The sequence below is a fragment of the Nocardiopsis sp. MT53 genome, assembly GCF_019598965.1.
Taxonomy (GTDB): domain Bacteria; phylum Actinomycetota; class Actinomycetes; order Streptosporangiales; family Streptosporangiaceae; genus Nocardiopsis; species Nocardiopsis changdeensis.
On record NZ_CP080599.1, the window covers coordinates 2959059 to 3016729 of the forward strand.

General features: G+C 72.5%; 47 protein-coding genes (1 of these 47 only partly in view). 24 read left to right on the forward strand and 23 right to left on the reverse strand.

Going from position 1 to position 57671, the window contains the following annotated elements; genetic code table 11:
* The 7 genes in view from K1J57_RS13215 to K1J57_RS34150 are tightly spaced (at most 40 nt apart) and all read right to left on the reverse strand, a layout consistent with a single transcriptional unit that may run on beyond the window.
* Positions 1-307, reverse strand: the start of a protein-coding gene (locus K1J57_RS13215) for a type IV secretory system conjugative DNA transfer family protein (RefSeq protein ID WP_255647026.1). Its footprint begins 1376 nt before the window's first position; only the first 307 of its 1683 coding nucleotides appear in the window; it begins with the start codon at positions 305-307; its stop codon lies off the left edge, out of view.
* Positions 304-1893, reverse strand: a complete 1590-nt coding sequence (locus K1J57_RS13220) for an ATP/GTP-binding protein (RefSeq protein ID WP_255647027.1) — start codon at positions 1891-1893, stop codon at positions 304-306. The genes K1J57_RS13215 and K1J57_RS13220 overlap by 4 nt, the downstream gene beginning before the upstream one ends.
* Positions 1890-3377: an SCO6880 family protein gene (locus tag K1J57_RS13225; RefSeq protein WP_220564728.1), complete on the reverse strand. Its 1488-nt coding sequence runs from the start codon at positions 3375-3377 to the stop codon at positions 1890-1892. Before K1J57_RS13225 ends, K1J57_RS13220 begins: the two co-directional genes overlap by 4 nt.
* Before the next feature lie 4 nt (positions 3378-3381).
* Positions 3382-4812, reverse strand: coding sequence for a hypothetical protein (locus K1J57_RS13230; RefSeq protein ID WP_255647028.1), 1431 nt, complete (start codon positions 4810-4812; stop codon positions 3382-3384).
* A 40-nt stretch (positions 4813-4852) separates the two neighbouring features.
* Positions 4853-5602, reverse strand: coding sequence for a hypothetical protein (locus K1J57_RS13235; protein WP_220564729.1), 750 nt, complete (start codon positions 5600-5602; stop codon positions 4853-4855).
* Between the two features lie 19 nt (positions 5603-5621).
* Entirely contained in the window at positions 5622-5927 is a 306-nt protein-coding gene (locus K1J57_RS13240; RefSeq protein ID WP_220564730.1) for a hypothetical protein, read from the reverse strand.
* Between the two features lie 19 nt (positions 5928-5946).
* Positions 5947-6420, reverse strand: coding sequence for a DUF6668 family protein (locus tag K1J57_RS34150; RefSeq protein WP_370634679.1), 474 nt, complete (start codon positions 6418-6420; stop codon positions 5947-5949).
* Between the two features lie 312 nt (positions 6421-6732).
* On the opposite strand from K1J57_RS34150, the gene K1J57_RS13245 reads away from it, so the two are divergent.
* Complete coding sequence (locus K1J57_RS13245) at positions 6733-7821, forward strand: lytic transglycosylase domain-containing protein (RefSeq protein WP_220564731.1); 1089 nt, start codon at positions 6733-6735, stop codon at positions 7819-7821.
* Positions 7822-8168: 347 nt separating this feature from the next.
* Here K1J57_RS13245 and K1J57_RS13250 read toward each other — a convergent pair whose 3' ends face one another.
* Together K1J57_RS13250 and serC are read right to left on the reverse strand one after the other, a co-directional pair.
* Positions 8169-9206 carry a glycerophosphodiester phosphodiesterase family protein gene (locus K1J57_RS13250; protein WP_220564732.1) on the reverse strand — a complete coding sequence of 346 codons (1038 nt, stop codon included), beginning with the start codon at positions 9204-9206 and terminating at the stop codon, positions 8169-8171.
* A 129-nt stretch (positions 9207-9335) separates the two neighbouring features.
* Positions 9336-10457 (reverse strand): phosphoserine transaminase, encoded by a 1122-nt coding sequence (gene serC, locus K1J57_RS13255; RefSeq protein WP_220564733.1) that lies wholly within the window; start codon positions 10455-10457, stop codon positions 9336-9338.
* 241 nt (positions 10458-10698) lie between these two features.
* On the opposite strand from serC, the gene K1J57_RS13260 reads away from it, so the two are divergent.
* The 10 genes from K1J57_RS13260 (at position 10699) to K1J57_RS13305 (ending at position 24052) form a co-directional block, all read left to right on the forward strand.
* Positions 10699-14157: a hypothetical protein gene (locus K1J57_RS13260; RefSeq protein ID WP_220564734.1), complete on the forward strand. Its 3459-nt coding sequence runs from the start codon at positions 10699-10701 to the stop codon at positions 14155-14157.
* A 59-nt stretch (positions 14158-14216) separates the two neighbouring features.
* On the forward strand, positions 14217-14870 hold the full coding sequence (gene pdxH, locus K1J57_RS13265) for a pyridoxamine 5'-phosphate oxidase (RefSeq protein WP_220564735.1): 654 nt from the start codon (positions 14217-14219) through the stop codon (positions 14868-14870).
* An 83-nt stretch (positions 14871-14953) separates the two neighbouring features.
* A complete protein-coding gene (locus K1J57_RS13270) occupies positions 14954-15772 on the forward strand; it encodes an arylamine N-acetyltransferase (protein ID WP_220564736.1) in 819 nt (272 codons plus the stop codon).
* Between the two features lie 213 nt (positions 15773-15985).
* A complete protein-coding gene (locus tag K1J57_RS13275) occupies positions 15986-16687 on the forward strand; it encodes a metal-dependent transcriptional regulator (protein WP_220564737.1) in 702 nt (233 codons plus the stop codon).
* 143 nt (positions 16688-16830) lie between these two features.
* Positions 16831-19107, forward strand: coding sequence for a SpoIIE family protein phosphatase (locus K1J57_RS13280; RefSeq protein ID WP_220564738.1), 2277 nt, complete (start codon positions 16831-16833; stop codon positions 19105-19107).
* Between the two features lie 121 nt (positions 19108-19228).
* A complete protein-coding gene (locus tag K1J57_RS13285) occupies positions 19229-20098 on the forward strand; it encodes an ABC transporter substrate-binding protein (protein ID WP_220564739.1) in 870 nt (289 codons plus the stop codon).
* A 1-nt stretch (position 20099) separates the two neighbouring features.
* The gene (locus tag K1J57_RS13290) at positions 20100-20960 is read left to right on the forward strand and encodes an amino acid ABC transporter permease (protein ID WP_220564740.1); all 861 of its coding nucleotides are present in this window, start codon (positions 20100-20102) and stop codon (positions 20958-20960) included.
* Complete coding sequence (locus K1J57_RS13295) at positions 20957-21739, forward strand: amino acid ABC transporter ATP-binding protein (protein ID WP_277615501.1); 783 nt, start codon at positions 20957-20959, stop codon at positions 21737-21739. The genes K1J57_RS13290 and K1J57_RS13295 overlap by 4 nt, the downstream gene beginning before the upstream one ends.
* Positions 21740-21963: 224 nt before the next feature.
* The gene (locus K1J57_RS13300; protein ID WP_255647029.1) at positions 21964-22728 is read left to right on the forward strand and encodes an NPP1 family protein; all 765 of its coding nucleotides are present in this window, start codon (positions 21964-21966) and stop codon (positions 22726-22728) included.
* Positions 22729-22810: 82 nt separating this feature from the next.
* Positions 22811-24052 (forward strand): cation:proton antiporter, encoded by a 1242-nt coding sequence (locus K1J57_RS13305; protein WP_220564741.1) that lies wholly within the window; start codon positions 22811-22813, stop codon positions 24050-24052.
* Positions 24053-24104: 52 nt separating this feature from the next.
* Here K1J57_RS13305 and K1J57_RS13310 read toward each other — a convergent pair whose 3' ends face one another.
* On the reverse strand, positions 24105-24272 hold the full coding sequence (locus K1J57_RS13310) for a hypothetical protein (protein ID WP_220564742.1): 168 nt from the start codon (positions 24270-24272) through the stop codon (positions 24105-24107).
* Between the two features lie 35 nt (positions 24273-24307).
* A complete protein-coding gene (locus tag K1J57_RS13315; protein ID WP_220564743.1) occupies positions 24308-25450 on the reverse strand; it encodes an acyl-CoA dehydrogenase family protein in 1143 nt (380 codons plus the stop codon).
* Positions 25451-25628: 178 nt separating this feature from the next.
* Here K1J57_RS13315 and K1J57_RS13320 point away from each other — a divergent pair, with 178 nt between their 5' ends.
* Entirely contained in the window at positions 25629-27656 is a 2028-nt protein-coding gene (locus K1J57_RS13320; protein WP_220564744.1) for an MDR family MFS transporter, read from the forward strand.
* 181 nt (positions 27657-27837) lie between these two features.
* Here K1J57_RS13320 and K1J57_RS13325 read toward each other — a convergent pair whose 3' ends face one another.
* The gene (locus K1J57_RS13325) at positions 27838-28131 is read right to left on the reverse strand and encodes a hypothetical protein (RefSeq protein WP_220564745.1); all 294 of its coding nucleotides are present in this window, start codon (positions 28129-28131) and stop codon (positions 27838-27840) included.
* Positions 28132-28280: 149 nt separating this feature from the next.
* Between K1J57_RS13325 and K1J57_RS13330 the strand changes: the two genes are divergently transcribed.
* Positions 28281-29423, forward strand: a complete 1143-nt coding sequence (locus K1J57_RS13330; RefSeq protein ID WP_220564746.1) for an acetyl-CoA C-acetyltransferase — start codon at positions 28281-28283, stop codon at positions 29421-29423.
* Between the two features lie 51 nt (positions 29424-29474).
* Here the strand turns inward: K1J57_RS13330 and K1J57_RS13335 are convergent, their stop codons facing one another.
* Together K1J57_RS13335 and K1J57_RS13340 are read right to left on the reverse strand one after the other, a co-directional pair.
* Positions 29475-30701 (reverse strand): winged helix-turn-helix domain-containing protein, encoded by a 1227-nt coding sequence (locus K1J57_RS13335; protein ID WP_220564747.1) that lies wholly within the window; start codon positions 30699-30701, stop codon positions 29475-29477.
* Between the two features lie 38 nt (positions 30702-30739).
* Positions 30740-32698, reverse strand: a complete 1959-nt coding sequence (locus tag K1J57_RS13340; protein WP_220564748.1) for an acyl-CoA dehydrogenase family protein — start codon at positions 32696-32698, stop codon at positions 30740-30742.
* Positions 32699-33234: 536 nt separating this feature from the next.
* Here K1J57_RS13340 and K1J57_RS13345 point away from each other — a divergent pair.
* The gene (locus K1J57_RS13345; RefSeq protein WP_220564749.1) at positions 33235-34068 is read left to right on the forward strand and encodes an exodeoxyribonuclease III; all 834 of its coding nucleotides are present in this window, start codon (positions 33235-33237) and stop codon (positions 34066-34068) included.
* 35 nt (positions 34069-34103) lie between these two features.
* On the forward strand, positions 34104-34964 hold the full coding sequence (locus tag K1J57_RS13350; protein WP_255647168.1) for a ribokinase: 861 nt from the start codon (positions 34104-34106) through the stop codon (positions 34962-34964).
* 52 nt (positions 34965-35016) lie between these two features.
* On the opposite strand, the gene K1J57_RS13355 is transcribed toward K1J57_RS13350, so the two are convergent.
* The 4 genes from K1J57_RS13355 to plsX form a co-directional block, all read right to left on the reverse strand.
* Positions 35017-36054, reverse strand: coding sequence for a hypothetical protein (locus K1J57_RS13355; RefSeq protein ID WP_220564751.1), 1038 nt, complete (start codon positions 36052-36054; stop codon positions 35017-35019).
* An 83-nt stretch (positions 36055-36137) separates the two neighbouring features.
* Positions 36138-36740 (reverse strand): YceI family protein, encoded by a 603-nt coding sequence (locus tag K1J57_RS13360; protein ID WP_220564752.1) that lies wholly within the window; start codon positions 36738-36740, stop codon positions 36138-36140.
* A gap of 298 nt (positions 36741-37038) precedes the next feature.
* Positions 37039-38784, reverse strand: coding sequence for an arginine--tRNA ligase (argS, locus tag K1J57_RS13365; RefSeq protein WP_220564753.1), 1746 nt, complete (start codon positions 38782-38784; stop codon positions 37039-37041).
* A 62-nt stretch (positions 38785-38846) separates the two neighbouring features.
* The gene (plsX, locus tag K1J57_RS13370) at positions 38847-39953 is read right to left on the reverse strand and encodes a phosphate acyltransferase PlsX (RefSeq protein WP_220564754.1); all 1107 of its coding nucleotides are present in this window, start codon (positions 39951-39953) and stop codon (positions 38847-38849) included.
* 525 nt (positions 39954-40478) lie between these two features.
* Here plsX and K1J57_RS13375 point away from each other — a divergent pair.
* A complete protein-coding gene (locus K1J57_RS13375) occupies positions 40479-41717 on the forward strand; it encodes a KamA family radical SAM protein (protein ID WP_220565509.1) in 1239 nt (412 codons plus the stop codon).
* Positions 41718-42000: 283 nt separating this feature from the next.
* Here K1J57_RS13375 and K1J57_RS13380 read toward each other — a convergent pair whose 3' ends face one another.
* Both K1J57_RS13380 and K1J57_RS13385 read right to left on the reverse strand, forming a co-directional pair.
* Positions 42001-42255 (reverse strand): DUF397 domain-containing protein, encoded by a 255-nt coding sequence (locus K1J57_RS13380; protein ID WP_220564755.1) that lies wholly within the window; start codon positions 42253-42255, stop codon positions 42001-42003.
* Between the two features lie 486 nt (positions 42256-42741).
* Positions 42742-43653, reverse strand: a complete 912-nt coding sequence (locus K1J57_RS13385; RefSeq protein WP_220564756.1) for a helix-turn-helix transcriptional regulator — start codon at positions 43651-43653, stop codon at positions 42742-42744.
* Positions 43654-43938: 285 nt separating this feature from the next.
* On the opposite strand from K1J57_RS13385, the gene K1J57_RS13390 reads away from it, so the two are divergent.
* Both K1J57_RS13390 and K1J57_RS13395 read left to right on the forward strand, forming a co-directional pair.
* Positions 43939-44484: an ATP-binding protein gene (locus K1J57_RS13390; protein ID WP_220564757.1), complete on the forward strand. Its 546-nt coding sequence runs from the start codon at positions 43939-43941 to the stop codon at positions 44482-44484.
* 157 nt (positions 44485-44641) lie between these two features.
* Positions 44642-45007 carry an STAS domain-containing protein gene (locus K1J57_RS13395; protein ID WP_220564758.1) on the forward strand — a complete coding sequence of 122 codons (366 nt, stop codon included), beginning with the start codon at positions 44642-44644 and terminating at the stop codon, positions 45005-45007.
* Positions 45008-45104: 97 nt separating this feature from the next.
* On the opposite strand, the gene glmS is transcribed toward K1J57_RS13395, so the two are convergent.
* Complete coding sequence (gene glmS / locus K1J57_RS13400) at positions 45105-46958, reverse strand: glutamine--fructose-6-phosphate transaminase (isomerizing) (protein ID WP_220564759.1); 1854 nt, start codon at positions 46956-46958, stop codon at positions 45105-45107.
* 333 nt (positions 46959-47291) lie between these two features.
* On the opposite strand from glmS, the gene coaA reads away from it, so the two are divergent.
* Both coaA and K1J57_RS13410 read left to right on the forward strand, forming a co-directional pair.
* Positions 47292-48197 carry a type I pantothenate kinase gene (gene coaA, locus K1J57_RS13405; RefSeq protein ID WP_220565510.1) on the forward strand — a complete coding sequence of 302 codons (906 nt, stop codon included), beginning with the start codon at positions 47292-47294 and terminating at the stop codon, positions 48195-48197.
* Positions 48198-48380: 183 nt separating this feature from the next.
* Complete coding sequence (locus tag K1J57_RS13410) at positions 48381-50528, forward strand: ATP-binding domain-containing protein (RefSeq protein ID WP_220564760.1); 2148 nt, start codon at positions 48381-48383, stop codon at positions 50526-50528.
* Here K1J57_RS13410 and K1J57_RS13415 read toward each other — a convergent pair.
* A complete protein-coding gene (locus tag K1J57_RS13415) occupies positions 50518-51228 on the reverse strand; it encodes a DUF998 domain-containing protein (RefSeq protein WP_220564761.1) in 711 nt (236 codons plus the stop codon). The two genes, K1J57_RS13410 and K1J57_RS13415, sit on opposite strands and share 11 nt — an antisense overlap.
* Positions 51229-51483: 255 nt before the next feature.
* Between K1J57_RS13415 and K1J57_RS13420 the strand changes: the two genes are divergently transcribed.
* Both K1J57_RS13420 and K1J57_RS13425 read left to right on the forward strand, forming a co-directional pair.
* A complete protein-coding gene (locus K1J57_RS13420; RefSeq protein WP_220564762.1) occupies positions 51484-52389 on the forward strand; it encodes a universal stress protein in 906 nt (301 codons plus the stop codon).
* A gap of 707 nt (positions 52390-53096) precedes the next feature.
* Positions 53097-54893 carry a phosphoenolpyruvate carboxykinase (GTP) gene (locus K1J57_RS13425; RefSeq protein ID WP_255647169.1) on the forward strand — a complete coding sequence of 599 codons (1797 nt, stop codon included), beginning with the start codon at positions 53097-53099 and terminating at the stop codon, positions 54891-54893.
* 102 nt (positions 54894-54995) lie between these two features.
* Here the strand turns inward: K1J57_RS13425 and K1J57_RS34155 are convergent, their stop codons facing one another.
* On the reverse strand, positions 54996-55898 hold the full coding sequence (locus K1J57_RS34155; protein WP_220564763.1) for a MarR family transcriptional regulator: 903 nt from the start codon (positions 55896-55898) through the stop codon (positions 54996-54998).
* 250 nt (positions 55899-56148) lie between these two features.
* Between K1J57_RS34155 and K1J57_RS13435 the strand changes: the two genes are divergently transcribed.
* Both K1J57_RS13435 and K1J57_RS13440 read left to right on the forward strand, forming a co-directional pair.
* On the forward strand, positions 56149-57342 hold the full coding sequence (locus K1J57_RS13435) for a cytochrome P450 (protein WP_220564764.1): 1194 nt from the start codon (positions 56149-56151) through the stop codon (positions 57340-57342).
* A gap of 4 nt (positions 57343-57346) precedes the next feature.
* Positions 57347-57541 (forward strand): ferredoxin, encoded by a 195-nt coding sequence (locus K1J57_RS13440; RefSeq protein WP_220564765.1) that lies wholly within the window; start codon positions 57347-57349, stop codon positions 57539-57541.
* The last annotated feature ends 130 nt before the right edge of the window (positions 57542-57671 follow it).

Consider the following 57671-nt stretch of genomic DNA (forward strand, 5'->3'; position numbering starts at 1 on the left):
GGCCCATGTGGGCGGCGGAGGAGTCCACCCGCGCACGCGAGCCGCGGCGCATGAGCAGGGCGAGGGTGAAGACCAGGACGATCAGGATCCACTGCCCGCCCAGGACCACCGTCTGGGGCATCCCCCAGGCGATCCTGCCGCCCAGTACGCCGAACAGGACGTCGAACGGATTGGCGGGGGCCTCGCCTCCGCCGACGCGCACCGCCACCCACACGGTGCCCAGCACCAGCACCACGGTGGCGATGAGGACCCAGATGAGCACCGCTTCGGTGTTCATCCCGGTCGGGGTCTTACGGGCTCTGCTCATCCTGTGCTCTCCTCGACCGGGTCCTCGGCCCCGGAGCGCTCACCGGCCTCCCCGTCCTCCGTGACCGCGCCGGTCCGGGAGACGGTGTGCCAGAGCTTGTTGGTGTCGTTGATGGACTTCTCCGCCTCGGTCAGCTGCACCTGCACGGGGATACCGGGACGGCCGCCGACCTTGACGAGGAACTTGCCGCGCCCGGGGGGCGCGCTCTCGGCTCCCGCGTGGGAGTCCCAGGCCGGGGGGTCCTGCCAGGAGCCGAGCATCTCCTGCTCCGCCAGGGAGAAGGGGATGACGGAGGACAGCATCGGCATCTCGGCGCGGGGCAGACCGCCGCACACCACCATGCCCGAGCGCTCCACGAACCCCTTGGCCTTGTTACGGTCCTCCTCGCTCGGCAGTGACATGAGGTCGCTCATGGTGTGCGAGATCATCGCCATGCCCACACCCCGCTGGCGGTTGAGGCGGGTCAGGGCGTCGACCCGGTCGACCATCCCGTGGCCGGCGCGCAGGGCCCGCCAGAGCTCGTCCAGGATGACGAAGTAGTGCCGCCGCGGTTCCAGGCCCGCGTCCGCCAGGGCGTGGGAGAGGTTGATGGTCGCGAACCCGGTGGACCAGCAGGCCAGTAGCACGGCCGCCTGCAGGTCCATCTCGGTGTCGTCGATGCCGGACACGTCGAAGACGACGGGCCGGTCGCGCTTCATCGGAGTGGTGGTCGGCCGGGAGAAGGTCTCTCCCAGCCGCCCGCCGCCCACCAGCCCGATCAGCGACGCCTCCAGGTGGTCGGTGACCTCCTGGTAACGGGTCAGGCTCCCGCGGTCCAGGGCGACCTGTCGGACGGCGTCGGGCGCGTCCTGGATGCATTTGAGGAGGTCGTTCAGCACCGGGGTGCCCTGGTGGCGCTCGTCCAGCACCTTCAGCGCGCGGTCGAGGATCGTCTCCTCGCGGTCGCTCACGGGGGCCGACCGCATGATGGTGAGCAGGGCGGTGACCATCGTCAGCCGACGGCCGTGCACGTCCGCCATGAGCTTGGTCCGGGCATCGGCGGGCAGCCGGTGGAGCTCCTCGCTCGCCTGGCCCGGGTCGAGCACGTTGAGGTGGCCCTGTCCGCGGCCCAGGCTGATGACCTGGCCCCCCAGGGCCTCCACCAGATCGACGTAGTCGGGCTTGAGGTCGCCCAGGATGAACGGCTGTACGCCGTAGCCGGACAGGCCGGTCGCCATGCGCCGGGTGATGGTCGACTTGCCCAGACCGGGCTTGCCCAGCACGAACATCGACGGGTTCGAGATCAGGTTGGCCCGCTGGAACCACGAGATGGGGTCGCAGCACAGCGTCGCCCCCGTCATGATGTTGCGCCCGATCGGCACACCGACCATCGGTGTGCCGCTGCCGACCGCGAACGGCCACAGCCCGCACACCTGCACGGTCGTCCCGCGCCACTCCGGGGCCATCTCCACGATGGTGGACTCGCCCGCGCCGTAGGAGGTCCAGCCGCGCGGTCCGGGTCGCTTGGGCTGTACCTTGGGCGCCTCGACGGCCTCAGGGCGGCTGCGGAAGCGGTCCGTGCCCCCCTTGCGTCGTTTCCGGCTCACATCTGCTCCCTGATCTCCACGGGAATCCTCAGGTGCATGGGCAGGACGATGCCCAGGGGAAGGCCTGCCGCGAAGGTGGAGTCCTGCGCTCCGTAGGCGGGACGCAGCCGCAGCCGCGACGCCGCCGACAGGTTGGCGATCGCGGCCCGGGCGTCCGCCTCCTTGTCCAGGTCCTCGACGGTGGCGGTGACGACCATCCCGAAGTTCACCAGGCCCGCCCCCGCGGCCTCCTCCGCTGCCGTCGCCCGGGCCGAGCGGGTCGCGAGCATGTCGCGCGCCGTCGGCTTGGCACTCGATGTGGCCCGGAACTCGGCGGCCCGCAGGTCCGCCTCCACCACACCTGCCGCCTTCGCCGGGTCCAGCGGCCGGTACAGCAGGGTGACGCGCTTGCGCGCGATGTCGGGGTGGGGGGCGAGCAGCCGGGTCAGGATGCTCGACTGCACGTTGCCTCGCGGTGCGGCGGTCATGGTCCACGAGATGGACAGCGCGCTGTCGTGCCTGATCTTGTCCCAGCCGGCCTGGTGGGCGGTGGGACCCACGTCCGTCCACTCGATCTCGGGCACCTCGCCCGCCGAGTGCGCCTCGTCGATGAGGACGGCGGCGGCCGGGTCGTAGGCGACGCGGATCACCTCGCACAGCTCCTGTGCGGGCAGCGGCCGGGCGGCGCCGGCCCCCGTCGAGGTCAGGGCCTGGGTGAGGCCGGGGAGCCGGGCGGCGAGGTCCCGGCCCATCTCCTCGGGGGTGATCTTCTTGTCGCGTCCGGGTGAGAAGGTCAGTGCCACGTACGCCCGGACCAGGGAGGAGCCGTGCGGGTAGGCGCCCACGGTCTCCAGGAGGACCTGCCGGGCGAACAGGGGGGACTGCTCGTCGATCTGCCCGACGACCTCGCGGTGCAGCCGGGTCCCGGTGTCCGGGGAGGTCTCGACGGTCACCGAGGCGGCTACCAGGTCCGGCTCGTCCCCCAGGTTGGCAAGCCAGTGGCCCCACTCCGCCACCCAGGAGTCGACCTGCTCGACGTCCACCAGGGCGGCGCCGTCCGGCTCGGTCGCGACGACGACGGAGAAGTGGTTGCCGTTGGAGGGCAGGTGCAGCAGGGCGAACGGGCGGCCGTAGGAGTCCTGGTACTCGCTCAGCCGCAGCGGGGCGGCGATTCCCGGAAGCTGGTAGCGGCCCCAGGGCACACGGCCCAGCGGACCGGAACGGTAGAGGTGGGCGCCAAGGGAGCGCGCCTTCCACCAGAGCATCCGTACTCCCATCTTCGACATGGTGCTTTTGCCGTGCTTGTCCTTGGTGAGCACGGCGAGGAGGACGATGCCCAGGACCGCGCCGGCGATGGCGCCCCGGAGGAGCCCGGCGACCATCACCACGAAGACGATGATCACCAGGCTCCCGAGGAGGAAGACCGTGCCGAGCGTTCCCAGCCCCATGAGGCCCGCCGACGCGGGGACCCGCCAGTTCCCGTACGTGCGCACGGTACGGGTCATGTCGTCATTTACGGCTGCCACTGGGCCCATCGCCTCCGGAAGCGGTTTCGTCGACCGCCTTCTTGCTGGCCTCGCCGACGGCCTTGACGGCCTTGGCGGCCGCGTAGATGGCGGCGGTCTTGGGGTTGCTCTTCATCGCGGCGGCGCCCGCGCCGCCTCCGCCTCCACCCGTGGTCGGGCCGCCTCCGCCTCCGCCGGTGATACCTCCGGGCTTGGCGCCGCTGGTGTTGGAGGCGCCCGTCGCGCCTCCGCCGGACCTGCCGCCGGAAGGGCCTCCGCCTCCTCCGCCGCCGGATCCGCCCCCGCCGCCTCCGCCGCTCGCGGAGCCGGTGGGGAGCGCCGAGGTCGCGGCGTCGGCTGCCCCGCCGCCGCTGCCCGCGGTCGCGCCGACCATGGGGGTCACGAACTTCATCAGGGCGGGAAGGGCGAACAGGGCCAGGGCGAGCATCGTGACGCCCAGCATCAGGTCCTCCAGGCCCGCCTCTCCCTCGGGCTCCTGTAGCAGGACGAAGGCGAGGGCGTAGATGATCGCCGCCACGGGCTTGTAGAGCAGGAAGGCGACGAGCCAGGAGATGGCCTTCTGGAACCAGGACCGGCCCATCTCCGTGTTGGTGAACGCCGCGGTGAGGGGGAGCACGCCGGTGAGCAGGATGAGCATGCCGTCGCGGATCATCATCAGCACCATCTGGATCAGGCCGATGACGATGATGACCAGGCCGAGGACGAGGACCATGATGAGTCCGCCGCCGCCGAAGTAGGAGTTGACGCCCATGATGACGAGGAACTCCGTGGCGAGTCCGCCGAGGTCGGACTGGCCGTAGCCCTCCTTCAGGATCCACGTCGAGAACTCGTCCCCGAGGCCGATGAGGATGTTGACGAAGGTCACGCAGGTCGCCGAGACCACGACCAGGGTCAGCAGGGACCTGAGCAGTTCCTTGCCGGGCTGGGCGCGCTGCTCCCAGGCCATCTTCACGCCGCCCACGATCACCGAGAGGATCGCCGCGACCCCGACGTAGAACATCAGGCGGCTCTGGAGGAATCCGGCGGCGCCGCCGGCCGAGGTGCCGCCCATGGCCCCGATCAGCGCCGAGACGGCCGAGGACGCACCGCCGATGAGGGCGACGGCCCCGATGACCAGGGTCATCTTGTTGAGGTACTGGCCGCCTTCGCCCCTCGACCTGGCCAGGGCCAGTGTCGCCCCGAGGATGATGAGGGACAGGACGGCGACGCCCAACCCGATCCAGGTGACGTAGCCGAGGATGTCGCTCACCTGCCCCGGGGTTCCGCTGGGGGAGGTGATCCCGCCGGCGGCGGAGCCGTCACCGGCGTCCAGTTCCCTGGTCGGACTGTCGATCCAGAAGGTCAGCATCGTCTCGACGACGCTTCCGACCTCGTCCGCGAACTGCTGCTTGATCTCGTCCATGATGCTGGTCACTGCCCTGTCGAAGTGACACCCGATATCGATTCCGCACACGTCAGATCGCCGCCCAGGGTGTGTAACCGCTCAGATCCTCGAGGACGGTGAAGAGGGGATCGCTCTCCCCGCTCTCATCGACCACGATCTTCCAGTCCCCCTCCACCCACATGAGGTCGAAGGTCATGCTCGCGTACACGGCGTCGGGAGCCATCAGGGCGAGGCTGATACGGGCCTCGTCCTCGGTGTAGGAGACGACCTTGGCGGCGACGATCTGACCGCCGACGCCTCCCTCCGGCGCCTGCGACGACTCCATCTCCGCGATGAACACCTGCCGTCCCGGCCCCGGCGCCACGATCCGCTCCCACTGGGAGTCCATCCGGTCGCCCCCGGCGTTGGCCAGGGCGAGGAAGTTCCCGGTGGCGAGCACCGCCCCCTCCGGTGTGCGGGCGTAGCAGTAGCGGGCCCCGCCGTCCTCGACGACCCCCGGGCCGTGCTCGGCCGTCTGCGGGGCACGCATGCCGCCGATCGAGGTCCAGGTGGTGTCGAGGAGGGGGAGGAGCATGTCGAACTCGACCGTGTGCGCCTCCAGCCCGCACACGCTGTCCTGCCCGTCCGGGGTGGCCGGAGCCTCCTCCGGGGAGGGGGTCTCCCCGGGGCCGGCGGGGGCGGACGCGGTTCCCGGGTCCGCCCCCGCCTCGTCCTCGTCGTCGGGCCACACGGCGACCAGGGCACCGGACACCACGAGGGCGGCGAGAAAACCTGCTGAGAAGATGAAGGAGGGGCGGCTGAAGGGGTTCTCGTCGCTCATCGTCGGTTTTTCTCCGTGATCAGCTCACCAGGAACGAGACGAGGCTCGTCGCGCCCGAGATGACGATGACACCGGCGAGGACCATGCCGATCTTGCTCATGTGTTCGCCGCCCTCGCCCCGGCGGGACTGGATGGCCATGACGGCGCCGGCGACGATGAGGCCGAGGACGCAGACCGCCAGGGCGACCCACTTGGCCCATCCCAGGATGGTGAGGAAGCCGCCGTCCAGGCCGGGAGGGGCCTGGCTGGTGACCTCATCGATGCCGAGCGCGAGGGGGTGGAGAAGGGACGTTGCGTCAGCTGCGAGGACAACTGCTTCGTTCATCGGGTCTCGGATCTTTTCTCTAGCTTTTCTGGATCAGGACTTGCACGCTTTTTATGAGTTTTCGCAGCTCAGCGGGCATGCCGCGTGGATCCGGGGCGGTGGGCGGATCGGTCCGCCATTGTTCCATCCAGGGGACGCGCCAGACTCGGGGAGCTCCCCCTCCTACTAGATGCGCGAAGTCCTTCAGGGGTTTCGGAAGCTTACCGGGCGCGTCGGACACCAGGGCAAGGCCCAGCAGCTGGATTCCGGGAACGGTGCCGGAGGCCCATTGTGTAAGGGCGTTCCGGGCGGACTCCAAACCTGAGAGGCCGGTTCTGGCCATTAACACCACCGGAATTCCACCGGGGAGGGGTGTGGCCGATTGTGGCCATGTGTGGTGGCTCTCGACCGACCCCGGGAGAAGTTTGGCGAAGGTGCTCTCGCCCGCCCCTCCATGTGCTCCCACCCACCACACGCTGGCGCTTTGCGGAAAAACGCGGAGTGGGAGGCCCACTCCTTCCGGGGCGTGGACGCCGGGGTGGGGGAAAGATGGTCCGGTGGTCGTGGTATGAGTATCATCCGCCTGTTCGGATTCGTGGGCAGCGGCTTTCCGTGCTGCTTCCGTATCGTCCTGAGCAGGCGTTGTCCAGGGGTTATAGGGTTCGGACAAGGCGGGACCGCTTTCCTCGACGGGCGTGATCCTGGGTTACGGCGCCTACAGATACTACATTCAGGGCTCCTCTGCAATCACGAAAGGGTCGCCCGTGCGCCGTGAAGAGAAACACGGAAAGTCGGTTACGAGCGATCTCGTGGAGGGTCCGCCCAGGTGAAGCAGCTTCTCTATCTCCCCCTGGCGTTGATCGCCTTCATCATGGTCTTCGTTCTGCTTTTGGTCGGCGTGATCGCAGAAGAGGCCGATGGTTCATTCCAGGAGTTCCCGGATTCCGTGCCGGGCATCCCGGACGTCGTCCTGTTCGCCTACGTCGCGGCTGCTTCCGGTGTCGACGAGTACGCTCCGGGGTGCGAGGGGATGAGCTGGTCCCTGGTCGCGGGTATCGGTTATGAGGAAAGCAAGCACGGAACGCACGACGGGTCCGAAGCCGACGAAGAAGGGAATGTCCGACCCCCGATCATAGGCATCCCGCTCGACGGCACCAACGATACGGCCCGAATCGAGGACACGGACGACGGGGAGATGGACGGGGACGAGGAATTCGATCGAGCCGTCGGTCCCATGCAGTTCATTCCCGGCTCGTGGAATATATACGGGCAGGACGGGGACGGCAACGGCGAGAAGGACCCGAACAATATCTTCGATGCCGCTGCGGCGACCGTGGCTCACCTGTGCAGGAGTGGTGGGAACGACCTCACGACCGACGAGAAGATGCGCCAGGCGATTCGGGGGTACAACAATTCCGGCGAATACGTGAACGACGTCATGGAACGCAAGGCGCACTACGACTCCCTGCACGTCAGGCCGGACGGCGGCCAGGTCGGCGGAGGCGAGATGGTCTCCTGTGCCAACCTCGGTCAACTGCACCCGACCATGTGCTCGGTCCACGAACACCTGAACGAGAAGTTCGGCGCCTTCTACCTCTCCGCCGGCGGGTACCGGAATGAGAGCACCAGCGACCATGGTTACGGGATGGCCATCGACTACATGATGGGACCGTACGGCGGTATCCCCTCGATGGAGAACCACGCCATGGCCATCCAGGTGATCAACTATGTCATCAAGAACCATGAAATTCTCGGGGTCAAGGGTTTGATCTATGACCGGCACATCTGGAACGCGCAGAGGGACAGCGTGGGGGACTGGAACGCTGTCCGGCGTTTCCATCAGAACACCGGGGATCTCACCCAGGACCATGTCGACCACATCCACCTCGCGGCCGGCCCCGGCCGTATGAGGTGAGTCGGAGGAAATCGAAAAAGGCATCGGGATCTTGTCGGGTATTCCACTCCCGTTCCCCCGGTGATACGGCACGGTGGGCGCGAGGAGGTCCGTGGTCGGTCGATGACTCCACGGGATCGGTCGGCCCTGTCGCGGCCCGCCCGGCCGGGGCGTCGGTGCCGGCGCCGCCGCGGGCCCGGCGTGCCCGCACTCCCCGGTGGTGGCGGTGGGTGTGGTGGCGCCGCGGAGAACGGGAGCCACCCGGGGGCCGCGAAAGGGTGGGACCGCAGGCCGGATGTCGCCGGGGAACGCCGCGAGGGGCCCGGACGGTTTCCCGTCCGGGCCCCTCGGTGCGGTGCCCCGGCGGGTCAGCCACCCTTCTTCTGGCCGCCCTGGCCGTTCTGGGCGGCCTGCCCGGCCTCCAGGAAGTGCTCGCGCACCAGGAACGCGTGCCGGGAGAAGTCGGTGAACACCCCGTCCACGCCCAGCTCGAAGAACAGCTCGTACTCCGCGGCGAACGAGCCGTAGTCGCCCGCGTCGCCGTCCGAGCGCAGCGCCGGCGGCAGGAAGTGGTTCTCGCTGCGGAACGTGTACGGGTGCACCAGCAGCCCCGCCTCGTGCGCGTCGTCCACCAGCGAGGTCGGCTCGGTGAAGTCCCCGTTCTCGCCGACCGGCGCGATCAGCGCCTTGGCCGGCCCGATCGCGTGCGCGAACGCCGCCACCTCGGCCAGCCCGTCCGGAGTGGTGTAGTGCCGCCAGTGCTCCTCGGTGCCCATCAGGAACACCAGCGGCAGCTCCGTCTCGGCGAGCTTGCGCAGGCTCTCGGCCTCGAACGACTGGAGGAACACCGGCACCCGCGGCTCCGGCCCGGTCAGCCCGGCCTCCTTGAGCGCCGCGATCAGCGGCGGCTCCAGGTCCAGGCCCTGGGACACGTGGTAGGAGGGGTGCTTGGTCTCGGGGTAGATCCCGATCGGCCGCTTCAGCTCCGCGGTGAGGGAGAGGGCCAGGTCGATGACCTCCTCCAGGGTCGGGATCTCGTAGGTCCCGTCCATCAGCGCGTTCATGGTGCGCACGTCCTGGAGGCGCTCCCTGGCGCGCAGCGTCTTGATCTCCTCCAGGGTGAAGTCCTGGGCGAAGAACCCGGTGACCTCCCGGCCGTCGATGGTCCGGGTGGTGCGCCGGTCGGCGAACTCCGGGCGGTCGGCGACGTCGGTGGTCTCGCCGATCTCGGCCTCGTGCCGGCAGATCAGCCGGCCGTCCCGGGTCGCGACCAGGTCCATCTCGATGAAGTCGCCACCGTGCCGGGCGCCCAGCTCGTAGGAGGCCAGCGTGTGCTCGGGCCGGTGCCCCGACGCACCCCGGTGGGAGATGATCTTGATGGGGGAATCCAACTTGTTCCTGCGCACAGTCGACCCGTCCTGGAAGTCCGGAAAAGGAGAAAAAGAGGAGGTCGGCCCGCGGGAAACGGGCCGACCTCCATTCTGCCCCGTCGTACGACCGGGGTGCGGCCGGGCGCGGGACGGTGCCCGGGGGCCTCAGGAGAGCCGCGTGAGCACGTGGTCGATGCACTCGGTCAGGGCCTGCACGTCGGCGGGCTCGACCGCGGGGAACGTCGCGACGCGCAGCTGGTTGCGGCCCAGCTTGCGGTACGGCTCGGTGTCCACGACGCCGTTGGCGCGCAGCACCTTGGCGACGGCGGCGGCGTCCACGTCGTCGCTGAAGTCGATCGTCGCCACGACCTGGGAGCGCTTGGCCGGGTCGGTGACGAACGGCGTCGCGACCGCGGACTTCTCGGCCCAGGTGTACAGGATCGAGGAGGACTCGGCGGTGCGCGCCACCGACCAGTCCAGGCCGCCCTGCCCGTTGATCCACTCCAGCTGCTCGGCCAGGAGCAGCAGGGTGGCCACGGCCGGGGTGTTGTAGGTCTGGTCCTTGCGGGAGTTGTCGACGGCGGTGGTGAGCGAGAAGAACTCGGGGATGTACCGGCCGCTCGCAGCGATCTCCTCGACCCGGGCCAGCGCCCTGGGCGACATGACGGCCAGCCACAGGCCGCCGTCGGCCGCGAAGCTCTTCTGCGGGGCGAAGTAGTAGACGTCGGTCTGGGCGATGTCGACCGGCAGGCCGCCGGCGCCGCTGGTGGCGTCGACCAGCACCAGGGCGTCCTCGTCGGCCCCGGCCACCCTCGCGATGGGCGCGGCCACACCGGTGGAGGTCTCGTTGTGGGTGAGGGCGTAGACGTCCACCCCGGCCTCGGCGACGGCCTCGCCGTGGGTCCCGGGGTCGGTGGCGACCACGGTCGGCTCGGCCAGCCACGGGGCGCCCTTGGCGACCTTCGCGAACTTGCTCGAGAACTCGCCGAACGACAGGTGCTGGGACTTCTCGCGCAGCAGGCCGTGGGCGGCGATGTCCCAGAAGGCGGTGGTGCCGCCGTTGCCGAGGACGACCTCGTACCCCTCGGGCAGGGAGAACAGGTCGGAGATCCCGGCGCGCACCCGAGAGACCAGGGACTTCACGGGCTTCTGCCGGTGCGAGGTCCCCAGGTAGCGGGAGCCGGAGGAGGCCAGCGCCTCCAGCTGGGCCGGGCGGACTTTGGAGGGGCCGCTGCCGAATCGGCCGTCGGAGGGCAGGAGGTTCGCGGGAATCTGAATCTCGGTCACGGTCCCCAGAGTAGTGGCGGGGGAGGCGACGCGGCCGGTCAGGGGTGTTATTCGCGCACGTGAAAATACGTGAGAAGGGATCGGCGCGTCACAATCCCTGGCGGTTCCCGTCGGCGCGGCCGGTATGGGCCACTGACAATCGGGTCTGAAAGCGTGGAATACGGGCACCCTTTGTTGTCTAATGAGGGCGCTTCGGGGGGAGCAGCCGCCAGAGACCACGACCATGACGAGGTGCCCGCGCGTGTCCGAGACGACCGGATCCCCGGCCTCCCCCGAGGCCCCCGAACACACCGCGGCCGCGGACGGGGACGGGGCGCGCCGCCTGCTCGCCGTCTTCGACGCCCTGCGCGAGCGCCCCGGCCGGGGGCACGCCGGACGGTCGGCCCGGATGGAGCGGCGGGCCGCCCGCCGCCGCAGGGTCCGCGCGCATAGCGACGTGCAGCGCGGCGACCTCGCCGAGCCCCCGCCCGCCCTCGACCTCGTCTTGGACGACGCCGCCGACCGCGGCGCCCTGCTGGACGCCCTCGTCGAACGCTGCGGCAACCAGCCGCCGCTGCGGCTGCCCGTCCCGGGCGCGGCCGCTCCCCCTGAGGCGGGGGACCCCGAGCCCTGGGCCACCACCGACGAGCTCTACGACCTCGTGGAGAGGCTCCTCGACGCCGCGGACCAGGGGTTCCCCGAACCGGAGGGGTCCCGCACCGCGCCGCCGCCGCCCCGGTTCGCCCGCCTGCGCTCCCTGCTCCGGCTGCGCGCCTGCGACCGCGCCGCCATCCACGAGGGCATGAGCGGCAGCATCACCGGGCGCGGCGACCTCGAACTGGACACCGACCGCCGCACCCAGATCCACGTGGTGGCCGCCCTGGGCCGGCTGCGCTCGGCCTCCCGCCGCGAGGGCCGCAGGCGGTCCGTCCCGCGCTGGCTCGCCGCCTACCTGCGCATCGCCCGGGAGAGCGCCATCCGGCTCGCCGGGCTGAGCACCCGCATCACCTTCGGCCGCCTCGACGCCGTGCTGCTCACCCCGGTCTCCTTCATCATGGGCGTGCTCGGCGCCTTCGCCCCGCCCCTGCTGGGCGCCTTCGGCCTGGCCACCGCCCTGGGCGGGCTGGGGCCGGACACCCTGTTCGGCCAGACCCTCCAGGGCGTGAACAACTGGATCGCCGGATCCGCCGCCGTCCTGCTGCTCATCGTCTACGGCTCCCTGGCGCCCTTCCTCGTCCTGCCCTGGCGCGCCTACCGGTGGCTCGACGAGCACGCCGACTACGAGGAGAAGACGGGCCTGCGCGGGCACCGCGACCGCGGCATCCACGTCCTCAACCTCCTCAAGGGCGAGGCCGACCGGGAGGGCCGCCTGCACCAGACCGAGGCCGCCGACCCGGAGGCGGCCCCCGGCCCCGCCCCTGTGTCCGCGGAGACACGCCTGTGGTGGGAGCTGCTGCTGCGGCTGCCCGCGCGGGAGCCGCAGCAGCCCCCGGCCGCCGCCACCGCTCCGCACCCGGTGTCCCCCGAGGCGCCGCGCGAGTACGAGCCGCTGCCCGCCGTCCACCGATTGGCCGTCAACGCCCTGCTGGACGACCTCGCCGAGACCCACGGCGGCGTCCACCGGCCGCTGCGGCCGCGGCGCGGCCGGGCGCTGCGCCCCGTCCTCCTGATCGACCAGGACCGCCTCGACCGGGTCGGCCGCTACCTCGTCCGCCTCATCGAGGACGAGCGGGTGCGCCGCACCCTGCCCGACCCCCTGCTCATCGTCCAGGTCCGCGGACCCGGCACCGCCTCCCTGGTCTCCCCGGCGGTCGACGCGGCCCGCTACCCCTCGCTGCCGGGCACCGAGACCACCGTCCGCCAGGAGGAGGTGTCCCTGTGGCGGCGCGCCCGCCACGCCGCCGGCGTCCTGGGCGTCACCCGCACCCTGCGGCTCGCCGTCCCCGGGGTGCCCGCCGACCCCACCGCCGGAACCCCCGCCGACCGGACCGTGCCCACCGCCGCGGCCCTCGCCCGGCGCTGGACCGGGGGGACCTCCCTGTCCCTGGTGCTCGTCCTCGCCCTGGCCTGGGGGCTCGGACCCACCGCCATGGCCCCCTTCAACCCGTGCGTCCAGAACTGGCTGTGGGAGCCGGTCGGCATCGAGCAGGACGGCAAGGACTGCTACGGCGTCACCTTCGGCGGCTTCGTCTTCCACGAGCGGCTGAAGGAGGTCACCGAGCTCATCCGCGACCAGAACGCGGCCGTGGACGCCGCCGGGCGCGGCACCTCCCACGTCACCGTCGCCTACTTCGGCGCGCTCAGCACCACCTCCGTCTCCGACCTCACCCTGGCCGGGGTCCAGGGGGAGCTGCTCGGGATCGCCCACCGGCAGGCCGAGCACAACGAGTCCGCCGACGCCTCCCTGCCCCGCATCAAGATCCTGCTGGTCAGCACCGGCCAGGGCTGGTCGCACGCCGCCGACGCCGCGCGCATGGTCGTCGAGCGGTCCGAGCGCACCCGCGACCGGATGGACCGGCCGATCGCCGCCCTCGGGTTCGGGCAGAGCCTCCAGGGCACCACCGAGGCGATCCGGGTGCTGGGCGCCGCGCGCATCCCGATGATCGGCACCACCGCGACCTTCGACGACATCGCCCTGGAGGCGTCGGGCAAGTACGGCCAGTACTTCTTCCCGCTGGCCCCGGCCAACTCCCGTATCGCCGAGCAGGCCGCCTCCTGGGCCTACGAGGGGGTCGCACGGGACGGGGCGGGCCTGGCCGAGGGGGAGGACCCCCCGGCCCTGGGGCCGGCGCGCACCGCCGTGGCGATCGCCGACAACCAGAGCGGGGAGAGCTACGGGCCCCACCTGGCGGTGCGGTTCATGTCCGCCTTCCGCGCCCTGGGCGGGCAGCCCTGGCAGGACCCCGAGGGCGGCCTCCCGCCCGCGGTGGGCCTGGCCGACGGCTCCAGCGCGGTCGTCCCCGGCGTGCTGCCCTATCGGCAGGGGGAGGTGTCGCAGGCCGACCACCTGGCGCGGGTGTGCGCCCAGGACCCGCCCGACCTCATCTACTTCGCGGGGCGCTCCACCGACTTCGCCGACTTCCACCGCCTCCTCCAGGAGGAGGGGATGTGCGTGGAGGCCGGGATCGACGTGCTGGGCGGCGACGACATCGCCAAGTTCGTCACCGACCACGCCGAGACCATCGGCCGGGCCGACGGGTACCCCGTCTTCTACACGCCGCTGGCCGCCAGCGGCGCCTGGGGGCGCTACACCGAGGGCAGCGAGCGCTCGTTCTACGCCGAGGCCGAGGCCCTGGCGGGGGAGGTGTACGACGACCGGGACGAGGAGGCGGAGGCCGGCGCCGACGCCGCGGACGGGGGCCTGCCCTCGATGGCCCACGCCGCCGTCGCGGCCGACGCCGTCACCGTGTTCTCCCGGGCGCTGCGCGGCGTCGACCACCCGGTGCCCGGCGGCGACGGGCCGCCGTTCCTGGGCGACGACGCGGCCTACGACGCCGAGCGCGACGCCCTCGTGGAGCGCATCCAGAACACGGCGGGGCTGTCCGCCGTCTCGGGGCACATCGCGTTCGGCGAGCCCGCCCGGGGCAACTGGTACGACGCGCGGATGGTGCAGCTCGTGGTCGTGGGGCCGCGCGGCACGGACGACTCCCGCCAGCACGTGGTGGCGGCCTGCGGGCGGATCAGCCCGTCCACGGTCGACCCCGGCCCCCACTGCGTGTGACGCGCACGTCGCCGCGGCCGGGTGGCGCGGGCGGGCCCCGGCGAGAGAAGATGCCCCCTGTGGACCGTACAGACCCCGCCGAGCTGCGCAAACCCTACCTGGGGGCGCCCCTGCGCCGCGCCGACCTCGCCGAGCACCCCATGACCCAGTTCCACCTGTGGTTCGAGGAGGCCCACGAGTCGGGCCTGGCCGAGCCCAACGCGATGGTGCTGGCCTCCGTGGAGCCCGACGGCATGCCCCGGGCCCGTACGGTGCTGATGAAGGGCTACGACCGCAGGGGCCTGCGCTTCTTCACCAACTACACCTCGCGCAAGGGTGTCGCCCTGGAGGCCGACCCCCGGGCGAGCGTCGTCTTCCCCTGGCACCCCATCCGCCGCCAGGTCCTCGTCGCGGGCCGGGTGGAGCGCCTGGGCGACGCCGAGAACGACCGCTACTTCGCGTCCCGCCCGCGCGGCTCCCGCCTGGGCGCCTGGGCCAGCGAGCGCCAGTCCCAGCCGGTCGCCGACCGCGAGGAGCTGGACCGCCTCTACCGCGAGTTCGAGACGGTCTGGCCGGGCGACACCGAGATCCCCCGCCCCGCCTACTGGGGCGGCTTCCGCCTGGTCCCGCGGGAGGTCGAGTTCTGGCAGGGCGGCGCCGACCGCATGCACGACCGCTTCCGCTACCTGCGCACCGGCGACGACACCTGGGACGTCGACCGCCTCGCCCCCTGACCCCGGCCCGGAAAAGCGCTTCCGGAACGTCGCCGCCCCCGGATAGCCTGCCGCGTCGGCACCGGCACGGAGCGGGGGAGCACATGGACATCGGGGCCTACCTGGAGCGGATCGGCCACACCGGGCCGGTCCGGGCGGACGCGGCCACCCTGGCCGCGGTGCACCGGGCGCAGCTGGGCACCGTGCCCTACGAGAACCTCGACATCCAGGCGGGGCTGGTCCCCTCGCTGCACCCGGACGACCTGTTCGACAAGATCGTCCGCCGCCGGCGCGGCGGCTACTGCTACGAGCTCAACTCCCTGCTGGCCCTGGTGCTGGAGGACATCGGCCTCGAGGTGACCCGGGTGCGCGGCGCCGTCGGCCCGCGCGACGCCGAGCCGCCCGAGTGGGCCAACCACCTGGCCCTGCTCGTACGCGCGGACGGGCGCCTGTGGGTGGCGGACGCGGGGCTCGGCGACGGCTTCCTCGAACCGCTGCCGCTGGAGCCGGGCCGGTACCGGCAGGGGCCGTTCACGTACACCGTCGAACCCGGGGGAGACGGGACCACCTGGTGGATCGGCCACCACGGGAAGGCCGCGGTGCCCGGCTACCTGCTGGACACCGAGCCGCGGTCGGCCGCCTACTTCGAGCCGTACCACCGGGCCAAGGCGACCTCGCCCGAGTCCGTGTTCGTGCGCACCCTCGTCGCCCAGCGCCCGTTCCCGGACGGCTCCCTCACCCTGCGCGGCAACGCCCTGACCGAACTGGCGCCGGTGGGGAAGAACACGGTCCTGCTCCCCGACGCCGCGGCGTTCGCCGAGGTCCTGTCCGACCGGTTCGGCCTGACCCCGGACGGGGCCGACACCGCGGCGCTGTTCGCGAAGGCGAGCGCGCAGACCGCGGAGCACCTGGCCCGGGGCTGACGCGGAACCGGGCCCTACGGCCGGGCCCGTACGGAATTTCGGGTCCTTGCCGTCACGATATGCTTGCGGTATTCGGTGGTCGCTCCCGCGGTCGCGCGGACACCCCGGTCCCCACTCGGCTCCCGGGAATCGCATCGCCCCGACCTGTGTTGTGAGAGACCCGCCGTGCCCGCCGTGACCGTGCGCCGGGCGCAGAGTCATGGGAGGGGAGTCTTGACCGCACACGGGCTGATCGACACCACGGAGATGTACCTCCGGACGGTATTCGAGCTCGAGGAGGAGGGCATCGTCCCCCTCCGGGCACGGATCGCCGAGCGCCTGCACCAGAGCGGCCCCACCGTCAGCCAGACCGTGGCCCGCATGGAGCGCGACGGCCTGCTGCGGGTCGAGAACGACCGGCACCTGGTCATGACCGCCGAGGGCCGCAGGCTGGCCACCCACGTCATGCGCAAGCACCGGCTCGCCGAGCGGCTGCTGGTCGACGTCATCGGGCTGCCCTGGGAGGACGTCCACATCGAGGCCTGCCGCTGGGAGCACGTCATCTCCGAGGCCGTGGAGGAGCGCCTGGTGACGCTGCTCAACGCGCCCTCGGTGTGCCCCCACGGCAACCCGATCCCGGCGCTGGACGAGCTGGGCCTGGACGACTACTCGCCCGAGCCCTTCACCGACGAGTCCATCGTGCCGATGGTCGACGTCGCCTCGGGGCCCGAGACCACCGTCACCGTCCGCCGGATCAGCGAGCAGATCCAGTCCGACGCCGACATCATGCGCACCCTGCGCGAGGCGGGGGTGCAGCCCGAGCGCGAGGTCGTGCTGCGCGCCACCGACGACGGGGTGCGGGTGCTCGCCGAGGACGGCGGGGGCACCGACCTCACGTCGGCGATCGCCGGGCACATCTTCGTCGCCAAGCCGTGACGACGGGGACCCGTTGCTCATCAGGATTGTCACATTGCGCTGCGAGAACGTTGACGGTGTTGCTACGCTCGCTGCAAGGTGCGGTCGTTCGGGTGATCCGGGGCGGGCATGCTTGCAGTTCATGACGGCGAGGTGGCGGCTAGATGACACGGTGGGGTGAGCCCTTCCGCGAAGGCGACGCGCTCGCCACGGCCGCCGTCGTGGACCGCGCGCAGATCGCCATCGTCGTCATCGACCGGTTCAGCCTGCTGCGCTACTGGAACCCCTTCGCACGCGAGCTCTTCGGCTTCGTCGGCGGCCGCGACTACGTCGGACTCTCGCTGCTGGACATCGGCATCCACGAGTCCGACCGCGAACACGCCTCCCAGCTGGCCCGCCGCGTCCTGCGCGGCGAGCCCTGGGAGGGCACGTTCGCGGTCCTCAAGGGCGACTCCACCTGGATCCACGTGCGCGCCCAGGCCGTGCCGATGCGCAACGAGGACGGCGAGATCGACGGCATCACGCTCATCGCCCGCGAGGCGCTGCGCAGCGGCCGGGTCGAGGAGCAGTACGGCCTGCTGGAGCGGATCGGCAGCCGGCTGGCCGGCTCCCTGGAGTTCGACTCCACCGTGCGCGGGGTCGCGGGCATCCTGGTGCCCCAGTTCGCCGACCACTGCTTCATCGACCTCTACGAGCAGGACCGGCTGGTCAGACGGGTCTCGGTGCACGCCGAGGGGTGGATGCCCCCGCCCCACACCTGGTTCGACGTCGGGGACGAGGTCCGCTACCCCGAACGCCACTTCGTGACCCAGGCGCTGCGCCGGCTGGAGACGGTCGTCAGCAGCGACTACCTCTTCGAGAACTCCCCCAGCAGCCGCTCCGACATGGTCTCCCGGCAGGTCGGCGTCACCTCCGCGATCGCCGCCCCGCTGCGCGCCCGCGGCGAGGTCCTGGGAGTGCTCACCCTGGCCCTGTCCGGGCTGTCCCCGCGCCAGAAGAACACCTACGGCGGCTTCGACCGCGACCTCGTGGGCGCCATCGCCTCCCGCGTCGCGCTGGCCATCGACAACGCCCGCCTCTTCGAGGAGGAGCGCACCACCGCCCTGGCCTTCCAGAACAGCCTGCTGCCCAGCGACTTCCCGCCCCAGGACGGGCTCACCATCGCCTCCCGCTACCTGCCCGCCGGGCCCACACAGGCGTACGGCCACGGCATCCAGACCCAGGTGGGCGGCGACTTCTACGACGTCATCCCGCTCTCGGCCGGCCGGGTGGGCCTGGTCATCGGCGACGTCGAGGGCCGCGGCCCGCACGCCGCCGCCGTCATGGGGCAGCTGCGCGCCGCCCTGCGGGCCTTCGCCCAGGCCGACCGCGAACCCGCCGACATCCTGCGCGAGCTCGACGAGTGGGTGCGCCGCCTGGGCCGCCCGATCGACGGCGGCACCTGGATCCCCAGCGTCAGCTGCCTGTACATGGTCTACGACGCCTGGTCGCGCGAGCTCTCCTACGCCAACGCCGGGCACGCGCCCCCGCTGCTGATCACCTCCGAGTCCGTCGAGGCCCTGGAGCTGGAGGTCAACGACCGCATGCTCGGCACCCGGGCCAAGGCCGGCGCGGGCGAGGACGTCGTCTACCACCAGGCGGAGCTGCGGCTGCCCACCGGCGCCACGCTGCTGCTGTACACCGACGGCCTGGTCGACCGGACCCCCGTCGGCGGCGCCCGGGACCCCGAGAGGGCGTTCCGCAGGCTCACCGATCGGGTCTCCGAGGTCGCGGACAAGGACGTGGAGCAGATCGCCGAGGCCGCGGTGCACAGCGTTCCGGGCGAGCTGGACGACGACACCGCGCTGCTGGTCGTGCGCACCGACTCCGACGAACTGGCGCTGCGCGAGGGCTGGTTCCCCTCCGAGGCCTCCACCGTGGGCGAGGCCCGCCACCTGGCGGCCAACACCTTCAAGGAGTGGGGGATGGACCGGGACCAGTCGGAGCTGGCCTGCCTGCTGGTCTCGGAGATCGTCACCAACGTCGTCATCCACGCCACCCCGCACCCGGTGCACCGCGAGTTCACCGACACCGGGGTGCGCGACTCCGAGACGCCGTTCGACGGCACCCCCGCCTTCGACGAGTTCGACGAGGACTGGAGCGACCTGCTGGACGAGGTCGCCGAGGCCGACGAGGCGGACGCCCAGGACGACGACAAGGAGTTCCTGCTCCGCCTGCGCAAGGGCGCCTCCCGGGTGTGGGTGGAGGTCTTCGACCACGACCTGCGCCTGCCGCGCATCCGCAGCGCCGCCGCGGACGACGAGGGCGGCCGGGGCCTGTACCTGGTGGAGCAGCTGGCGACCCGCTGGGGATCGCGGCCGACCCCGGACGGCAAGGCGGTCTGGTTCGAGATGCCCATGCACGCGCCGGTGGAGGACGGGGACGCCGAACCCCTCGCCTGACCCCCGGACGGGTGACCGGTCGGACGCTCTGCGTTCCGTGACGCAAAAGACCTGGATTCACCCCCGGTGAGGTAGGTAATTTGTACGGCATTCCCCGTCCCCCTCCCCGCGGAGTGAGCCGATGACCTCCCGCCACCTGCCCGCGCTCGGCGCCGTCGCCGCCGGTGCCGTCCTGCTGGCCACCGCCTGCACCCCGGCCGACGAGGCCGACCCCGGATCCGGCGGCGGGGCCGCCGTCGAGTGCACCCCCGACGGCCTGCCCACCCTCACCGAGGGAGTGCTCACCATCGGCACCGACAGCCCCGCCTACCCGCCGTGGTTCGTGGACGACGACCCCTCCAACGGGGAGGGCTTCGAGTCGGCCGTCGCCTACGCGGTCGCCCTGGAACTGGGCTACAGCGCCGAGGACGTCACCTGGACGACGGTGGCGTTCAACAGCGCCATCCAGCCCGGCCCCAAGGAATTCGACTTCGACATCAACCAGTTCTCGATCACCGAGGAGCGGGCGCGGGCCGTCGACTTCTCCAGCCCCTACTACGACGTCCGCCAGGTCGTCGTGGCGCTGGCCGGCTCCGAGGCCGCCGAGGCGGAGTCCACCGACGACCTGGCCGGCCTGGCCATCGGCGCGCAGGTCGGCACCACCAGCTACGACACCCTGGTGGAGGCCGTGGACCCGCGGACCGAGCCGCTGGTCTACAACAACAACGACGACGCCAAGCAGGCGCTGGAGAACGGCCAGGTGGACGCGGTCGTCTTCGACCTGCCCACGGCGTTCTACATCACCTCAGCCGAGCTGGAGGACGCCGTCATCGTCGGGCAGCTGCCCCGCACCGAGGAGGCCGCCGAGCAGTTCGGCCTGGTGCTGGACCTGGACTCGCCGCTGACCGACTGCGTCAGCGGGGCCCTGGACTCCCTGCGCGAGCGCGGGGTCCTGGCCGAGCTGGAGCAGGAGTGGCTGGCCGAGGCCGCGGACGCCCCCGAGCTGGCCTGACGTGGCGGCACACGTCCCCGCGCACGTTCCCAGTGCCCTGGAAGCGGAGAGGGCCGCGCTGCGCCGCCGCCAGAGCGTTCGCTCGGTGCTGGTCGGCGCGGTCTCCACCGCCGTGCTGGGCGCCGTCCTGGTGACCGTCGTGGTCGGCTCTCCCGGCTGGGAGAGGGTGCGCGACACCTTCTTCGACCCCGAGGTGGCGGCGGAGGCCCTGCCCGCGGTGCTCACCGGGCTGTGGCTCAACGTGCGGCTGCTGGTGTTCTGCGCCCTGGGCGCGCTGGCCGTCGGCCTGCTGGCCGCGGTGCTGCGCACCCTGCGGGGGCCGGTGTTCTTCCCGCTGCGGGCCCTGGCGACCGCCTACACCTACGGCTTCCGCGGCGCCCCGCTGATCATCGTGCTGTACCTGATGGCGTTCGGGGTGCCCGGGCTGCGGCTGGAGAACACCCCGAGCGTGCTGGTGCTCGGCGGGATCGCGCTGGTGGTCACCTACGGCGCCTACATCGCCGAGGTGTTCCGCGCCGGGATCGAGTCGGTGCACCCCAGCCAGATCGCGGCGGCCCGGTCCCTGGGCCTGACCTACCCGCAGGCGATGCGCTGGGTGGTGCTGCCCCAGGCGGTGCGGCGGGTGTCGCCGCCGCTGCTCAACGACATGGTGGCGCTCCAGAAGGACGTGGGCCTCATCTCGCTGGCCGGGCCCATCGACGCGATCCGCGCCGCGCAGATCGCCACCGCGCAGACCTACAACTTCACGCCGTACATCGTCGCCGGGGTGCTGTTCGTGCTCATGGCGGTCCCGCTGGTGGCGGTCACCGACCAGGTGACGCTGCGGGCGGCGCGGCGCCAGTCCGCGGAGGGGGCCCGGTGAGCGAACTGGACCGGACGGCCAGGATCGAGGGCCCCGCCCCGGTGCTGCGCATGCGCGGGGTGCGCAAGGAGTTCCGCGGCAACACGGTGCTGGACGGGCTGGACCTGGACGTGCCCGAACACGCCGTGGTGGTGCTCATCGGCGCCTCCGGCTCGGGCAAGTCCACCCTGCTGCGCTGCGCCAACCTGCTGGAGCCCGTCACCGACGGGACCATCCACCTGGACGGCGAGCACATCACCGACCCGCGGGTGGACGCGGACCGGGTGCGCCGCCGGATCGGCATGGTGTTCCAGTCGTTCAACCTGTTCCCGCACATGACCGTGCTGGACAACGTCACCCTGGCCCCGCGCCGGGTGCACCGGCGCGAGCGCCGGGAGGCCGAGGAGAAGGCGCGGGAGCTGCTGGACCGGGTGGGGCTGGCCGACAAGGCGGAGGAGTACCCCGACCGGCTCTCCGGCGGCCAGCAGCAGCGGGCGGCGATCGTGCGGGCCCTGGTCAACGGGCCGCGGCTGCTCCTGCTGGACGAGATCACCAGCGCCCTGGACCCCGAGCTGGTGGGGGAGGTGCTGGACCTGGTGCGGGGGCTGCGCGAGGACGGCATGACCATGCTGCTGGCCACCCACGAAATGGGGTTCGCCCGCCAGGTCGCCGACACGGTGTGCTTCCTGGAGGGCGGGCGCGTCCTGGAGCAGGGGCCGCCCGAACAGGTGCTGGGCGATCCGCGCGAGCCGCGCACGCGGCGGTTCCTCCAGCGGATCATCGACTCCGGCCGCCTGTGAACGTTCCCCGCGCCGAACGCGCGGGGAACACTCCGCCCCGGTTCCGAACACCCGGGGAACTCCGCGTTGCCCCCGTTGCGCGGGGAGCGCCGGCCCTGGTGTCATCGACTCCGACCGGCACCACCCGCGCCCCGCGTGCTCACCCATGGTGACCGCGCGACCCCCGTGCGGCGTTCCGGTCGTCGGCACGCCCCCTGTGCCGGACACCGAGAGGAGACCCCCCCTTGCCGCAACGCGCACCCTCCCGCCTGGCGCGCCGGGCCCTGGCCCTGGCCGCCGCGCTCGTCCTCGTCACCCCCGGCATCGCCCTGGCCGCGCCCCCGGCGGCGCTGCCCGCCGCCCACACCGCGGAGGAGGGCCGGTGGCAGCCGGCCTTCGACTACGACACCGACGGCTGCTACCCGACCCCCGCCATCGGCCCGGACGGCACCCTCAACGGCGGCCTGAACACCACCGGCGCCCTCAACGGGAACTGCCGCGACCGGTCCGACCTGGACAACACCAACTCCTACTCCCGGTCCAAGTGCGACCCCAGCGGCTGGTGCGCGTACATGTACGCGCTGTACTTCGAGAAGGACCAGGTGCTGCCGGGCTGCTGCGGCCACCGGCACGACCTGGAGCACGTCGTGGTGTGGGTGTTCGGCGGCCAGGCCCGCTACGTGTCCGCGTCGGCACACGGCGACTACGACACCCGCCCGGCCGACCGGGTGCTCTGGGAGGGCACCCACCCCAAGATCGTCTACCACAAGGACGGCGCGTCCACCCACGCCTTCCGGTTCGCCGCCGGGCACGACGACCCGCCGGAGAACCACTACGGCGTCTGGCAGTACCCGGACCTGGTCGGCTGGGACCACTTCCCGCCCGGCATCCGCGACATCCTGGCCTCCGCCGACTTCGGCAGCGCCCAGCTCGACCTGAGGGACGGCTCGTTCCCGGGCGCGCTGGCCAGGGCCGAGCCCGCGGGCATCGACTTCGACCCCTGGGGGTAGCGGGCGTGTCCCCGCCGCCCCGGGCCGCCCCGGACGTAGTGTTCCCACGTCCGGGGCACGGGGGCCCGGGGGACGGGGGGACATGGACGGCGCGGAACTCGGCACGATGGGCATGCTCCTGGCCCTGCTGGCGGCGGCCCTGCTGGCCCCGCTGCTCGGCGACCGGCTGGCGCGGTGGGTGCTCGTGCCCTCGGTGGTGCTGGAGATCGGCTTCGGGATCGTGCTCGGGCCCTCGGTGCTGGGCCTGGTCGAGGAGAACGAGACGATCACCCTGCTGGCCGACCTCGGCCTGGCCCTGCTGATGTTCATGGCCGGGTACGAGATCGACTTCCGGCGGATCAAGGGCAGGCCGCTGAACCGGGCCCTGCTGGCCTGGGCCTGCTCGGTCGCCCTGGGGCTGGGCCTGGGCTGGGCGGCCTTCGGGGCGTCCCAGACCGCTTTGATCGTGGGCCTGGCACTGACCACGACCGCCCTGGGCACGGTCCTGCCGATCCTGCGCGACTCCGGGGCGCTGGGCGGGGCGTTCGGCACCCGGTTCCTGGCCTCGGGCTCGGTGGGCGAGTTCGGGCCGATCGTGCTGATCGCCCTGCTGCTCAGCGGTTACCGCCCCTGGCAGGGCACCCTGCTGCTGGCCGTCTTCTTCGCCCTGGCCGGGGCGTGCGCCTGGGCGGCCACCCGGCCGCGTTCGGAGTGGTGGGCGCGCCTGATCCGGGCGACCCTGGGCTCCAGCGCCCAGGTGGCGGTCCGCCTGTGCATGGTGGTGATCGTGGCGCTGGTCTGGCTGGCGTCCGCCCTGCAACTGGACGCCCTGCTCGGGTCGTTCGCGGCGGGGGTCGTCATCAAGCTCATGATCACCATCAACCACGGGGAGGAGGCGGAGCAGGTGGAGGCCAAGATGGACGCCATCGGCTTCGGGTTCCTCATCCCCGTCTTCTTCGTGATCACCGGAGTGCGCTTCGACCTGGCCTCGCTGCTGGCCCAGCCGCTCCTGCTGCTGCTCCTGCCGGTGCTGCTGGCGGCGTTCCTGCTGGTCCGGGGCGGACCCGAATACGTGTTCTCGCGCGGGGACGTCCCCGACGACCAGCGCCCCGCGCTGGTGCTGTTCTCGGCCACCGCCCTGCCGCTGCTCACGGTCCTGACCACCATCGGCACCCGCGACGGCGCGCTGGACGGCGCCCACGCCGCGGCCATCGTGGCGGCCGGCATGCTCAGCGTCCTGATCCTGCCCCAGGCGGGCGGCGCCCTGCTGCGCCGGGCCACGGGCGCGGGGCCCGCGGACCCCGCGACCCGGCGCCGCGAGGAGGAAGAGGAGGAGGACTACTGACCCGGCCCGGGCCCGGCACCCCTTCCGGGGCCCGGAGGCCCCGCCGGAGCGCTCAGCGCCAGGACCAGGCCCACAGCATCAGGCACATGAAGACGAAGAAGACCACGATCGCGCTGGTCTTCCAGGGGATGTGGACCCTGGGCCGCAGCTTGCGCACGCCGATGACGAGCAGCACGACCAGCAGGCCCATGACGATGAGGCCGTCCCACGCACCGCTCATGACCTACTCGACCCTTCTGGACGGGGGTGGTCCGGTCACAGGCCCAGGCCGCGCCCCACGATCTCCTTCATGATCTCGGTGGTGCCACCGTAGATCGTCTGCACGCGGGTGTCCTGCCAGGCCCGTGCCACCGGGTATTCCATCATGTACCCGTACCCGCCGTGAAGCTGCAGGCAACGGTCCATCACCTTGTTGCACAGCTCCGTGGTCCACCACTTGGCCATGGCGGCGTCCTCGACGGTGAGTTCGCCCCGGTCGAGCAGGGTCACCGCCCGGTCCACGTAGGTGCGGGCGATGTCGACCTCGGTCGCCAACTCGGCCAGGACGAAACGGGTGTTCTGGAACCGCCCGATAGGGCGGCCGAAGGCGGTGCGCTCCCGGCAGTACTCGATGGTGTGCCGGAGCATGTACTCGGCGGAGGCCGTCGCGCAGACGGCGATGGACAGCCGTTCCTGGGGCAGGTTCTGGAGCAGGTGGATGAACCCCTGGCCCTCCCGGCCGATGAGGTTGGCCGCCGGGACCCGCACGTCCTGGAAGGACAGCTCGGCGGTGTCCTGCGCCTTCATGCCGATCTTGTCGAGGTTGCGGCCCCGCTCGAAGCCCGGGGTGCCGCGCTCGACCACGATGAGGGAGAAGCCCTGCGCCCCGGCCCCGGGGTCGGTCTGGCAGACCACGATGACCAGGTCGGCGTTGATGCCGTTGGTGATGAAGGTCTTGGAACCGTTGATGACCCACTCGTCGCCGTCGCGGACCGCGGAGGTGCGGATGCCCTGGAGGTCGCTGCCGGTGCCGGGCTCGGTCATGGCGATGGCCGTGATGATCTCGCCGCTGGCGAAGCCGGGCAGCCAGCGCCGCTTCTGCTCGTCGTCGGTGAGGTCGACGAGGTAGGGGGCGATGACGTCGTTCTGGAGGGTGACGCCCAGGCCGCTGGCGTGGGCCCGGCACACCTCCTCGTTGACGACGACGTTGTAGCGGTAGTCCTTCAGGCCGGTGCCGCCGTACTCCTCGGGGACGCCGTGCCCGAGCAGGCCGACCTCGCCCGCCCTGAGCCAGACCTCGCGGGGGACGATGCCGTCCTTCTCCCACTGGTCGTGGAAGGGCGCGACCTCCCGCTTGAGGAACTCGGCCACGGCCTCGCGGAAGAGGTCGTGGTCGGCGTCGAAGAGTTCCCGCTTCATGCTTCAGCTCCGAGGGTGTCGTGGATCACGGTTGCCGCCACAGTAACCGAATCGAATTCGGTTTAGAAGAGGGGGGTCCAAGCGGCGGCAAAGTTCCCGTCCTTCCGGGTGTTTCGCGCCTTTCGCGCCCTGCGTCCCTTCCTAGGGTGGCCGCACCGGCACACGGAAGGCGGAGCCGATGGCCCAGACCCGCAGGGAACGGCGCGAGCACCGGGGCGGACGGATCGCGGTGATCATGGCCGCGCTCATGCTCACGGTGCTGCTGTCCGCGCTCGACCAGACGATCGTGTCCACGGCGCTGCCGACCATCGTCTCCGACCTGGGCGGCCTCAACCACCTGTCCTGGGTGATCACCTCCTACCTGCTCGCGGTCACCGCCAGCACCCCGCTGTGGGGCAAGCTCGGCGACCAGTTCGGCCGCAAGACGCTGTTCCTGGTGTGCATCGCCGTGTTCCTGGCCGGATCGGCGCTGTGCGGCCTGGCCCAGGACATGCTCCAGCTGATCCTCTTCCGCGGCCTCCAGGGCATCGGCGGCGGCGGGCTGATGGTGCTGTCCATGGCGATCGTGGGCGACGTCGTCTCCCCGCGCGAGCGCGGCCGCTACCAGGGGTGGTTCGGGGCGGTCTTCGGCGTCTCCAGCGTGGCCGGGCCGCTACTGGGCGGGCTGTTCGTCGACCACCTGTCCTGGCGGTGGGTGTTCTACGTCAACCTGCCGCTGGGCGTGCTGGCGTTCGCCGCCGTCCTGGCGGTGCTCCCCGCCACCCGGCCCGCCGGCCGGCGGACCATCGACTACGCCGGGATCGTGCTGCTGGCCGCCACCGCCGTGTGCCTCACCCTGGTCGCCTCCTGGGGCGGCGCCGTCTACGACTGGGCGTCGCCGCAGATCCTCGTGCTGGCCCTGGCCGGCGTCGCGCTCGGGTTCGGCTGGTGGCTGTCGGCCCGCCGCGCGGCCGAGCCGGTGATGCCGCTGGGGCTGTTCCGCAACCCCGTCGTGGTGATCGCCATGGGCATCGGCCTGTGCGTCGGGTTCGCGATGATGGGCTCGATGGCGTTCCTGCCGCTGTTCCTCCAGGTCGTGCACGGCCAGTCGCCCACCGCCTCGGGGCTGTTCCTGCTGCCGATGGTGGTCGGGCTGTTCCTGACCTCGATCACCTCCGGGCGGCTGGTCACCCGTACCGGCCGGTACAAGCCCTACCCCATCGCCGGGATGGCGGTGACCTCGGTGGGGCTGTTCCTGCTGTCGCGGCTGGGACCGGACACGTCCGAGTGGCAGATGTGGGGCTCGTTCTTCGTCCTGGGGGTGGGCCTGGGGCTGGTCATGCAGGTCGTGGTGGTGGTCGTGCAGAACGGCGCCGACTACGCCGACCTGGGCGCGGCCACCTCGGCCGCCACGTTCTTCCGGTCCATCGGCGGATCGTTCGGCACGGCGGTGTTCGGCGCGGTCTTCTCCGGGCAGCTGGCCGCGAACCTGGCGGCCCGCGCCGGGGAGATGACGCTGCCCGCGGGCGTGGACCCGGCCGCCCTGGAGAGCGACCCGCGGGCCCTGGACGCGCTGCCCGCCCAGACGCAGGCCATGTTCCTCCAGGCCTACGCCGACGCCATCGACGTGGTGTTCCTGTGGGCGGTGCCGGTGGCGCTGGTCGGGCTGGTGCTCGCCGTGTTCCTGCCCGAGGTGCCGCTGCGCACCACGGTCGGGTCGCAGTCCGCCGACCTGGGGGAGTCCATCCCGCCGGTGGCCTCGGGCGGGCGCACCGCCCTGGAGGCCGTCGAGCGGGAGATCTACCGGGCCTGCGGCCACGAGGGGGCGCGGGAGATGTACACCCGGCTGCGCGGCGCCGCGGGGCTGGAGATCTCGCCCCGCGCCTGCTGGACGCTGAGCCACCTGGCGGTGACCGGGCCGCTGCGGGTGTCCGAGCTGGTGGAGATGTCCCACCTGCCCGACGACCGCTGGGAGGCGGTCCACCGGGAGCTGCTGGAGGCGGGCCACCTCACCGGGGAGGGCGAGCCCTGGGAGCTGAGCCCCGAGGGGGAGGCGGCCGCCCGCCGCGTCTTCGAGGCCCAGCGGGAGGCGCTGCGCTCCCTGCTCGACGACTACGACGCGGAGCGGCACCCGGAGGTGGTGGCCGCGCTGGAGCGGATGACCGCCGAGACGCTCGGCGACGAGGGCGACGCGGGCCGCGTGGTCCGCGAGGACCGCCTGTCCTAGGGCGTGTCCGGCGGATGCCTCCGAGCGTTCCGGCGCTCGCGCCGAATGCCGGGAGCGGCCGCGAGGCGATCTCTCGCAGGACGGCCGGCGCGGGTCGGCCCGGATTCGGCCGTCCGAGCGCAGGCGGCGCGGCGGGAGGCGGCCCCGCGGCCGCGACCCGGAATGATCCGCCGAACGCGCCCTAGCCGCCGTCGGTGCCGGGGGCGGTGAGCTCGGGGTAGTAGCGGGCGGCCTCCTCGTCGGCGTCCGCCCAGCGGGAGGCCAGGTGGAGCCAGCCCCACAGGAGCACGGGGACGGCCGCCGTGAGCAGCAGGGCCCACAGCGGCGCCTGCCCCAGGAGGCGGGCGGCCCAGAACCCGGCGGCGAGCGCGCCGCCGCCCGCGGCCCAGGCCAGGGCGCGGCGCCCGGAGGCGAAGGTGAGGAAGAACAGCACCGTGCCCGCGGCCGCGCCGAGGGCCATGGCGACCCCGCTCATCGGCGTCTCCTCTCGTCCGTCCCAGGGCAGCACACCGGGGTGAACAGAAGGGGAAACGGGCGGTGAAGGGGGGCCGGGGTCTTGCCGGATCCACAAAACCGAATACAGTTCGGTTCACAGGAAACGTCACCCAGGCCCTTGGAGGACCCGTGACCGAGGCATACATCGTCGGCGCCGTCCGCACCCCCGTCGGTACGAGGAAGGGCGCGCTGGCCGCCGTCCACCCCGCCGACCTCGGCGCTCACGTGCTCAAGGAGCTCGTCGAGCGCACGGGCGTCGACCCGTCCGCGGTCGAGGACGTCATCATGGGCTGTGTGAGCCAGGTCGGCCCCCAGGCCCTGGACCTGGCCCGCACCTCCTGGCTGTCCGCCGGGCTGCCCGAGAGCGTCCCCGGCGTCACCATCGACCGCCAGTGCGGCTCCTCCCAGCAGGCCGTCCACTTCGCCGCCCAGGGCGTCATGTCCGGCACCCAGGACCTGGTCGTCGCCTCCGGCGTCGAGAACATGGGCATGGTCCCCATGGGCTCCAACGTCCAGTACGCCATCGACAACGGCCTGGGCCTGTACGGCGACGGCTGGGTCGAGCGCTACGGCCTCCAGGAGATCTCGCAGTTCCGCGGCGCCCAGCTCATGTGCGAGAAGTGGGGCTTCAAGCGCGAGCAGCTGGAGGAGTACGCCCTGGAGAGCCACCGGCGCGCCGCCAAGGCCCTGGACGAGGGCTACTTCGACGCCCAGACCGCCCCGCTGGCGGGCGTCACCCGGGACGAGGGCGTGCGCGCCGACACCACCCTGGAGAAGATGGCCGGCCTGAAGCCGCTGCGCGAGGGCTGGGAGCTCACCGCCGCCGTGGCCAGCCAGATCTCCGTGGGCGCCGGCGCCGTGCTCATCGCCTCCGAGCGCGCCGTGGCACAGCACGGGCTCACCCCGCTGGCCCGCATCGTCCAGCTCTCCCTGGTCGGCGACGACCCGGTCTACATGCTCACCGCCCCGATCCCGGCCACGCGGATCGCCCTGGAGAAGGCGGGCCTGGGCATCGACGACATCGACGTCACCGAGATCAACGAGGCCTTCGCCCCGGTCCCGCTGTCCTGGATCGAGGAGCTTGGCGCCGACCCGGCCAAGGTCAACCCCAACGGCGGCGCCATCGCCCTGGGCCACCCGCTGGGCGCCACCGGCGCCGTCCTCATGACCAAGCTCGTCAGCGAGCTGCACCGCACCGGCGGCCGCTACGGCCTCCAGACCATGTGCGAGGGCGGCGGCCAGGCCAACGTCACCATCATCGAACGCGTCTGACCCGCGCCCCCGGGCCGCGCCGCCCCTCCGGGGCCGCGCGGCCCTGCCGTTTCAGCGGCGGGCCAGGGCCGGGCCGCCGGGGCCGTTGGGGAGGCCGAGCCAGGCGGCCATCTCGGCCAGGTGCTCCACCAGCTGCGGCAGGGTCTCGTCCGGGGCGCCGTCCTCCAGCGTGATCCGCTGGGCGAGCAGGGTGCCCGAGGCGCGGTCGGCCTTGAGGTCGACGCGGGCCACCAGGTCCTCGCCGAGCAGGAACGGCAGCACGTAGTAGCCGTGCACCCGCTTGGCGGCCGGGGTGTAGATCTCGATGCGGTACCGGAAGCCGAACAGCTCCTCGGCCCGGTCGCGGGTCCACACCAGGGAGTCGAACGGGCTCAGCAGCGCCCGCGCCTCCACCCTGCGCGGCAACCGGGCGTCCCGGTGCAGGTAGGCGGTGCGGTCCCAGCCCCGGACCCGGACCGGGACCAGCTCGCCGGACTCCACCAGGTCGGCGACGGCCGGGCGCGACTCCGCGCTCTTGAGCCGGAAGTAGTCGCGCAGGCAGGGCTCGGTGGCGATCCCGTGCGCGCGGGCGGCGATGGCCACCAGCTCCCGGTGGGCGTCCGCCTCGTCCGCCAGGGGCGCGGCGTGCACCTCGGCCGGCAGCACCCGCTCGGGCAGGTCGTACCGGCGCTCGAACTGGGAGTTGCGGCCGTTGGAGGTGAGGTCACCGACCCAGAACAGGTACTCCAGGCACTTCTTCACCTCCGACCAGTTCCAGCCCCAGTGGTCCTTGGCGCGCGGCACGTCGTGGGCGAGGGCGGCCTCCACCTCGCGGGCGGTGGCCGGGCCGATCCGCGCGACCTCCTCGTGCACCGCCTTGATCAGCTGCGGCTTCTCCACGTGGACGTTGTTCATCCAGCCCACGTCGGCCCGGGCCCGGTTGCGCTCCATGCGGTACCGCATGAGCTGCCGGGTGGCCGGGGGGACCAGGCTCGCCTCGTGCGCCCAGCACTCGACCAGGCGGGCCGGGCTCGCCTTGGCCGCGGTGGTGGCCGCCCGGTCCAGCAGCGCGGTGTCGTAGCCGCCCAGCCGGGCGAACACCGGCAGGTACTGGCTGCGGGCCAGCACGTTCACGCTGTCGATCTGGATGATCCCCAGGCGGCCCACCACCCGGCCCAGGTGGCCCAGGTTCGGGGTGCCCGCGGGCCGGGGGCCTGCCAGCCCCTGGGCGGCGATCGCGATCCGGCGGGCCTGGGACAGGGACAGTTCCGCGTCGCGGCGGGGGTGCGGTTCGGGCATGCCGAACACGGTAGCCCCCGCCGCCGACAATCCGCGCCTCAGCCCATCCGCCGGTGCAGGTCCTTCTCCCGGGAGGGCCCCGGCCCGGCCGGGGCGATCAGCGGTCCGGGCAGCGACGGGTCGAGCACGCCCTCCTCCAGCCAGGTGTAGGAGTCGTCCATGACCCGGCGGGCCACCTTGCCGTCGATGTCGTCGGTGTTGGACCACAGCCCCTCGAACAGCGCCTCGACCCGCAGCCGCGACTGGCGGCAGAAGGCGTCGGCGAGCTCCAGCGGCGTCGTGCCGCGCTCGGGCCGGGTGTCGGCGTCGTGCCGGGCCCGCACCACCGCCGCGCTCATCGCGAACAGCTCCGCGCCGATGTCCACCACCCGGCCCAGGAACCCCTGCTTGACCTCCATCCTCCCCTGCCAGCGCGTCATCCCGTAGAACGTCGACCGCGCCAGCCTGCGGGCGGCGCGCTCCACGTACCGCAGGTGCCCGGCCAGCGGCCCGAACTCCACGTACGCCGACGGCAGCTGGCCCCGGCCCACGGCCAGCGTCGGCAGCCAGGCCGCGTAGAACCCGGTCGCCCTGGTCAGCGCCCGCGCCTTGGCCGCGCGGTCCGCGTCCGGGTCGATGATGTCCCCGGCCACCGCCAGGTGGGCGTCCACCGCCTCGCGGGCGATGAGCAGGTGCATGATCTCCGTGCTGCCCTCGAAGATCCGGTTGATGCGCAGGTCCCGCAGCAGCTGCTCGGCCGGGATCCCCCGCTCGCCGCGGGCGGCCAGCGACTCGGCGGTCTCGAACCCGCGCCCGCCGCGGATCTGGACCAGTTCGTCGGCGATCCGGTAGGCGTGCTCGGACGCCCACAGCTTGGCGATGGCCGCCTCGATGCGGATGTCCTTGCGCTTCTCGTCGGCCATCCTGCTCGCCAGGTCGAGCATGGCCTCCATGGCGTAGGTGGTGGCGGCGATGTAGGAGATCTTCTTGGCGATCTCCTCGTGCCGGCCGACCGGCCGCCCCCACTGGACCCGCTCGCGCGACCACTCGCGCGCGATCCCGACCGCCCACTTGCCGGCCCCCACGCACAGGGCGGGCAGGGACAGCCGGCCCGTGTTGAGCGTGGACAGGGCGATGCGCAGCCCCTGCCCCTCCTCGCCGATCCGGTTGGCGGCCGGCACCCGCACGTCGTGCAGCCGGGTGACGCCGTTCTCCAGCCCGCGCAGGCCCATGAACCGGTTGCGCCGCTCCACGGTGATCCCGGGGGAGTCCCCCTCGACCACGAACGCGGTGATGCCGCCCCGGTGCCCAGGCCCCTCCGGCACCCGCGCCATGACCACCAGCAGGTCGGCGACGACGCCGTTGGTGGTCCACAGCTTCACCCCGTCGAGCCGGTAGCCGGTCCCGTCCTCGGTGGGCACTGCGGTGGTCCGCAGCCGGGCGGGGTCGCTGCCCACGTCGGGCTCGGTGAGCAGGAAGGCGCTGATGGCGTCGCGGGCGCAGCGCGGCAGGAACTCCCGCTTCTGGGCCGGGGTGCCGAACATGGACACCGGCTGGGGCACGCCGATCGACTGGTGGGCGGACAGCAGGGCGCCGATCGCCGGGGACACCGAGCCGACCAGGGTGAGGGCGCGGTTGTAGTGCACCTGGCTCAGCCCCAGGCCGCCGTACTCGACGGGGATCTTCATGCCCAGCGCGCCCAGATCGCGCAGTCCGGCCACGACCTCGTCGGGGATGCGTTCCTCGCGTTCGATGCGCTGGGCGTCGATCCCCTCGCAGAAGTCGCGCAGCCGGGCCAGGAAGGCGTCGCCGCGCTCGTCGTCCTCCCGGTCGGGGACGGGCATCGGGTGGATCAGGTCCAGGCGTAGGCGGCCCAGGTACAGCTCCTTGGCGAAGCCGGGCAGGTCCGAGGCGCCCTCGCGGGCCTGCTCGGCCACCGCTCTGGCGCGACGCTCGTCGATCTCGGGTGCGGTGGGGTCGGGGGTCTGCGCTCGGGCTTCGGGATCGGCCGCGGACATGGTCGTCACCTCGTCCTGGAAGGGGTCTGGGTGTGGCCTGCATCACAGCCCTACCCGGAGGCGGGCGCGCCGACGCACGGCGGGCCGGCCCCGGTGCCGGGGCGCGGCGGCCGGGCAAAAACCTTGGGCGAAATGCGAACCTCGGAGCCCGCTCGGCCGTCCTACGGGGCGCGACGGAAACAACCGGGCATGTGCTGGGAGTCCCGTCCTGGGCCCGGTGCGGAGGACGGCCGCACCGGGCCCGCCCGTCACCCTCCACCACCCTCAAAGGACGGCCTGCGGCCGGGCTTTTCTCCCTGCCCGTCTCCCTCCGCCGCCCTCAAAGGACGGCCTGCGGCCGGGCTTTTCTCCCTGCCCGTCTCCCTCCGCCGCCCTCAAAGGACGGCCTGCGGCCGGGCTTCCCTCCCCGCCTGTCGCCCTCCACCGCCCCCGGTCAACGGCCTCCCGGGCCCTCCCGGCCTCCGGCCGGCCCGTGTTTCGGGCCCGCCGCACCCGCTTCCTTCTCCGCTGTCGCCGCGAAGCCCTAGGCTGGCGCTGTGCGTATCGCGACTTGGAATGTGAACAGTGCCCGGGCCCGGGTCGAACGGATCGGGGCCTGGCTCGACCGGAGCGACGTCGACGTCCTCGCCATCCAGGAGACCAAGGCCAGGGACGACCAGTTCCCCGCCGCCGTCTTCACCGACCGCGGCTACGAGGTCGCCCACCACGGGATCTCCCAGTGGAACGGCGTCGCGATCGCCTCCCGGGTCGGCCTGGAGGAGGTGCAGGTCGGCTTCCCCGGCCAGCCCGGCTACGGCGACCCCGAGGAGGCCGAGGCCCGCGCCATCGGCGCCACCTGCGGCGGCGTCCGGGTGTGGAGCCTGTACGTGCCCAACGGCCGCGAGATCGACCACCCCCACTACGCCTACAAGCTGCGCTGGCTGGAGGCCCTGCGCGAGGCGGGCACGGCCGCCCTGGCCGCCGACCCCGACGCGCAGATCGCCTACGTCGGCGACTTCAACATCGCCCCCCAGGACGACGACGTGTGGGACGTGGCCGCCTTCGACGGCCTCACCCACGTGACCGAGCCCGAGCGGGAGGCCTTCCGGGCCCTGGGCAAGGCGGGCTTCGAGGACGTCGCCCGCGCGTACACCCCCGGCCCCGGCGTCTACACCTACTGGGACTACAAGGGGCTGGCCTTCCCCAAACGGCGCGGCATGCGCATCGACTTCGTGCTGGCCTCCCCGGCGCTTCGCGCCCGCGTGAGCGGTGCGAGCGTCGACCGTGAGGAGCGCAAGGGCAAGGGCGCCTCCGACCACGCGCCCGTCATCGTCGGTCTGGACGGGGAAGAGGGCCTGCCCCGCGACAAGAAGAAGGAGGACGGGGCGTGAGCGGCCCGCGCATCGCCGTCTTCGGCAGCGTCAACATGGACCTGGTGGCCTACGTGGGCACCGCTCCGGCCACCGGTGAGACCGTCACCGGCACCGCCTTCCGGCAGGTGCCCGGCGGCAAGGGCGCCAACCAGGCGGTCTCCGCCGCCCGCGCCGGCGCCGACACCGTGTTCCTGGGCGCGGTGGGCGACGACGCCTTCGGCGCCGAGCTGCGGGGCAACCTGGTCGCCTCCGGCATCGACACCACCGGCCTGCGCACCGTCCCGGGCCCCTCGGGCATCGCCCACATCGTCGTGGACGGCCGCGGCGGGAACTCGATCATCGTCGTGCCCGGCGCCAACGGCGAGGTCACCGGCACCGTGCCCGGCGACCGGGAGCTCATCGGCGGGGCCGACGCCCTCCTGCTCCAGCTGGAGCTGCCGATGGAGGCGGTCGTGGCGGCCGCGCGCACCGGCCGCGAACAGGGCGTCCGGGTGCACCTCACCCCGGCCCCGGCACGGGAGCTGCCCGACGAGCTGCTGGAGTCGGTGGACGTGCTCGTCCCCAACGAGCACGAGGCGGCCGCGATCACCGGGCGCACCGACCCCCGCGAGGCGCTCGCGGCGCTGCTGGAGCGGGTCCCGGAGGTGCTCGTCACGCTGGGCGGCGAGGGCTCCCTGTACGGGGCGCGCGGCGCCGAGCCGGTGCACGTCCCGGCGCTGAAGGTCGAGGCCGTGGACACCACCGCGGCCGGCGACACGTTCTGCGGCTCCTTCGCGGTGGCCCGGGCGGAGGGCGCCGGGCCGGCCGAGGCCATGCGGTTCGCCGCCGCCGCGGCCGCGCTGTCGGTCCAGCGCCACGGCGCCAGCTCCTCGATGCCGACCCGCGCCGAGGTCGAGGCCCTGCTCGGGGGCTGATCCGGCGGACGGCGGGGGCGGCACCGCACGGTGCCGCCCCCGCCGCGCGTCCTCAGAGGGTGTGGCGGCGCGGCCGCTCGGCGCCGTCGACGCTCAGCCAGGAGCCGTCCCCGATCACGACCAGGCGCTCGTGGTGCCGGGACTCCCCGGGGAGCGGGCCCAGCACCCGCCCGGTGGCCGCCTCCACGACGTGGTTCTCGCGGAAGTCCAGGTCCTGGCCGTCGTCCTCGTCCTCCTCGTCCTCCTCCGGCTCCGGCACGGCGCGCTCGCCGTGGACGGAGACGACGACGCGGTCCTCGTCGAGGAAGGCCGCCAGGTGCATGCCGAGGAAGAGCGTCTCGAAGTCGTCCCCGTCGTGGTCGAAGGCGTCCAGCCCGAAGCCGCCCAGCTCCTCCCCGTCGGGGAAGGAGTGGAGGGTGATCCCCGATTCGTCGCCGACCATGAACACCCGGCCGCTCGGTGACAGGTCCTCCAGGTAGCCGTACGTCCCGTACGCGTGGAGGTCGAGCCCCCCGTCCTCCAGGCGGGCGCGGAAGTTGCGGCCCCCGTCCTGGCCCTCCATCACGCCCACCAGGACGTGCTCCCCGTCCGGGTGGGGCCGGACGAGGGCCCCGTGCCCCGAACTCCCCAGCACGGCCTCGGCCAGAACGGTGCCGTCGGCCGCGTCGAGGGCCAGGAGCCGGTCGGTGCCGCGCTTGAGGTGCGGGTTGCGGTCGAGCCTGCGGTCCATCTCGGGCGACTCGCCCCGGGGGACCGGGACCATCGGGCCCTGCCGGTAGAGCCAGAGGGTCCGCCCGTCGGGCGAGAAGGCGCACGAGGGCCCGCCGGTCAGGTACGTGCCGTCCTGGTCGCCGGTCCTGAGGGGGTGCCGCCAGAGCGCGGTGCCGTCGCGGTCGGCGCACACCAGTTCCCCGCCGGCCGCGTAGGCGACGCGGTCCAGCCCGGGGGAGACGGTGTGGCCGGTGGCCCCGTCCCGTATGGAGAACCGGGCGGTGTGCCGGACGGGTGCACCGCTCTCGGCCGCGCGCTCGGTGAAGGCGTAGGCGTACGCGTCGGCGCCGTGGGCCAGGGTGACGATCCTGTCGGTCATCGTGTCCTTCGAGGGGGTCGTTGGGGCGTTCGGTCGCTCAGACGCCCCCGGCGCCGGTTCGGTGCCCCCTCGTCGGGAGTCTCCTAGGACTCGTGGCCGATCTGCGCCAGGAACGGCGCGGGGTCCTGGTCCTGGAGCCGCACCTCTAGGACGATGTCGACCTCGTCCCCGACCAGGCGGCCGCCCCAGGGCACCTCGCCGCCGTCGCCCACGCCGTGGTCGGACAGGCGGATGCGGGTGGTGGCGGAGAAGAAGTGGCCGTACACGTCGTCGGGGAACGCGTAGTCGGGGGCCTCGCCCACCCACTGGGCGTCCAGGGTGACCGGGGCGGCCGTGCCGTGCACGGTGAGGTCGCCGTGCAGGCGGAAGGCGTTGCGGCCGCGGCCGCCGGGCTCCACGCCGGTGGAGGCGAACCGCAGCTCCGGGTGGTTCTCCACGTCCAGGAAGTCGGCGGAGCGCAGGTGCGCGTCGCGGGCGCCGACGCCGGTGTTGATGCTGGAGGCGTCCATGACCACTTCGACCTTCGAGGCGCCGGGGTCCTCGGCGACCAGCACCCGGCCCCGCGCACGGCCGAACGTGCCCTGGACCCGGCCGAAGCGCAGGTAGTGGGCGACGAAGATGAGGCTGGAGTGCAGGGGGTCCAGGTGCCAGAGACCCGGCGCCGGGCCGACCGGAGTGGATTCCATACCTACTTCTCCCTTTTGTCCGTAAAAGGTCTTTTGTCCGTTCAGCCTAGGTCCGGTGTACCACCCGGACCCGGGTTTCGGACGCGGGGAAAGGCGAGAGATGGGACTCGCTCCGTCCCGGGAAGCGGAGAAGCCTGGGATGCAAGGGAATTCGTCCGCTATGAGAGTTCTCTCGGACGATGACCGTTCCGGGACCCGGCCCCTGCCGGCCGGGATCCGGCACACGGCGAAGGGCCGGAACGCGCCACCGCGTTCCGGCCCTTTCCGGTGCCCTCGGGGCACCTGCGGGTGCCGTGCCCTACATGTGCTCGGGCGCCTCCACGCCGAGCAGGTCCAGGCCCTGGACCAGCACGCGCAGCGCCACCGCGATCAGCGTCAGCCGCGACTCGCGCTCGGCCTCGGTGCCGGCGGTCAGCACCGGGCAGTGCTCGTAGAACGCCGTCAGCGACTGGGCCAGCTCGAACAGGTAGGTCGACAGCCGGTGCGGCTGGAGCAGGTCGCCGACCTGCGCCACCACCGGGCCGAACTCCAGCAGCTTCAGCGCCAGCGCCCGCTCGGCGGCGTGGCCGACGGTGATGTCCGCCCGCGCCTGCTCCGGCGACAGCCCGCCCTTGCGGAAGATCGAGCGGATCCGGGCCTGCGCGTACTGCAGGTACGGGCCGGTGTTGCCGGTCAGCGCCAGCATGCGGTCGAAGTCGAAGGTGTACTCGGTGTCGTGCGCCACCGACAGGTCCGCGTACTTGACCGCGCCGATGCCCACCTGGCGGGCGATCCCGGCCTGCTCCTCGGCGGACAGGTCGGGCCGGTTCTCCCGGACCACCGCGGCGGCCCGGTCGATCGCCTCGTCCAGCAGGGCCATCAGCCGCACCGGGGCACCGCTGCGGGTCCGCAGGATCTTCCCGTCCGAGCCCAGCACGTTGCCGATCTGGACGTGGGTGGTCTCGACGGAGTCCGGCAGCCAGCCCGCCTCGCGCGCGGCCGCCCACACCATCTTGAAGTGCATCGCCTGCGGGGCGCCCACCACGTACAGGATGCGGTCGGCCTTGAGGTCCTCCACCCGGTGCCGGACGGTGGCCAGGTCGGTGGTGGCGTAGCCGTAGCCGCCGTCGCTCTTGCGGACGATCAGCGGCACCGGCTTGCCCTCGCGGCCGGTGAAGCCGTCCAGGAACACGCACAGGGCGCCGTCGCTGATCTCGGCGATCCCCTTGGCCTCCAGCTCGTCGCACACGGCGGCGAGCATGTCGTTGTAGGTGCTCTCGCCGGCGAGGTCGTCGTCGGTGAGGGTGACGCCCAGCTTGGCGTACACCTTGTTGAAGTACACCTTGGACAGGCCCACCAGCTCGCGCCACAGGCGCAGCGTCTCCTCGTCGCCGCTCTGGAGGGCGACCACCCGGCGCCGGGCGCGGGCCGCGAACTCCTCCGGCCCGGGGCCCGAGGAGTCGAACTTCGTGCGTGCCGCCTGGTAGAAGGCATTGGGGTCGGTGGTGAGCAGGTCCGCCTCGGGCGAGTCCTCGCCGACCTCCAGCAGGTGCTCGATGAGCATGCCGAAGGGGGTGCCCCAGTCGCCGATGTGGTTCTGCCGGATGACGTTGTGGCCCAGCAGCTCCAGGGTCCGCGCCAGCGAGTCGCCGACCACGGTGGTGCGCAGGTGGCCGACGTGCATCTCCTTGGCCACGTTGGGCGCGGAGTAGTCGAGCGGGATGTTGCGCCGCTCCTGCACGGGCACGCCCAGGCGCTCGTCGTCGAGCAGCTCGCGGGTCCGCCCGGAGATCCAGTCGTCGCGCAGGGTCAGGTTGATGAAGCCGGGCCCGCTGACCTCCACGGCCGAGCAGACGTCGGCGACGTCGAGGTGTTCCATGATCGCCGCGGACACCTCGCGCGGCTTTCGGCCCAGGCGCTTGGCGAGTGCGAGCGCGGCGTTCGCCTGGTAGTCGGCGAACTGTGACGGGCGGATGACGGGGTCGGTGTCGGCGTACTCGGGGCCGAAGGCGGCCCCGAGGGCGGACTGGACCCGTCGCGAGAGTACTTCCTGCGGGTCGGCCATGTCCCAAGCGTACCGAGCCCGCGGGGGTGTTCTCGGCGCTTCTCCGCCCGCCCCGCCGCTCCTCAGCGCCCTTCGGCGGGGCCCTCGGACTGGGCCAGGCGGTGCAGCCACCCGGCCGGGCGGGTGTGCAGGCGGCGGCGGACGTGCTCGCCGATGTCCCCGGCGGCCAGGTCGTGGGCGAGGCGGCAGGCGTGGGCGATGCCCCGGGCCCGGCTGTCGCCGTGGGCGATCACCACGGTGCCGTTGAGCCCCAGCAGCGCGGCGCCGCCGTAGGTCTCGCTGTCCAGGCGCTCGCGCAGCCCGCGCAGGGCCTTGCGCTGGAGCATGGCCCCGGCCTTGGCCGCCACCGACGAGGTCAGCGCGGTGCGGACGGCGTCCATGGCGAACGCGGCGGTCCCCTCCACGGCCTTGAGCGCCACGTTCCCGGTGTGCCCGTCGGTGACGATCACGTCGACCTTGCGGGCGAGCAGGTCGTGGCCCTCGATGTTGCCGCGGTAGTCCATGATCGTGGAGTCCTCGGCGGCGGCCGCCAGCAGTTCGGCGGTGCGGCGGACCAGCCTGTTGCCCTTGCCGGGCTCGGAGCCGATGGTGAGCAGCCCCACCCGGGGCCGCTGCACCCTGAACGCCGTCTGGGCGTAGGCGCACCCCAGGTGCGCGAACTGCACCAGCATCTCCGGCTTGGCGTCGGCGTTGGCCCCCGCGTCCACCATGATCGTCGGGGTCTCGCCGGTGGGCAGGGTGACCGCCAGGGCGGGCCGCAGCACTCCGTGCTGGGTCCGCAGCCGCACGGTGGAGGTGGCCACGACCCCGCCGGTGGAGCCGGCCGAGACCAGCGCGTCGGCGTCCCCGCGCCGGATCAGGCGGCAGGCGACGGCGGCGCTGGAGCGGGGGCGCCGCCAGCTGGCCAGCGCTCCCTCGTGCATGGCGAGGCTGTCCTCGGCGTGCACGACCGGGATGTCGCGCAGGGCGTCGTGCTCGGCGAGGAGGCCGGCGATCTCGGTGCGGCGGCCCACGAGGACGACCCGCAGGCCCAGCTCGCGTACGGCCAGGACGGCGCCCTCGACGACCGCCCCGGGGGCGTTGTCGCCGCCCATCGCGTCGACGGCGATGATCGGCGGCGAGGTGCGGCGGAGTGCGACGGGCGCGTCCGCGTCGGAGGTGCCGGTCACGTGGCGTCCTTCACGGTGAGGTGAATCGGTGGAGGCACGCCGTCGGTGCAGGTCCCCGCGCCGATGCGGGCACACGCCGACGGGTGCGCGGGTGGTGTGCAAACACCGTACCGGGTGGAGTGGGAAGCCCTGCGGTTCGGGACATTCATCCACTCATGCGAGGATACTTCCCGTATGTCCAGGTCAGGGCTGTATTTTGCTCCACCTGGGTACAAAGCCCCAAGTAGGGGTATATCCGCTCGCTGGCCCGGGTGTTCATGACGCTCCGGGTGCATGTGACAACCGAACACGAATTCCGTTTCCGGAGGTTCCCCGGGTGCCCGCACACCGGAACCCCCGGATCAGGGCTGCCCTCACGACCCCGCGCGGGCGGCCCTGAATCGCATCCAGGAGAGGAGAGTCGTGAGCGTTACGCCAGAGGCGGCACTGTCCCCGTCCACCGGACGTCGGTTTCGTGCCTACACGACGAAGCACATCGACGAGCTCACAGCGCGAGCCGGCCTCGCCGCCGATGAGCGGCTCGCGGTGCAGGCGGTGGCGACCGTCCTGCCCTTCCGTGTCAACAGCTACGTCCTGGACGAGCTGATCGACTGGGACGCCGCGCCGAACGACCCGATCTACCGGCTGGTGTTCCCGCAGGCGGACATGCTGCCGCAGAGCGACGTGACGCGGATCGCCGACCTGATCAAGGCCGGGGCGCCCCGCAAGGAGCTCAACGAGGCGGCCAACGCCGTCCGCGCGCGGCTCAACCCGCACCCCGCCGGACAGATGGACCTCAACGTTCCCAAGGTGGACGACGAGCCCATCCCGGGCATCCAGCACAAGTACCAGGAGACCGTGCTCTTCTTCCCCAAGCAGGGGCAGACCTGTCACGCGTACTGCACGTACTGCTTCCGCTGGGCCCAGTTCGTCGGCGACGCCGACCTGAAGTTCGCCTCCAGCGAGATCGACCAGCTGGTCGACTACGTGCGCTCGCACCCGGAGGTCACCAGCGTCCTGTTCACGGGCGGCGACCCGATGATCATGGGCGAGGGCGTGATCTCCAAGTACATCGAGCCGCTGCTGGAGATCGAGCACCTGGAGGCGATTCGGATCGGCACGAAGGCGCTGGCCTACTGGCCGCAGCGCTTCGTCACCGACCCGGACGCCGACGACACGCTCCGGCTCTTCGAGAAGGTCGTCGCCTCGGGCAAGAACCTGGCGTTCATGGCGCACTTCTCGCACCCGAACGAGATGCGGCCGGAGATCGTCCAGGAGGCCGTGCGGCGCATCCGCTCCACCGGGGCGGTCATCCGCACCCAGGCGCCGCTGATCCGCACGATCAACGACGACCCGGCCGTGTGGGAGAGCATGTGGCGCACCCACCTGCGCCACGGGATGGTCCCCTACTACATGTTCGTCGAGCGCGACACCGGCCCGCAGGACTACTTCGCGGTGCCGCTGGCGGAGGCCTACGAGATCTTCCGCGGCGCCTACAAGAACGTGTCCGGGCTGGCCCGCACCGTCCGCGGACCGTCCATGTCGGCGACCCCGGGCAAGGTGTGCGTGGACGGCGTCACCGAGGTCGCCGGCGAGAAGGTGTTCGCGCTGCACTTCATCCAGGCGCGCGACCCCGAGCTGGTGGGCAGGCCGTTCTTCGCCAAGTACGACGAGAAGGCCGCCTGGCTGTTCGACCTCAAGCCCGCCCTGGGCGCCACCCACTTCCCGTGGGAGACGCCCCCGGCGGCCGCGGGCGACGGCGGCGTGGACCCCACCCGCCTGTAGGGGCCGCGGCGGGGCCCGTCCGCGCCCGTGCAGGGCATTGAACACAGGGCCCCGCCCGCGCCTCCACCGCCTCCGGCCGCGGCGGCCGTGCAGGTACGGAGGAGCCCGGTACCCGTCGAGGGGTACCGGGCTCCTCGTGCGTCCGCACCGTGGACGGAAGGCGGTCACCGCGCGGCCGGGGTCCGGCGCGGTGGCCATCGGCGCGGACGGCTTCTCCAAGGGGGTTCTGTGGGGTCCGCGGGCGACGGTGCCCGTCGGTGCCGCGGACCTGCGCGCGCCGGTGTCAGACCCGGCAGCCCGCCTGGCCCAGCAGGGCGTCGAAGTCGCCGGTCTTGGCGCCGCGGACGAAGGCCTCCAGCTCGGCGTGGGTGTAGACCAGCACCGGCCCCTGGGGGTCGCGCGAGTTGCGGACCGCGAACTCCCCGCCGGGCAGGGTCGCCACCTCGACGCAGTTCCCATCCGGATTGCTCCAGCTGCTCTTGGTCCACTCGACCTTGGGCAGACGGCTTGCCGGAACGCCGTTGTAGATGGGCGACATCTCGACCTCCTGGAACTTCGGGGGACGTGTGAGCGGGTGTCCACGCGCTGCCGCCGACACGTCGGGGGCGCTCGTGCCGGAGTCACCGGACCGGTCGGGGTTTCTGAGGAGAGATCTTCCCCAATGTGCCGTTCCGTCCCCGGTGCGCACCCAGAGAGTAGCTCATGCACGTGCATACGTGATTACGTCGGTAAGCACATATGCAAGATCCCAGGGTGAGGACGTGCATGTCACCGCTAACGTGGGGGCTCCGGGGAGGGGTTCCGCGGACCCCCGATCGTTTCCCAGTCGTGGCCGAAGCCGGTCAGTCGGGCCGCACAGGTGTGCGCGCACGGCGAACGCCCGGACGCGGAGCGGTACCGGGCGTTGGGAAGGGGCCGGGGGATGTGTGCCGCGGGGAGGCTCCGCGGGGGTCGTGGGCGGCTGTGGGGGTGGCTGTCGCGGGGCGGTCGCGGGGGACGGTCGGGAGGCGGGTTCCCGGGGGTCTCAGTCGCGGTAGCGTTCCAGGAACGAGCGCAGGATCCCCTCGGTGGCCGAGGGCTGCGGCGCCTGGGTGGCCAGGTGGTCCATCGTCTGGGCGTAGAGGCTGGTGTCCTCGAACTTGTCGAAGTACAGGGAGCTGCTCAACTGCTCCAGGTAGACCACGTCGGGCAGCTGCGGGGTGGGGAAGCGTAGGATGCTGAACGGCCCCCCGGCCGCCGGGTGCCCGCCCATGGCGAAGGTCGCGACCTGGACGGTGATGTTGGGCCGGCGGGACATCTCGATGAGGTGCTCGATCTGCCCGCGCATCACGGCGGCGTCGCCGAAGGGCCGGTGCAGCACGGCCTCGTCGATGACCGCCCACAGGCGGGGGCCCTCGTCCTCGGTGAATCTGCGCTGTCTGTGCATGCGCATCTGCACGCGACTGTCGATGTCCTCCTCGGAGGTGGCGGTACGCGACAGCCGGATCACCGAGCGGGCGTAGCCCTCGCTCTGGAGCAGGCCGGGGACGAACTGCACCTCGAAGGTCCGGATGACCGAGGCGGCCTCCTCCAGGCCCACGTAGACGCCGAACCAGTTCGGCAGCACGTCGCTGTACTTGTGCCACCAGCCCTGGGCGTTGGCGCTGGTGATGAGGCCGAGCAGGGCCTCGCGCTCGCCGGCGTGGGTCACGCCGTACAGCTTGAGCAGGTCCTCCACGTCGCGGTGCTTGAAGCTGACCTGGCCCAGCTCCATGCGGCTGATCTTGGCGTGGGAGGCGCGGATGGCGTATCCGGCGTCCTCCCGGGAAATCCCCTTCTCCTGGCGCAGCTTGCGGAGCTGCGTTCCGAGAAGAATGCGCAGCACGGTCGGGCCACCGCTGGAATTCGCCAGGAAATCCCGGGTGACCTGGAAGTTCTCTGCGTGATCGGCGACCACATCGCCTCCCTGTAGCGGCTTTGGCGCGAGCGACCGCCCAGTATACCGAGCCCATTCCGCTGGGAACAGGGGTTCGGGGTGGGCGTTCCGAGGCCTTCTGTGTCGACAGTAAATCCGGATGCCCGTGTGTGAATTCTTCGAAGGACATCTACCAATAAGGGTTGTTCGTCCTATAGGCTTGCCGGGCGTTGATCTGCACGTGCATCTGTGGCTTACATCGGTAAGACACGGTGCCACACGCAGACAAGGCCGAGCGAACCCGCTTCACCACTCGTGAGGATCGTGATGAACGCAGAGCTGATGTCCTCGGAGCGGCACTCCGGGGCATCCTGGCGCCGTCCCTCCCTGACCGAAGTCCCCCGGTTCCCGGGAGGGCGGTGGGCGGACCCGCTGGGCGGCACCCCCCTGGGCCGCACCGAGCGCACCTCCGAGCACGTCGTGGGCTCCTTCGCCTCGGTCCCCGACTCCGTGGGCGCGGTCCGCCGGCTCGCCGGCCTCGTCCTGGCCGAATGGGACCTGGCCGAGGTCGCCGACGACGTCCGCCTCGTGCTCTCCGAGCTCGTCGGCAACGCCTGCCGCCACGCGCTGACCCCCGACCACGACCCCGGGACCACCCCGGTCGTGGTCCGGCTGAGCCGGGCCGACGGCTTCGGCCGGGTGGCCTGCCTGGTCGCCGACACCAGCGACCGCGCCCCCCACAAGGTCGACGCCCACCACTTCGCCGAGTCCGGCCGCGGCCTGAGCCTGGTCGCCGCGTTCAGCGGCGAGTGGGGCTGGAACCCGATCCGCGGCGGCAAGGTCGTCTGGGCCGTCTGCGGCGGGCGGGACTGACCCGCACCCAGGGCCCTCCCGGCACGGCCGCCCCGCCGTCCACATCCCGCCTTCGGCCCACTCTGCCGAGTCCCGGAGCAGAGTAGGCTGTCAGCGCATGTCGGTATTCGACCGATCGCGTCCGACAGGGGAAGTTTTCCGACGCGGGGAACGGGGCGTGGACGTGCTGGACACGGGACGGGACAGGTTCATCTGCGACGGCGCCACCGTCGTCGCGCTCGGCGGCGAGCTGGACATCGCCACCGCCGAGTCCGCGTACGCCGCCATCGCGGCCGCCGCCGCCCGGGGCTGTGTGGTCGTCGACCTGGCCGCGGTGGAGTTCATCGACGCCTCCGGGGTCAACGCCTTCATCAACGCGATGCGCGTCACCACCCGCGAGCGCCGCCACCTGGCCCTGGCCTGCCCGCCCCGCCAGCTCTCGCGCATCCTCGACGTGCTGGACCTGCGCGCCCTGCTGCCCACCCACGGCGACCTGGCCTCCGCGGTCGCCGCGCACGCGGGGACCCGCGCCGCCGCCCGCTGACCGCGCCCGCGCGGCCGGCCGCCCCCGGATGACCCGGGTAACGCGGAGGGCGCGCCCGACGGGGTCGGACGCGCCCTGGGAACACCCCCGGCGGGGACTACTCCACGGTCACGCTCTTGGCCAGGTTGCGCGGCTGGTCCACGTCGTTGCCCTTGGCCAGCGCCAGCTCGCAGGCGAACACCTGCATCGGCACGGTCGCCACGATCGGCTGGAGCAGGGTCGGCACCGCCGGGATCTCGATGAGGACGTCCGAGTACGGTCGCACCGACTCGTCGCCCTCCTCCGCGATGACGATGGTGCGGGCGCCGCGGGCGCGCACCTCCTGGATGTTCGACACGATCTTGTCGTGCAGCACGCTGCGGCCCTGCGGCGAGGGCACCACCACGACGACCGGCAGCCCCTCCTCGATCAGCGCGATCGGCCCGTGCTTGAGCTCGCCCGCCGCGAACGCCTCGGCGTGCATGTAGGCGAGCTCCTTGAGCTTGAGCGCGCCCTCCATCGCCACCGGGTAGCCGACGTGGCGGCCCAGGAACAGGACGGTGTCGGCGTCCGACAGCGACCGGGCCAGCTCGCGCACCGGGCCGACCGTGTCCAGCACCTTCTCCACGTGCTCGGGCATGGTGGCCAGCTGGGCGATCACGGCGTCGATCTCGTCGCCGAACTTCAGCCCGCGCACCTGCGCCAGGTACAGGCCGATGAGGTAGCAGGCGGCCAGCTGGGTGAGGAAGGTCTTGGTGGCGGCCACCCCGACCTCCGGGCCCGCGTGCGTGTACAGCACGCCGTCGGACTCGCGCGGGATGGTGGAGCCGTTGACGTTGCAGATCGCCAGCACCTTGGCGCGCTGCTCGCGGGCGTAGCGCACCGCCATCAGGGTGTCCATGCTCTCGCCCGACTGGGAGATCGCGATCACCAGGGTCTGCCGGTCCAGGATCGGGTCCCGGTAGCGGAACTCGCTGGCCACCTCGACCTCGCACGGGATGCGGCACCAGTGCTCGATGGCGTACTTGGCGATCAGGCCCGCGTGGTAGGAGGTGCCGCAGGCGATGATGACGATCTTCTCGACCGAGCGCAGGTCCTGCGCGGACAGCCGCATCTCGTCCAGGGTCAGCTCGCCGCCCACGGACAGGCGGCCCAGGAGGGTGTCGGCGATCGCACGCGGCTGCTCGACGATCTCCTTGAGCATGAAGTAGTCGTAGCCGCCCTTCTCGGCGGCGGAGGCGTCCCAGTCCACGTGGTACTCGTTGACCTCGACGGGAACGCCGTCGTAGTCGGTGACGCGCACCGAGTCCGGGCGCAGCTCCACGACCTGGTCCTGGCCCAGCTCGACCGCGTCGCGGGTGTGGGCGATGAACGCCGCCACGTCGCTGGCCAGGAAGTTCTCCCCCTGCCCGCGGCCGACGACCAGCGGCGAGTTGCGGCGGGCGGCGACCACGAGGTCGGGGTCGTCCACGGAGACGGCGACCAGGGTGAAGGCGCCCTCCAGGCGCTTGCACACCGCGCGCATGGCGGCGGCCAGGTCCCCGTCGCCGCGCGCCGCCAGCTCGGTGCTGAGCAGGTGGGCGGCCACCTCGGTGTCGGTCTCGGAGGTGAACTTGCAGCCCGCGTCCTCGAGCTCCAGCCGCAGGGCGGCGAAGTTCTCGATGATGCCGTTGTGGACGACCGCCACCCGGTTGTCGTTGTCGACGTGGGGGTGGGCGTTGACGTCATTGGGGGCGCCGTGGGTGGCCCAGCGGGTGTGGCCGATGCCCGCGCCCTCTCCGGTGATCGGGTGCTCCTCCAGGGCACCGCGCAGGTTCGCGAGCTTGCCGGCCCGCTTCTCCGTGTGCAGGGCGCCCCCGCCCAGCACAGCGACACCCGCGGAGTCATATCCGCGGTACTCCAACCTCGCGAGGCCGTCCACGACGACCTGGAGCGCCGATTGCGGCCCGACGTAGCCAACGATTCCGCACATGGCCGCCAGCGTAGGCCAAAAAGGACGCCGAATCGACCAACCACCCGTTGATACCAATGGTCGTTTTCCCAGGTAACGGTATAGACCATTTGGTGTACCACGGGTAGACCGCGCAGGTGGGGGCCGTGCGGGGCGTCCGAGTGGAACCGGTTCCACCGGGCCGTACCCGGCCAAAAAAACCTTGGTGGACCTGCCGGGGAACATGTGGTTTCGACCACGTTACGCCCCTGCTTCGGGCTTACCCGGGACCCGGGCGCCCGGACCGGTCGAGGCCCTCGTCTAGGGTGGTCACTCGTGTCCCACCCGACGAAGAACGGCGTCTCCACGCCGTACGTGGAACTGGACCGGGAGGCCTGGGCGGCTCTGCGGGCCGCCACTCCGCTCTCCCTGACCGAGGCCGAGCTCGCACGGCTGCGCGGTACCACCGACCCGACGTCCCTGGAGGACGTGCGGGACGTCTACCTGCCCCTGTCCCGGCTGCTCAACCTGTACGTCGGCGCCACCCAGCAGCGGCACGCCGCCGTCCGGGGCTTCCTCGGGGAGGCCGACCGGCCCTCCCCGTTCATCATCGGCGTGGCCGGGAGTGTCGCGGTCGGCAAGTCCACCACCGCGCGCCTGCTGCGCTCCCTGCTGGCCCAGTGGCCCAACCACCCCGACGTGGAACTGGTCAGCACCGACAACTTCCTGTACCCCAACGCGGTGCTCGAGGCCCGCGGCCTCATGCGCCGCAAGGGCTTCCCCGAGAGCTACGACCGGCGGGCGCTGGTCCGGTTCGTCTCGGAGATGAAGGCGGGGGCCGACCGCATCGACATCCCCGTCTACTCGCACCTGCACTACGACATCGTCCCCGGCGAGCGCCAGACCGTGCACCGCCCCGACATCCTCATCGTCGAGGGCATCAACGTGCTCCAGCCCGCCACGGCCGGGCGGCTGGCCGTGTCCGACTTCTTCGACTTCTCGATCTACGTCGATGCCCGGGTCGACAACATCCGCAACTGGTACCTGGACCGGTTCCGGGAGCTGCGCCGCACGGCATTCTCCGACCCGCGGTCCTACTTCCACCACATGGCCACCACCCTGCGCGAGGAGGAGGCCCTGGAGTTCGCGGCCAACACCTGGCGCACCATCAACGAGGTCAACCTCGTCGAGAACATCCGCACCACCCGGGGACGGGCCACCCTCGTCCTGTTCAAGGGGGACGACCACCGGGTCAGCCGGGTCCGCCTGCGCAAGACCTGAGGACGGTCCGGGACACGCCCGGGCGGGGGTAGGCTGGTCCTTCTTTCTCTCCACGGCCCACCCCGGATGGGACGCCGTGCGCTTCACGAGGATCGGAACGAACCGGGCCCTGAGGGCGACCGGGGCGGGACCCGCGCACGCGCGAGGCCGTGCCGTGTCCCGTCGATCCCTCCCGAGGTCCGCATGACCACGACCGATCCCACGACCACGCCCGCCGACCCCGAACTGGTCGCCGAACGAGACTCCCTCGCCGCCGCCCGCGCCGCCCTGCGGGCGATGCGCGAGGAGGTCGAGGGCACCGAACTGATGCTCGGCGACGTCGTCAACGACAAGGTCACCAACGCGGCGCTCCAGCGCGGACGGCAGCGCCGCCTGGCCGCCCTCGCCGACCTGCCCGGGGCGCCGCTGTTCTTCGGCCGCCTCGACTTCGACCCCGGCACCGTGTTCCTCGACGAGGACGCCGGCCGGGGGCCCGACCGGGTCCACATCGGACGCCGGCACGTCCACGACCCGCAGGGCCGCCCCATGGTCCTGGACTGGCGCGCGCCGATCAGCGTCGCCTACTACCGCGCCTCGCCCACCGACCGGATGCGCGTCCTGGTGCGCCGGCGGTACGGGTTCACCACCCTCGACCACGGGCCGCGCCGGGACCCCGAGGTGGTGCTCACCGCGTTCGAGGACGAGCACCTGACCGGCGCCCCCGTACCCGACGAGCGGCCCGGGGAGCTGCTGGCCGCCGAGATCGAGCGGCCCCGCACCGGGCCGATGCGCGACATCGTCGCCACCATCCAGCCCGAGCAGGACGACCTGGTCCGCGCACCGCTGGGCACCACCCTGTGCGTGCAGGGGGCGCCGGGCACCGGCAAGACCGCGGTGGGCCTGCACCGCATCGCGTTCCTGCTCTACACCGAGCGCGAACGCCTGTCCCGGGCGGGCGTGGCGATCATCGGGCCCAACCGGTCGTTCCTCTCCTACATCCGCGACGTTCTGCCCGCCCTGGGCGAGGTCGACGTCACCCAGACCACCGTCGGGGACCTGCTCACCCGCGGCCTGCCCGAGCGGTTCCGGCCCGCCGCCGGGTGGGTGCGCCGGACGGAGGAGCCCTTCGCCGCCCGGGTCAAGGGCGACGCCCGCATGGCCGAGGTGATCCGCCGCGACCTCTGGTCCCACCTGCGCGAACCCGAGGAGGCGCTGATGGTGCGCCGCGGCTCGCGCCGCTGGCGGCTCTACCCGGAGGACCTGCGGCCCCTGCTGGACGAGCTGGCGGGCCGCGGCGTCGCCTACGGCTCGGGCCGCGAGCTGCTGTCCCACCGCATCGCGCACACCGTGCTCACCCTCATGGAGTCCGAGGGGGAGGTCTGCGACGACCGCACCCACGAGCAGGTCCGCCGCGACCCGGCGGTGCGCTCCGCGGTGACCGCCCTGTGGCCCAAGGTGGAGCCGACGGCCCAGGTGCTGGGGCTGCTCACCGACCCCGAGCGGCTGGCCCGGGCCGCCGACGGGATCCTCGACGAGCGGGAGCAGGCCGCCGTCCTGCTGCCGGGGAGGCCGCGCGGACCCAGGTCGGCCCGCTGGTCGGCGGAGGACCTGGCGCTCATCGACGAGGCCGCCGCGCTCATCGACCGGCCCGCGGGGCTGGGCCACATCGTCGTGGACGAGGCCCAGGACCTCAGCCCCATGCAGTGCCGGGCCATCGGGCGCCGCTGCGAGTCGGGGTCGCTCACCGTCCTGGGCGACATCGCCCAGGGGACCAGCCCGTCCGCGGTCCGCACCTGGTCCACGCTGCTGGAGCACCTGGGCAAGCCCACCGGGCACCTGAGCGTCCTGGACCGGGGCTACCGGGTGCCCGCGCAGATCATCGACTTCGCCGCCCGGCTGCTGCCGACCATCGCCAGGGGGCTGGGAGCCCCGGTCGCGGTCCGCCGCGCCCCGGGCTCACTGCGGGTCACCCCGGCCGCCGACGGCCTGGCCGCCCAGGTGGCCCGGGCCTGCCGCACCGCCCTGGAGGGGGAGGGGTCGGTGGGCCTCATCGCCGCCGACGCCCACCTGCCCGCCCTGCTGGAGGAGCTGGCCGCGGAGGGCCTGGACGTCCCGGTCCTGGACGACGACACCGGCCTGGACGCCGCCCGCCTGGTCGCCGTCCCGGCGGGCCTGGCCAAGGGCCTGGAGTTCGACGCGGTCGTCGTCGCCGAGCCGGCCGCCATCGCCGAGGCCGAGGAGCGCGGCCTCAACCGCCTCTACGTCGTCCTCACCCGCGCCGTCAGCACCCTCCACGTCGTCCACTCCCGCCCGCTCCCCGCCCCCCTCGCCGAGACCCCCGTCAGCGGCTGACGGGGGTGGGGCGGCGGACGCCGGAGCGCTTCCAGGGGCCGGAGAGGATCCCGGCGGTCAGCAGCCACAGGGCGACCGTGACCAGGTGGGCCCGCTCCAGGAGGCCCAGGGCGACGCCCGGGTCGCCGTCGCCGCCGGAGACCCGGACGGCCAGGACCAGGACGGCGACCGCGGCCAGCGCCTGGAGCGCGGCCACCGCCGCGGCCCAGACCCAGGCGGGGTCGGCGGCCCTGCGCCGGTCAACGGCGAGGGTCACCGCGCCGGCCAGCGCGGCCACGATCGTGACGGTCGCCAGGACCGGCTGCGCGGCGGTGGCCCCGCCCACCCCCTCGGCCAGCGCCTCCGAGGCGCAGGCCACGTCCGTGGAGACCACACAGCGGCCCGGCAGCAGCGAGGCGACGAAGGAGGCCGCGCCGAACACGGCCATCGACCACCAGGACGCGGTCAGCCAGAAGCCGGTCCGGCGGGCGCCCAGGGTCAGGCCGAGCGCGGCGGCGAGCACCACCAGGATCGACCCCGCGCGGTGGGCGCTGTCCAGGAACCTGCCGAACCCCGACTCCGGGTCGGCCGACGCGCCCTGCCCGAGACTCCCGCCGGGCAGCATGACCTCCAGCGCCCACAGGCTGTACACGATGGCGGCGGCCACGGCCGCGACCCGGCCGTCCCGGTAGTCCCAGTGCCAATGTCCCGAGTAAGACATCGCGCGTGCCCTCCGTTCTCACCCGAAGCCCTCTCCACGTCTCTCGGACGGAGGACCCCCGGGTGCTCCCGGTCACACCGGTCGGTCAGGGGGTCTTATGCCCCGGGGACCGCTCCGTCACCCCTCGGGGTGACCCCGCCTCGGCCAACTCGCGGCGTCACCGTTATCCACGGGTGCGCCTGGGCGCGGCATCATGCAGAGAACGGAGCAGACGGGCACGTACGGACGGACCCGGCCGGAGAGGGAGTGCGCACGATGGACGATCCGACCACGACACGGTGGGTGATCGTGGGGGTCGACGGCACCGACTCCAGCCGCCACGCCCTGGAGTGGGCGGCGCAGCAGGCGGTGCTGCGCGGGCTCGGCGTGCGGATCGTGGCCGCGGCCGGCGCCCTGACCTCCGTCGGGGTGTTCGGGGCGCACACCCGGCTCGACGTCCCCCCGGACGAGGCCGACACCGGCGACGCCGAGCGCCTGCTGTCCTACGCCGCCGACTGGATATCGCGGCTCTTCCCCGAACTCCGGGTGCAGACCCGCCTGTCCTACGCCCGCCCCGTGGAGGCGCTGCTGGCCGAGGCCGCCGCCGAGGGGGCCGTCGCAGTGGTGGTGGGCTCGCGCGGGCTGCGGGGGATCGTGGCCGCCTTCGTGGGCTCCGTCGGCATCGAGCTGGCCGCCCGCTCCCCGGTGCCGGTGGTGGTGCTCCCGCACGAGCACGCCGCCGCACACGGGGTCCGCGGCCGGGTCATCGTCGGCATCGACGGGTCCGAGCCCAGCCGCCGGGCCGTCGACTTCGCGTTCACCCAGGCCGAGTTCGCCGACACCGAGCTGGTCGCGGTGAGCGCCTGGCAGCCGCTGGTGGCGTTCGCCGCCGCCACCGGGCCGATCCCGCCGGAGCTGTTCGACGACACCACCGCCGCCGAGGCCGCCCGCCAGTCGCTGGACGAGGAGCTGGCCCAGGCGCGGCTGCGCCACCCGCAGGTCCCGGTGAGCACCCGGGTGGTGCGGGCCCACCCCGTGGTCGCCCTGCTGGAGGAGGCCACCCCCGCGGACCTCATCGTGGTGGGCTCGCGGGGCCGCGGGGGCTTCCGGGGCCTGCTGCTGGGCTCGGTCAGCCACTCGGTCCTGCACGGCGCCCGCGGCCCGGTCGCCATACTCCGCTAGGGCGTGTCCGGCGGACGCTTTCGAGCGTTCCGGCGCTCGCGCCGAATGCCGGGAGCGGCCGCGAGGCGATCTCTCGCGAGACGGCCGCGCGGCGAGAGGCGGCCCCGCGACCGCGGCCCGGGATGATCCGCCGAACACGCCCTCGGGGAGGGCACCCGGACGGCGCGGGCCGTCGCGGCGCCACCGGCGGCCGGTGACGCGGTCCCCGTCGCAGGGGGAGGTGTCCTGACGGGACGGCCCCGGGCCGGGCCGGGCCGTGCCCGCGCGGTGCCCGGGGCCGGGGCGGCCGAGCGCTTCGACGGCGGCAGCGGCATGGACGGCGCCGACGCGGCCGTGCGCGGGGGTTCCGGGATCTCCGCAGGCCGGAGCCGGGGCCTTCGGAGACCGGTCCACCCCGCGTCCCACGGGTGGACCGGTGAGGGGTCGCGGCCGTGTGTGACGAACGACACGGCGTGTCGTCGCAGGGACGTTCCTTCCCCTCTCCTGCGGGGGAATCGGGTTCCACCGCGAAGGGAACACCCGCCACCACGGCCCCTCCCGGCGCATGAGTGCCGTTCCGAAAAGCCTTGCAGCACAGGGATTCCCGGCTTCCGAGCCGTATAGCTTTAGACCATTGGCCTATACCAATTGGTCACCGCAGGGGGGCGTCGTTCATGATGCGAGGGATCTCGATTCACGAAGGAGCCGCTGTGACTGTCGGTATTGATCTGGGCGTGGCCCCGACCTCCCACGAAGAACTGGTGTCCTGGGTTCACGAGGTCGCGGAGCTGACCCGGCCCGACAACGTCGTCTGGTGCGACGGCTCCGAGGAGGAGTGGACCCGTCTCACCGACCTGCTCGTCGAGCAGGGCACCTTCAAACGCCTCAACCCGGAGAAGCGCCCCAACAGCTTCTACTGCACCTCCGACCCCACGGACGTGGCCCGCGTCGAGGACCGCACCTACATCTGCTCCGAGCGCGAAGAGGACGCCGGCCCCACCAACAACTGGATCGCCCCCGACGAGATGCGCGCCACCTTCGGCGAGGTCTTCCAGGGCTCCATGCGCGGCCGCACCATGTACGTCGTGCCCTTCTGCATGGGCCCGCTGGGCGGCGAGATCTCCCAGCTCGGCGTCGAGATCACCGACTCCCCGTACGTCGTCGTCTCCATGCGCATCATGGCCCGCATGGGCGACGCCGCCCTGCGCCTGATCGAGGAGCGCGGCGACTTCGTCAAGGCCGTCCACTCCGTCGGCGCCCCGCTGGAGCCCGGCCAGGAGGACGTGCCCTGGCCCTGCAACCCCACCAAGTACATCTCGCACTTCCCCGAGACCCGTGAGATCTGGTCCTACGGCTCCGGCTACGGCGGCAACGCCCTGCTGGGCAAGAAGTGCTACGCGCTGCGCATCGCCTCGGTGATGGCCCGCGACGAGGGCTGGCTCGCCGAGCACATGCTGATCCTCAAGGTCACCTCGCCGGAGGGCAAGACCCACTACATCGCGGCCGCCTTCCCGAGCGCCTGCGGCAAGACCAACCTCGCCATGCTCCAGCCGACCATCCCGGGCTGGAAGGTCGAGACCGTCGGCGACGACATCGCCTGGATGCGCTTCGACGCCCAGGGCCGCCTGCGCGCCATCAACCCCGAGGCCGGGTTCTTCGGCGTCGCCCCCGGCACCGGCGAGAAGACCAACGCCAACGCCATCGACACCCTGTGGGGCAACAGCATCTTCACCAACGTCGCCCTCACCGAGGACGGCGACGTGTGGTGGGAGGGTCTCACCGAGGAGCCCCCGGCGAACCTGACGGACTGGAAGGGCCGCCCCTGGACCCCGGAGTCCGCCGAGCCCGCGGCGCACCCCAACTCCCGCTTCACCACCCCGGCCGGGCAGGCCCCGACCATCGCCGACGAGTGGGAGGACCCGGCCGGCGTGCCGATCTCCGCCATCCTCTTCGGCGGCCGCCGCGCCACCGCGGTCCCGCTGGTCACCGAGTCCCTCAGCTGGCAGCACGGCGTCTACCTGGGCGCCAACGTCTCCTCCGAGAAGACCGCCGCCGCCGAGGGCACCGTGGGCGAGCTGCGCCGCGACCCGTTCGCGATGCTGCCCTTCTGCGGCTACAACATGGGCGACTACTTCGCCCACTGGATCAAGGTGGGCGCCGGCGCCGACCAGGCGAAGCTGCCCAAGATCTTCTACGTGAACTGGTTCCGCAAGGACGCCGAGGGCCGCTTCGTGTGGCCCGGCTTCGGTGAGAACAGCCGCGTCATCAAGTGGATCGTGGAGCGCCTGGAGGGCACCGCCGACGCCGTCGAGACCCCGATCGGCCTGCTGCCCGCCAAGGACGGCATCGACACCGAGGGCCTGGACCTGTCCGCCGAGGACCTGGAGTTCCTGCTCTCCGTCGACCCCGAGATCTGGAAGCAGGAGGCCGCCCTGGTCCCCGAGTTCTTCAAGACCTTCGGCGACCACCTCCCGGGCGAGCTCTGGGACGAGTACCACGCCCTGCTGGACCGGCTCGGCCGGTAGCGGCATCCCGCCGGCCCCGCTTCTTCCGCGCGCGGGGCCGGTGTCGGCACGGGGCGCGGGCACCGCACGGTGCCCGCGCCCCGGCGCTTTCCGGGGGGAGGGTCAGGGGTCTGCCGGGTCCGTCCTTTCGGCCGGGTCTGCGGACTTCGAGGTCTCCGAGGACTCTGAGGGGCCCTGGGGCTTCGAGGGTTCCGGGGCCGTCGGGGACTCCGGGATCTCCGTCGCTCCGGCGGTCCCGGGTACGAGCAGGGGCCGCAGCTCGTCGGCGGCTCCGGCCAGCGCCTCGCCGATCCGGTCCAGGAACTCCGCCGTGGACGAGAGCCGCAGCCCGGGGACGGTGTCGGGGCCCAGCTCCAGCGCCCCGCGCCGGGCCGCCTCGGAGATCGCGAGGTTCGCCCGGATCGACGCCCTCACGGACCGGTACCAGATGTCCTGGTCGACGGCGTAGAGGTCCCGCCGCCCGCGGCCGCCGCGCACGCGCCGGAGCAGGCCCTGCTCCTCCAGGAACCCGACGGCCAGCGACACCGAGGCCGGGCTGACCCCGAGCGCGCGGACCAGGTCGGCCGCGGTCAGGCCGGGGCCGTCGGCCGCGTACAGGCGGGCGAGCACCCGGGCCGCCATCCGGGTCATCCCCGAGGCCGTCAGCGCCCGGACGAACTCCCCCTCGAAGTCACGGACCGCGCGGGCGTCCCCCCGCCGGGTCGTGCGGGCCTCCCGCCGCCGGGCCGCGTGAACGCCCCGTTCCCCGGCCGGGGCGCCGGGCCGCTCCCGGGTCCCCGCCGTGGACCGGGCCGCCGCGGTCCCGCCGCGCCGGGCGCGCCGGTCCGCCTCCCGCTGGGCCGGGTCGGCCCGGTAGCCGCTCCGGCCGCCGTTGCGGGACACCTCGCGGCTGACGGTCGAGGTCGGCCGCTCCAGGCGCCGGGCGATCTCGGCGTAGCCGAGCCCGTCGGCCAGACCGCGGGCGATGTGGCGGCGCTCCTGGTGGGTGAGCCGTCCTCCGGGCACGGGGTCCCTCCGTTCTCGGCGGGGTGCGGTGGTGCGTTCGACCCCAGGCTGTTGCAACGCTTTTCTTGATGATCGTTGCTTTCGCGTGCAGGCCTGTTGCAATCTTTAGCTGCCCCTGCCTGCTTTTTAAGTGTTCCCCCGTGAATTATGTATTGATGGATCCTTGAACGCAACGTAGCGTTTTATTCGCGTTGAACGATCCGTACGCGGGACGCGCCGACCGGCGTCCCGCCCTCCCCGAGGATGCGCCATGACCACGGTCACTCCGGAGCCGCTGCCCACCGAACGCCCCCGCGGGTGCCCCTTCGACCCGCCTTCCGAGCTGCGCGACCGGCCCCGCCTGGGGCGGATGGCCTACGCCGACGGTCACACCGGCTGGCTGGTCACCGGCCACGCCCTGGCCCGTTCCGTGATGGCCGACCGCCGGTTCAGCTCCCGCCGCGAGATCATGCGGCTGCCGGTGGCCCGGGGCGGCTTCACCGGGCCGCTGCCGCCCGCGCCCCCGGGCATGTTCATCGGGCTCGACGCCCCCGAGCACACCCGCTACCGCCGCCTGCTCACGGGCAGGTTCACCGTCCGGCGGATGAACGCCCTCACCGAACGGGTGGAGGAGATCACCGCCGAGCGCCTCGACGCGATGGCCGCGCTGGGCCCCGGGCTCGACCTCGTCCCGGTGTTCGCCCAGGCCGTGCCCGCGCTGGTGATCTGCGAGCTGCTGGGCGTGCCCGCCGACGAGCGCGAGCGCTTCCAGCGCCTGGCGGAGGCGGCGAACGACCTCGACGCAGACCAGGAGGCGCTGGAGGCGGCGATGGGAGGTCTGGGCGGGTACATCGCGGACCTGGTCGAGGAGAAGCGGCGGTCGCCGACCGACGACCTGCTCTCCGACCTGACCGCGAGCGACCTCACCTCCGAGGAGCTGGTCGCGGTCGGGTCCCTGCTGCTGGGCGCGGGCCTGGACACCACCGCGAACATGATCGGCCTGGGGGTGTTCGCGCTGCTCACCCACCCCGACCAGGTCCCGGTGATGCGCGAGGGCCCCGAGGCGGTCGAGGGGGCCGTCGAGGAACTGCTGCGGTACCTGACCATCGCGCACACCACGGTGCGCGTCGCGCTGGAGGACGTCGAACTGGACGGGCGGGTGATCCGGGCGGGGGAGACCGTCACCATCGCGGCCCAGGCCGCCGACCGCGACCCGGAGAAGTTCGCCGACCCCGACACCCTGGACCTGCGCCGGAACACGGCCGGGCACCTCGCCTTCGGCCACGGCCCGCACCAGTGCCTGGGCCAGCAGCTGGCCCGGGTGGAGCTGCGGGTGGCCCTGGCGGGGCTCTTCGGGAGGTTCCCGACCCTGCGGCTGGCGGTCCCCGCCGACGAGGTGCGGGTGCGGGAGCACGCCGACGTCCACGGGGTGCACGGCCTCCCCGTCACCTGGGACGGGGAGTGAGCCGGTGAGGGTCGTGATCGATCGTTCGCTCTGCATCGGGGCCGGGATGTGCGTCCTCGGCGCGCCCGGTGTGTTCGACCAGGACCCCGAGGAGGGGCTGGTCGAGCCGGTGGGCGGGGACGCCCCCGACCCCGGGAACCCGGCGGTCCGCCGTGCGGTGGACACGTGCCCGTCGGGGGCGGTCGCCCTCGTGCCCTGAGTTCGGGATTCGGTGGTCGGGGGTTCGGTGGCCGGGGTTCGAGGGCCGGTGGGCGACGGGCAACGGGCCGGGCCGGGCCGGGGAGGCGGCGGGGCGGGGCCTCCCTGTCGCCCGGGTTCCGGCGGGTGCG

Coding starts and splice junctions, on each gene's coding strand:
- K1J57_RS13225 (WP_220564728.1), bottom strand. CDS start 3,377: ATGACCCGTACCGTGCGCACGTACGGGAACTGGCGGGTCCCCGCGTCG.
- K1J57_RS13235 (WP_220564729.1), bottom strand. CDS start 5,602: ATGAGCGACGAGAACCCCTTCAGCCGCCCCTCCTTCATCTTCTCAGCA.
- K1J57_RS13240 (WP_220564730.1), bottom strand. CDS start 5,927: ATGAACGAAGCAGTTGTCCTCGCAGCTGACGCAACGTCCCTTCTCCAC.
- K1J57_RS13270 (WP_220564736.1), top strand. CDS start 14,954: ATGGACATCGGGGCCTACCTGGAGCGGATCGGCCACACCGGGCCGGTC.
- K1J57_RS13280 (WP_220564738.1), top strand. CDS start 16,831: ATGACACGGTGGGGTGAGCCCTTCCGCGAAGGCGACGCGCTCGCCACG.
- K1J57_RS13285 (WP_220564739.1), top strand. CDS start 19,229: ATGACCTCCCGCCACCTGCCCGCGCTCGGCGCCGTCGCCGCCGGTGCC.
- K1J57_RS13305 (WP_220564741.1), top strand. CDS start 22,811: ATGGACGGCGCGGAACTCGGCACGATGGGCATGCTCCTGGCCCTGCTG.
- K1J57_RS13310 (WP_220564742.1), bottom strand. CDS start 24,272: ATGAGCGGTGCGTGGGACGGCCTCATCGTCATGGGCCTGCTGGTCGTG.
- K1J57_RS13315 (WP_220564743.1), bottom strand. CDS start 25,450: ATGAAGCGGGAACTCTTCGACGCCGACCACGACCTCTTCCGCGAGGCC.
- K1J57_RS13320 (WP_220564744.1), top strand. CDS start 25,629: ATGGCCCAGACCCGCAGGGAACGGCGCGAGCACCGGGGCGGACGGATC.
- K1J57_RS13325 (WP_220564745.1), bottom strand. CDS start 28,131: ATGAGCGGGGTCGCCATGGCCCTCGGCGCGGCCGCGGGCACGGTGCTG.
- K1J57_RS13335 (WP_220564747.1), bottom strand. CDS start 30,701: ATGCCCGAACCGCACCCCCGCCGCGACGCGGAACTGTCCCTGTCCCAG.
- K1J57_RS13340 (WP_220564748.1), bottom strand. CDS start 32,698: ATGTCCGCGGCCGATCCCGAAGCCCGAGCGCAGACCCCCGACCCCACC.
- K1J57_RS13350 (WP_255647168.1), top strand. CDS start 34,104: ATGGACCTGGTGGCCTACGTGGGCACCGCTCCGGCCACCGGTGAGACC.
- K1J57_RS13355 (WP_220564751.1), bottom strand. CDS start 36,054: ATGACCGACAGGATCGTCACCCTGGCCCACGGCGCCGACGCGTACGCC.
- K1J57_RS13360 (WP_220564752.1), bottom strand. CDS start 36,740: ATGGAATCCACTCCGGTCGGCCCGGCGCCGGGTCTCTGGCACCTGGAC.
- argS (WP_220564753.1), bottom strand. CDS start 38,784: ATGGCCGACCCGCAGGAAGTACTCTCGCGACGGGTCCAGTCCGCCCTC.
- K1J57_RS13380 (WP_220564755.1), bottom strand. CDS start 42,255: ATGTCGCCCATCTACAACGGCGTTCCGGCAAGCCGTCTGCCCAAGGTC.
- K1J57_RS13390 (WP_220564757.1), top strand. CDS start 43,939: ATGAACGCAGAGCTGATGTCCTCGGAGCGGCACTCCGGGGCATCCTGG.
- glmS (WP_220564759.1), bottom strand. CDS start 46,958: ATGTGCGGAATCGTTGGCTACGTCGGGCCGCAATCGGCGCTCCAGGTC.
- K1J57_RS13410 (WP_220564760.1), top strand. CDS start 48,381: ATGACCACGACCGATCCCACGACCACGCCCGCCGACCCCGAACTGGTC.
- K1J57_RS13415 (WP_220564761.1), bottom strand. CDS start 51,228: ATGTCTTACTCGGGACATTGGCACTGGGACTACCGGGACGGCCGGGTC.
- K1J57_RS13420 (WP_220564762.1), top strand. CDS start 51,484: ATGGACGATCCGACCACGACACGGTGGGTGATCGTGGGGGTCGACGGC.
- K1J57_RS13435 (WP_220564764.1), top strand. CDS start 56,149: ATGACCACGGTCACTCCGGAGCCGCTGCCCACCGAACGCCCCCGCGGG.